This window comes from Telluria sp. RB2R28 (genome assembly GCF_059685835.1).
Genome location: NZ_JCASIK010000001.1, coordinates 909,456 through 967,126, shown reverse-complemented (window position 1 = coordinate 967,126; position 57,671 = coordinate 909,456). Strand labels below are relative to the sequence as shown.

At 64.6% G+C, this 57,671-nt stretch carries 47 protein-coding genes (2 of these 47 cut by a window edge); 18 read left to right on the top strand and 29 right to left on the bottom strand.

The window, feature by feature from the left end; translation table 11 throughout:
• From AC56LV_RS04345 to AC56LV_RS04295, 11 genes are all read right to left on the bottom strand, one after another.
• Nucleotides 1–975, bottom strand: the 5' portion of a protein-coding gene (locus tag AC56LV_RS04345) for an MOP flippase family protein (protein WP_499556202.1). Its footprint begins 459 nt before the window's first position; only the first 975 of its 1,434 coding nucleotides appear in the window; its start codon is at nt 973–975; the stop codon falls past the left edge of the window.
• Nucleotides 975–1,790 (bottom strand): hypothetical protein, encoded by an 816-nt coding sequence (locus AC56LV_RS04340; protein WP_499556201.1) that lies wholly within the window; start codon nt 1,788–1,790, stop codon nt 975–977. Before AC56LV_RS04340 ends, AC56LV_RS04345 begins: the two co-directional genes overlap by 1 nt.
• A gap of 226 nt (nt 1,791–2,016) precedes the next feature.
• Nucleotides 2,017–3,222 (bottom strand): glycosyltransferase family 4 protein, encoded by a 1,206-nt coding sequence (locus AC56LV_RS04335; protein WP_499556200.1) that lies wholly within the window; start codon nt 3,220–3,222, stop codon nt 2,017–2,019.
• Nucleotides 3,219–4,613, bottom strand: a complete 1,395-nt coding sequence (locus AC56LV_RS04330; RefSeq protein ID WP_499556199.1) for an O-antigen ligase family protein — start codon at nt 4,611–4,613, stop codon at nt 3,219–3,221. Before AC56LV_RS04330 ends, AC56LV_RS04335 begins: the two co-directional genes overlap by 4 nt.
• An 81-nt stretch (nt 4,614–4,694) precedes the next feature.
• Nucleotides 4,695–5,768 (bottom strand): glycosyltransferase family 2 protein, encoded by a 1,074-nt coding sequence (locus AC56LV_RS04325; protein WP_499556198.1) that lies wholly within the window; start codon nt 5,766–5,768, stop codon nt 4,695–4,697.
• A gap of 26 nt (nt 5,769–5,794) precedes the next feature.
• Nucleotides 5,795–6,739: a beta-1,6-N-acetylglucosaminyltransferase gene (locus AC56LV_RS04320; protein WP_499556778.1), complete on the bottom strand. Its 945-nt coding sequence runs from the start codon at nt 6,737–6,739 to the stop codon at nt 5,795–5,797.
• A gap of 116 nt (nt 6,740–6,855) precedes the next feature.
• Nucleotides 6,856–7,761: a chain length determinant protein tyrosine kinase EpsG gene (epsG, locus tag AC56LV_RS04315; protein ID WP_499556197.1), complete on the bottom strand. Its 906-nt coding sequence runs from the start codon at nt 7,759–7,761 to the stop codon at nt 6,856–6,858.
• A gap of 38 nt (nt 7,762–7,799) precedes the next feature.
• On the bottom strand, nt 7,800–9,224 hold the full coding sequence (gene epsF, locus AC56LV_RS04310; protein WP_499556196.1) for a chain length determinant protein EpsF: 1,425 nt from the start codon (nt 9,222–9,224) through the stop codon (nt 7,800–7,802).
• Nucleotides 9,225–9,294: 70 nt separating this feature from the next.
• A complete protein-coding gene (gene epsE, locus AC56LV_RS04305) occupies nt 9,295–10,083 on the bottom strand; it encodes a polysaccharide export protein EpsE (RefSeq protein WP_499556195.1) in 789 nt (262 codons plus the stop codon).
• A 123-nt stretch (nt 10,084–10,206) separates the two neighbouring features.
• Entirely contained in the window at nt 10,207–11,637 is a 1,431-nt protein-coding gene (gene epsL / locus AC56LV_RS04300; protein ID WP_499556194.1) for an XrtB/PEP-CTERM-associated polysaccharide biosynthesis outer membrane protein EpsL, read from the bottom strand.
• A gap of 89 nt (nt 11,638–11,726) precedes the next feature.
• Nucleotides 11,727–13,232, bottom strand: a complete 1,506-nt coding sequence (locus tag AC56LV_RS04295; protein ID WP_499556193.1) for an undecaprenyl-phosphate glucose phosphotransferase — start codon at nt 13,230–13,232, stop codon at nt 11,727–11,729.
• A gap of 765 nt (nt 13,233–13,997) precedes the next feature.
• Between AC56LV_RS04295 and AC56LV_RS04290 the strand changes: the two genes are divergently transcribed.
• The 3 genes from AC56LV_RS04290 to AC56LV_RS04280 all read left to right on the top strand — a co-directional run bounded on the left by AC56LV_RS04290 (nt 13,998) and on the right by AC56LV_RS04280 (nt 17,608).
• Nucleotides 13,998–14,513 carry a dihydrofolate reductase gene (locus AC56LV_RS04290; RefSeq protein ID WP_499556192.1) on the top strand — a complete coding sequence of 172 codons (516 nt, stop codon included), beginning with the start codon at nt 13,998–14,000 and terminating at the stop codon, nt 14,511–14,513.
• Nucleotides 14,510–15,145, top strand: a complete 636-nt coding sequence (locus AC56LV_RS04285; RefSeq protein ID WP_499556191.1) for a DUF4337 domain-containing protein — start codon at nt 14,510–14,512, stop codon at nt 15,143–15,145. Before AC56LV_RS04290 ends, AC56LV_RS04285 begins: the two co-directional genes overlap by 4 nt.
• Nucleotides 15,146–15,349: 204 nt before the next feature.
• On the top strand, nt 15,350–17,608 hold the full coding sequence (locus AC56LV_RS04280) for an Orn/Lys/Arg family decarboxylase (RefSeq protein ID WP_499556190.1): 2,259 nt from the start codon (nt 15,350–15,352) through the stop codon (nt 17,606–17,608).
• 81 nt (nt 17,609–17,689) lie between these two features.
• On the opposite strand, the gene AC56LV_RS04275 is transcribed toward AC56LV_RS04280, so the two are convergent.
• The 5 genes from AC56LV_RS04275 to AC56LV_RS04255 all read right to left on the bottom strand — a co-directional run bounded on the left by AC56LV_RS04275 (nt 17,690) and on the right by AC56LV_RS04255 (nt 22,450).
• Nucleotides 17,690–19,198: an alpha/beta hydrolase gene (locus AC56LV_RS04275; protein ID WP_499556189.1), complete on the bottom strand. Its 1,509-nt coding sequence runs from the start codon at nt 19,196–19,198 to the stop codon at nt 17,690–17,692.
• Nucleotides 19,199–19,453: 255 nt separating this feature from the next.
• Complete coding sequence (gene dcd / locus AC56LV_RS04270; protein ID WP_499556188.1) at nt 19,454–20,020, bottom strand: dCTP deaminase; 567 nt, start codon at nt 20,018–20,020, stop codon at nt 19,454–19,456.
• Between the two features lie 82 nt (nt 20,021–20,102).
• Nucleotides 20,103–20,912, bottom strand: a complete 810-nt coding sequence (locus tag AC56LV_RS04265) for an alpha/beta fold hydrolase (RefSeq protein ID WP_499556187.1) — start codon at nt 20,910–20,912, stop codon at nt 20,103–20,105.
• A gap of 87 nt (nt 20,913–20,999) precedes the next feature.
• On the bottom strand, nt 21,000–21,911 hold the full coding sequence (locus AC56LV_RS04260; protein ID WP_499556186.1) for a dioxygenase family protein: 912 nt from the start codon (nt 21,909–21,911) through the stop codon (nt 21,000–21,002).
• A complete protein-coding gene (locus AC56LV_RS04255; protein ID WP_499556185.1) occupies nt 21,908–22,450 on the bottom strand; it encodes a Spy/CpxP family protein refolding chaperone in 543 nt (180 codons plus the stop codon). Before AC56LV_RS04255 ends, AC56LV_RS04260 begins: the two co-directional genes overlap by 4 nt.
• A 123-nt stretch (nt 22,451–22,573) precedes the next feature.
• Between AC56LV_RS04255 and AC56LV_RS04250 the strand changes: the two genes are divergently transcribed.
• Together AC56LV_RS04250 and AC56LV_RS04245 are read left to right on the top strand one after the other, a co-directional pair.
• Nucleotides 22,574–23,260 carry a response regulator transcription factor gene (locus AC56LV_RS04250; protein ID WP_499556184.1) on the top strand — a complete coding sequence of 229 codons (687 nt, stop codon included), beginning with the start codon at nt 22,574–22,576 and terminating at the stop codon, nt 23,258–23,260.
• A 1-nt stretch (nt 23,261) separates the two neighbouring features.
• Entirely contained in the window at nt 23,262–24,701 is a 1,440-nt protein-coding gene (locus tag AC56LV_RS04245; RefSeq protein WP_499556183.1) for a sensor histidine kinase, read from the top strand.
• A gap of 13 nt (nt 24,702–24,714) precedes the next feature.
• Here AC56LV_RS04245 and AC56LV_RS04240 read toward each other — a convergent pair whose 3' ends face one another.
• The 9 genes from AC56LV_RS04240 to AC56LV_RS04200 form a co-directional block, all read right to left on the bottom strand.
• On the bottom strand, nt 24,715–27,066 hold the full coding sequence (locus tag AC56LV_RS04240) for a DNA internalization-related competence protein ComEC/Rec2 (RefSeq protein ID WP_499556182.1): 2,352 nt from the start codon (nt 27,064–27,066) through the stop codon (nt 24,715–24,717).
• Between the two features lie 21 nt (nt 27,067–27,087).
• Entirely contained in the window at nt 27,088–27,213 is a 126-nt protein-coding gene (locus AC56LV_RS04235) for a hypothetical protein (RefSeq protein WP_499556181.1), read from the bottom strand.
• A 54-nt stretch (nt 27,214–27,267) separates the two neighbouring features.
• Nucleotides 27,268–28,974 (bottom strand): T6SS immunity protein Tli4 family protein, encoded by a 1,707-nt coding sequence (locus AC56LV_RS04230; RefSeq protein WP_499556180.1) that lies wholly within the window; start codon nt 28,972–28,974, stop codon nt 27,268–27,270.
• Nucleotides 28,971–30,680: an esterase/lipase family protein gene (locus AC56LV_RS04225; protein ID WP_499556179.1), complete on the bottom strand. Its 1,710-nt coding sequence runs from the start codon at nt 30,678–30,680 to the stop codon at nt 28,971–28,973. The genes AC56LV_RS04230 and AC56LV_RS04225 overlap by 4 nt, the downstream gene beginning before the upstream one ends.
• Entirely contained in the window at nt 30,677–33,562 is a 2,886-nt protein-coding gene (locus AC56LV_RS04220; RefSeq protein ID WP_499556178.1) for a type VI secretion system Vgr family protein, read from the bottom strand. The genes AC56LV_RS04225 and AC56LV_RS04220 overlap by 4 nt, the downstream gene beginning before the upstream one ends.
• A 124-nt stretch (nt 33,563–33,686) precedes the next feature.
• Nucleotides 33,687–34,493 carry a TatD family hydrolase gene (locus AC56LV_RS04215; protein WP_499556177.1) on the bottom strand — a complete coding sequence of 269 codons (807 nt, stop codon included), beginning with the start codon at nt 34,491–34,493 and terminating at the stop codon, nt 33,687–33,689.
• 4 nt (nt 34,494–34,497) lie between these two features.
• Entirely contained in the window at nt 34,498–35,205 is a 708-nt protein-coding gene (gene lolD, locus AC56LV_RS04210) for a lipoprotein-releasing ABC transporter ATP-binding protein LolD (protein ID WP_482900210.1), read from the bottom strand.
• A gap of 16 nt (nt 35,206–35,221) precedes the next feature.
• On the bottom strand, nt 35,222–36,487 hold the full coding sequence (locus AC56LV_RS04205) for a lipoprotein-releasing ABC transporter permease subunit (protein ID WP_332533639.1): 1,266 nt from the start codon (nt 36,485–36,487) through the stop codon (nt 35,222–35,224).
• Between the two features lie 48 nt (nt 36,488–36,535).
• Entirely contained in the window at nt 36,536–37,819 is a 1,284-nt protein-coding gene (locus AC56LV_RS04200) for a lipoprotein-releasing ABC transporter permease subunit (RefSeq protein WP_499556176.1), read from the bottom strand.
• 196 nt (nt 37,820–38,015) lie between these two features.
• On the opposite strand from AC56LV_RS04200, the gene AC56LV_RS04195 reads away from it, so the two are divergent.
• From AC56LV_RS04195 to AC56LV_RS04185, 3 genes are all read left to right on the top strand, one after another.
• Entirely contained in the window at nt 38,016–39,032 is a 1,017-nt protein-coding gene (locus AC56LV_RS04195) for a hypothetical protein (RefSeq protein ID WP_499556175.1), read from the top strand.
• A 43-nt stretch (nt 39,033–39,075) separates the two neighbouring features.
• Nucleotides 39,076–40,779 carry a single-stranded-DNA-specific exonuclease RecJ gene (gene recJ, locus AC56LV_RS04190; RefSeq protein WP_499556174.1) on the top strand — a complete coding sequence of 568 codons (1,704 nt, stop codon included), beginning with the start codon at nt 39,076–39,078 and terminating at the stop codon, nt 40,777–40,779.
• A 266-nt stretch (nt 40,780–41,045) separates the two neighbouring features.
• A complete protein-coding gene (locus AC56LV_RS04185; protein ID WP_499556173.1) occupies nt 41,046–42,155 on the top strand; it encodes a metallophosphoesterase in 1,110 nt (369 codons plus the stop codon).
• Between the two features lie 28 nt (nt 42,156–42,183).
• Here the strand turns inward: AC56LV_RS04185 and AC56LV_RS04180 are convergent, their stop codons facing one another.
• The gene (locus tag AC56LV_RS04180) at nt 42,184–43,284 is read right to left on the bottom strand and encodes an MBL fold metallo-hydrolase (protein WP_499556172.1); all 1,101 of its coding nucleotides are present in this window, start codon (nt 43,282–43,284) and stop codon (nt 42,184–42,186) included.
• A 230-nt stretch (nt 43,285–43,514) separates the two neighbouring features.
• Here AC56LV_RS04180 and AC56LV_RS04175 point away from each other — a divergent pair, with 230 nt between their 5' ends.
• The 6 genes from AC56LV_RS04175 (at nt 43,515) to AC56LV_RS04150 (ending at nt 47,824) form a co-directional block, all read left to right on the top strand.
• Complete coding sequence (locus AC56LV_RS04175; RefSeq protein WP_499556171.1) at nt 43,515–44,741, top strand: sialidase family protein; 1,227 nt, start codon at nt 43,515–43,517, stop codon at nt 44,739–44,741.
• Nucleotides 44,742–45,470 carry a hypothetical protein gene (locus AC56LV_RS04170; RefSeq protein WP_499556170.1) on the top strand — a complete coding sequence of 243 codons (729 nt, stop codon included), beginning with the start codon at nt 44,742–44,744 and terminating at the stop codon, nt 45,468–45,470.
• Complete coding sequence (locus AC56LV_RS04165) at nt 45,460–46,287, top strand: hypothetical protein (RefSeq protein WP_499556169.1); 828 nt, start codon at nt 45,460–45,462, stop codon at nt 46,285–46,287. The genes AC56LV_RS04170 and AC56LV_RS04165 overlap by 11 nt, the downstream gene beginning before the upstream one ends.
• A gap of 76 nt (nt 46,288–46,363) precedes the next feature.
• Nucleotides 46,364–46,801 carry an MbcA/ParS/Xre antitoxin family protein gene (locus AC56LV_RS04160; RefSeq protein WP_499453514.1) on the top strand — a complete coding sequence of 146 codons (438 nt, stop codon included), beginning with the start codon at nt 46,364–46,366 and terminating at the stop codon, nt 46,799–46,801.
• Nucleotides 46,798–47,487: an RES family NAD+ phosphorylase gene (locus AC56LV_RS04155; RefSeq protein WP_499556168.1), complete on the top strand. Its 690-nt coding sequence runs from the start codon at nt 46,798–46,800 to the stop codon at nt 47,485–47,487. Before AC56LV_RS04160 ends, AC56LV_RS04155 begins: the two co-directional genes overlap by 4 nt.
• 16 nt (nt 47,488–47,503) lie before the next feature.
• The gene (locus tag AC56LV_RS04150) at nt 47,504–47,824 is read left to right on the top strand and encodes a DUF2288 domain-containing protein (RefSeq protein ID WP_332533648.1); all 321 of its coding nucleotides are present in this window, start codon (nt 47,504–47,506) and stop codon (nt 47,822–47,824) included.
• A gap of 45 nt (nt 47,825–47,869) precedes the next feature.
• Here AC56LV_RS04150 and AC56LV_RS04145 read toward each other — a convergent pair whose 3' ends face one another.
• On the bottom strand, nt 47,870–49,891 hold the full coding sequence (locus AC56LV_RS04145; RefSeq protein ID WP_499556167.1) for a bifunctional 2',3'-cyclic-nucleotide 2'-phosphodiesterase/3'-nucleotidase: 2,022 nt from the start codon (nt 49,889–49,891) through the stop codon (nt 47,870–47,872).
• Between the two features lie 133 nt (nt 49,892–50,024).
• Here AC56LV_RS04145 and prfB point away from each other — a divergent pair.
• From prfB to lysS, 3 genes are all read left to right on the top strand, one after another.
• Nucleotides 50,025–51,129, top strand: a protein-coding gene (gene prfB, locus AC56LV_RS04140) for a peptide chain release factor 2 (protein ID WP_183551853.1) whose coding sequence is annotated in 2 segments (ribosomal slippage) — nt 50,025–50,105 and nt 50,107–51,129 — 1,104 coding nt in all. Because the reading frame shifts where the segments join, the coding sequence is not laid out codon by codon here.
• Between the two features lie 13 nt (nt 51,130–51,142).
• The gene (locus AC56LV_RS04135; protein ID WP_499556166.1) at nt 51,143–51,814 is read left to right on the top strand and encodes an HAD family hydrolase; all 672 of its coding nucleotides are present in this window, start codon (nt 51,143–51,145) and stop codon (nt 51,812–51,814) included.
• A gap of 52 nt (nt 51,815–51,866) precedes the next feature.
• Nucleotides 51,867–53,402, top strand: coding sequence for a lysine--tRNA ligase (lysS, locus tag AC56LV_RS04130; protein WP_499556165.1), 1,536 nt, complete (start codon nt 51,867–51,869; stop codon nt 53,400–53,402).
• Nucleotides 53,403–53,461: 59 nt separating this feature from the next.
• On the opposite strand, the gene ppnN is transcribed toward lysS, so the two are convergent.
• Nucleotides 53,462–54,883, bottom strand: a complete 1,422-nt coding sequence (gene ppnN / locus AC56LV_RS04125; protein ID WP_499556164.1) for a nucleotide 5'-monophosphate nucleosidase PpnN — start codon at nt 54,881–54,883, stop codon at nt 53,462–53,464.
• A 316-nt stretch (nt 54,884–55,199) separates the two neighbouring features.
• Here ppnN and AC56LV_RS04120 point away from each other — a divergent pair, with 316 nt between their 5' ends.
• A complete protein-coding gene (locus tag AC56LV_RS04120) occupies nt 55,200–56,648 on the top strand; it encodes a peptide MFS transporter (RefSeq protein ID WP_499556163.1) in 1,449 nt (482 codons plus the stop codon).
• 346 nt (nt 56,649–56,994) lie between these two features.
• Here the strand turns inward: AC56LV_RS04120 and AC56LV_RS04115 are convergent, their stop codons facing one another.
• A protein-coding gene (locus tag AC56LV_RS04115) for an OPT family oligopeptide transporter (protein WP_499556162.1) crosses the window boundary here: on the bottom strand, nt 56,995–57,671 show its final stretch. 1,570 nt of this gene lie beyond the right edge of the window; the window shows 677 of its 2,247 coding nt (coding positions 1,571–2,247); the start codon falls outside the window, past its right edge — the gene reads right to left on this strand; it ends in the stop codon at nt 56,995–56,997.

The window sequence follows — 57,671 nt, the reverse complement described above, 5'->3', positions numbered from 1 at the left end:
CGCCAGCCAGGCAAGAACGATCGGGACCTGCGCCCACTGCTTGCCAAGTGCGATGGCAACGAACGGCTCGCGCAGTACCCACAGACCCGCCATCATGGGGGCGGTCAGGGTGGCGATCATCGCCAGGGCGCGGAAATACAGCCCCGCCATCTTGTCGCGCTCGGCTTGCTGCCGGCTCATCACCGGGAACAAGGCCCGGCCCGCGACATAGCTCATGCTTTGCAACGGGAACATCATGACTTTATAGGCCTGGCCATAAATACCCAGCTGCACCGAACCCAGCACGCGGCCGATCACCATGCTGTCGGCATTACGCGCGAAAAAGTTGATGAAGTTAAAACCGGTCAGATTGCCGCTGAAGCCCCACAAGGACCGCAGTTCAGGCGCGCTCCAGATTTTCTTCGGCCGCCATGGGCTCGCCAGCCACAGTTGCGTGGACGAAAGCGCTGCCGAGACCAGTGAATTCCACACCAGGCTATACACACCGTAACCCAGATAGGCCAGCGTGATCGCGACCGTAAGGCCGACGACCGATGACACGATCTCGATGCGCGCCAGCGTCTTGAAGCCGGACCGGCGTTCCACCAGCGACTGGTGGACGGCACTGGCGCTGGTGATGGGGAACACGATCGACAACAGGCACAGGACCGGTGCAAGCCGGTCGATACGGAAATACGCCGCCAGGAATGGCGATGCGAGGACCAGGGCCAGCGTCAGGAACAAGCCCATCGCCATGTTCAGCCAGAACACGGTGCTCGTGGTTTGCTCGGTCAGGTTTTCCTTTTGCACGACGGCGGCGCCGGTGCCCATATCGCGCAGCAGAAAGGCGAAATTGGTGGCGACAGTGGCCATCGCCAGCAAACCATATTCGGAAGGCGGCAGCAGCCTCGAGAGAATGGTCAGCGAAATGAGCTGCAAGATGATTCTTGAAGCCTGCGACAGCGTCAGCCAGCGCGCATTGGACATTGCAGACATTACGTTGTTTTTCTTTCTGTATCAAAACCGTAGGCACCGATCATCGCCCGGATCTGGTTATCGTTCATCATCGCTCCCAGATTGTCTTTCCATAGCGCGACCTCCTGGGTACCTTCCCAGGTATGGAATTCCTGTTGGTGGGATACGCGCCTGAAGGTGGCGCCGTTGGCACGCGCCATCCACCAGAACCAGATATCGTCACCACGCGGGCAATGGGCCGTGAAGGCATCGACATTCAGTACTTCGGGCCCGAAGACATTCGGCGGATACAGGACGCCCCCGATCCCGGTCGGGAAATTCAATCGGCTCGATTCGCGATTGGCTGTCTCGAATTCCCATTCGTTGTAGGCGACAGGCAGCCCGTCAGCGCCCAGCTTCACGCGGTGCATCCGGTGGCAGATCACCTCAAGCCTGGCCGGATCGCGCGCCCCCATCAGTTGCTCCAGCCACTCCGGCCAGTAATGGACGTCGTCGTCGGCAATCACGATCGGCGCGTTGCAGCCCTGCTGCAGTAACGGGATCATTTTCTTGTACGACTTCAGGTCGTCGCAAGGGATGATTTCCAGTCCAGCGGCGCGCAGCTTCGTCACCGCGGGTGGCAGCGCGGCCATGTCGCCGCGTGCGATCCACAAAATGGTGCGGTCGGCCACATGGGACTGCGAAAGCAACGATTTCAGTGTCAGGTGCAGCGTGCCGAACCGTGGCGGATACGACGTCAGCGAGACGATCACGCCGCTGCCGGAACGCTGGCGGCGCGCATACCAGCGCCCGCGGATCAGCCAGTCCAGTTCGCGTTTGGTGTGCAGCGCCAGCATGTTCAAACGCCAGCGCAGCTTGATGTAGATATCTCTAGTCCAGCTCATCATGAATCGTGCTTTCGGAGTGCCAAAAAATTGCGGTCATGGCCAGTTACGACCTTGCCTCGTGTGATGCCCGCGGTACTGCCGTTGGCACGTCTGCAATCGGCGTCAATGGTGTCACCGCCCAGGGCAGCGATGGCGCGCCGTCACCAGCGGCGCCATCGTGCCGGGCGTGTGGGCGTCAAGCCCCGGTCTGGCGCATCAGCTGCGCCAGTTTCGCCGCTTCGGTGTCGACGGCGTGGCGCGCCAGCACGCGCTGATGACCGGCCTCGCCCATCGCCTCCAGCTGTGCCGGCGGCGCCGCCAGGCACGCTTCCAGTGCAGCAGCCAGCGCAGCCACGTCGCCCGCCGGGAACAGCCAGCCTGTCTCGCCGTGCCGCACCAGTTCGGGAATGCCGGCGATGTAGGTGGTCAGGACCGGGCGGCGCAGCGCCATCGCTTCCATCACGACAACCGGCAACCCCTCGGCAAAGCTCGGCAAAACCATGGCGCGCGCTGACAGCATTTCTTCACGCACCTGGTCGCCGTTGATCCAGCCGCTGATGCTGATATGGTTGCCCAGATTGTTGGCGGCAATCAGCGCCTCGATCTCGCCACGCATTTCGCCGTCACCGGCCAGCACCAGATGGATCGGGATCCCTTTGGCCACTACGGCCTGGACCGCGCGCACCAGCAGCATCTGGCCCTTCTGTTCGCACAGGCGGCCCACGCACACCAGCCGCGGCGCAGCCGGGCTCGGGCGCGGCGGCACTGCATGAAAGCCCGGGTCGATGCCGCAGTGAACGACCTGCACCTTGGCCCAATCGGCGTAAGCGGCCCAGCGGAACAGCTGGCTGCGCCCGAACGAGCTGACGGCGACGACAAACGCCGAACGGCGGATCTTCTCGCCCAGCCACAAGAGTTCAGGCTTGTCGAATTCTTCGGGCCCGTGCACGGTGAAGCTGTAGGCCGGCCCGCCAAGCATGCTCGCCAGCATCGCCACTTCGGTGGAATTGGTGCCGAAGTGCGCGTGCAGATGACGCGCGCCGTGCGCCGCCATCCACGGCACGATCCGGCAGGCTTCCGCCAGGTAGATCAGGTGCAGCGGCAACGGGCGATCGGCCCGCAAGCCGATCTTGCAGGCCAGCGCCAGCGCCCTGGCAAACCGCACCGGCCGCTTGACGGCCATGCGCAGCACGTCCATGGCCATTGCCAGCGCGCCATCCTGGAGCACATAGCGCGTCACGGCGCGCTCACGGATGTCCTCCTCGTCGCGTAATTCGTCTTTCCAGCCACGCATGGCCAGGCGCTGCACCTTGTAGCCCTGGCGCTCGAGCGCCAGGATTTCGCGCCGGATGAAACTGTGGCTGATTTTGGGGTACTGGTTCACCAGGTACGCGATGTTCATACTTTTCCTTCATGATTGCCCGGCAGGCCAGACAGACCGGCCCCGTGGCGTGCTGCGCCGGCCCTGACCGTGCGCGCCTTGCTGCCTGGATGCAGATTCACCAGCGCGCACGCGCCGCCGACGATGAACCAGAGATACCAGTTGAACACCAGGTAGCGGAACATATTGTCCGAGAACGACACGATCAGATACTGGATCACGATGGCGAGCATCAGGAACCCGGACACGGGATCGACGCGGGCCAGTGTGCGCAGCGTGCCCAGCACGCGCGCGTATAGCCACAGGTAGCACAGCAGGCCAACGGCGCCCATCTCGAAGAAGAACTGCACATAGACATTGTGGGCATCCCAGCGGATCGTGCGGTCCATCGGGAAGAACGTCCCCACGTGGTACCCAAAGCCGTCCAGTCCATAGCCGAGGAGCATGCGCTTCGTTTCCATCCAGCCGATGGCCGATTCCCACAGCATCACGCGCCATGCGAACGAGTTGAGCTGGGCGTTGCGCACCACTTCGTTGCCCTGCCCCAGGTCCATCAGGCGTTCGTTCACCGACGGCACGAACAGCAGCAACGGCAGCAGCAGCAGGTACAGCAGGTAGCTGCGCTTGAAGATCAGCGCATACAGCACGAACACGAGGAAGGATGCGAGCCAGGCGCTGCGGGTCTGCGTCAGCAGCAGTTGCACCATCAGCATCGGCATATACAGGCACACGGCGACGCGCCCACGCGGCGTGATGTTGTACAGCGGGCTCTTGAGCATGTACAGCCCGAGCACCAGCACCAGCGTCAGGTAGAAGGCCAGCACGTTCGGATGCGAGAACGTCGACTGCAGGCGAAAGTCCCCGCCGCGCATATGCAGCGCGATATCGACGACGGCATACAGCGTGGGCAGCAGCGACGAATACATCACCAGGCGGATGGCCTTGTTGAAGTCCTCGTTCGAGCGGACCATGTAAATCGCAATCATGAAGATCGCGAAATTCGACAGGATGCCCAAATACATTTTCAGCGCATTCGTCTTTTCGTACGACAGCACCAGGCCCACGCTCATCATCAGGACAAACGGCAACCAGAAACGCGCCAGCCGGCCAGGAAACGCCTTCGGCTTTTCCATCACCATCATGCACGCGATGATGATCACGAACAGGTTGATCAGGCCGCCAATACCCATGCGCACGCTGCCGATACCAAACTGCGTCGATTCCAGCACCATGTCGCCGACCGACCGGAACAGCAGGATCAGCATCACCAGTTTTTTATAGTCGTAGATCAGCAGCACACCCAGCAACAGCAAGGCGGGCAGCGCCGCCAGGCGGCCGAACTGATACCCCATGCTGTCACCAAACATGGGAATCACGGCGCCGACGGACAGGCTCAAAACGACCAGGGCCATGATGGTCCAGGTCGGAACGCCGAAGGGTTCCCTCAGCCAGTTAAGCAGTTGCACTGATCTCTTTACCATTCCCTGCTGCCACTAGACCAGTTCAGGCGCGACGCTGATGCGGCGCTTGCCGGGATACCGGCGCACGAGCCAGCCACGCACTGCGTGCCACTCACCCGTTTCGGTGATATCGCCGGAACGGAAGCGGTTGTAGCGCCACAGCAGAGACGCCCAGTTGCGGGTCGAAATCGCCTTACGATAGCGCAGCTCGCGTTCGATCTCGGGCGATGCGCCAAACACCTTGCGCACGCTGCGCGCCATGGTCTCGAATTCCGCGTCGAAATTGCTCTTGCCACCGACGTCCATCAGGATGCCGCCGTGGTTGCAGAACGGCGCCGGATCGAACCATGGCAAGTTGTGCATCGTGCAGAACGAGCGCGTCAGCGAGCGCGAAATCGCCAGCGAGACTTCCATCTGTTCGGTGAAACTGGTGATGCTGACGTTCTTGCCGTGCCAGCGGTACTTCAGCAGTTTCTGCGGCAGATTGGTCACCTTGCCCAGGATCGCGAGCTGGCCGAAGAGGAAATAGTCTTCCGCCAGCGACGGCACATCGATGCGCTGGTCTTCGGGCAGGACTTTCAGAATGTCGATGCCGTAGCGCACACCCATCTTCTGGACCGGGTCGAACCGCAATGCCGAGGCCGGATGCGACACCGGATTCCGGAACAGGCTGGCCGCGCCGATGCGGGCGGTGCCGACCGGCAGGAGCAAATCGTCGAGCTTGTTACCGGCAGCGTCGATGACGTCGGCCTGGCCACTGACGACGATGCATTCCGGCTGCGCCTCGAACGCGGCCAGCGTCAGCGCCATGCGGTCCGGCAGGCAAATATCATCGGCGTCATGCCGCATGATGAATTCGCAGTCGGCAATGTCGATGCCGCAATTCAACAGGCCGGACAAGCCCTTCGCCTGCGGGAACGAATGCACCTCGATACGCGGGTCGCGCGCATGATAGGCCTGGGCCATTTCAACGCTGCCATCGGTCGAACCGTGATCGAGCACCAGCAGGCGCCAGTCGGTGTAGGTCTGCGCGATGACGCTGTCGATCGCTTCCGCCAGGTAGTCCTTGCCGTTTTTCACTGGCAGTAAAATATCAATTCGGGCCATTCTTTACCTCAGTTAAAGCTGATTTTTTAGAGCTGATTTTTTAGAGCTGATTCTTGTTCGCCACGCATGGGCAGTTGACGCCCTGCCGCCAGCGCATCGATCGCGTCGAGCACGGGCGCAGACGCCGCAGAAAACTTGCGCGCAAACAGCACCTCGCGCCGTTCGCCAGGGCTGTTCTTGAATTCCGATGCCTGGATCAGCGGCCCCGCAAACTGGGGCAGATAAGCCGCATCGAGCATGTCAGGACCGGTCTTGCCGGGCGACCAGCGGGTGAACGTCAGGCTGTGGCTGATGCTGGCTCTGAACGGCGAATTCCACAGGATGTACTGGAAATAGAATTCATCGGGACAATCGACCAGCTTGCAGAACCGGTACACCTGCGGCGCGCTCGCCGTCACGTCCAGCACATACTTCACGGCGTCGCCGCTCAGGCTCCACCACTGCGATCCCGTGACCAGCTCGCCGGTCAATACCTTGCGATAGTCGCGCAGCGGCAGCACCCTGTTCAGGAAGTGCTGCAGCGGCCAGCGAAAGCGGCCAAGCGGCTTGCTCTTGCGGATCGACACGCGCGCGATGCGCTCGAGCGTCTTGCCATATCTGGTGTCAGGCAGTGCAAACGCCTCGATGAACTCGGTGCCGCGATGGCGCTCAAAATACGCCTCGATATCCGCGGGCGTGTAGAGCGGATAGCAGGCGCCGCTCAGCAAGACGTAGCGGTCGAAGCCACCGGGTTCGGCTGCTGCGCACCGCATCAATTCCAGCGTTGCCTTGACCAGGGAAATATCGCCCCAGGCGCCATTGATGCGGCGCTTGCAAAACGTGACCGCCGGGGCCAGTGCAGCAAATGCGGCCAGGTCCGACTTCGCGTCGATGTGCACGAAGAATGCGGCACCGGGCGCGGCCAGGCGCGCGACCAGCCGCTGCAGATGCGCTGGCTGGTCGTGCGCGAGGATCAGGTACGCAATTCGCACAGTCAACCCTGCACCATGCCCAGGAAGGCGCAGCGCAACAGGGGCAACGTCGGCACTCGAGGGCGCACGCGGCGGGTAGTCAGGCGGGGCATCAGGCGGGGCATCGTCATCATCGGTCAGTACTCGTTGAGCACGGTTCCCACCAGATGCACACGCGCATCGGTCAACAGATCGACGAGGTCGCGCATCTTCTTGTAGTGACTATGGTTCTTGTGCGCCACCATCACGGCGGCGCCGGCGCGGCTGGCGACCACCTGGGCATCGGCATACTCGGCCCCGGCCGGCGTGTCGATCAGGATCACGTCGTAATCGGCGCCCAGTTCGCGCAGCAGGCGGCCAAATGCCGGTGAACCCAGCAGTTCGGACGGGTTCGGCGGCAGCGCGCCGGCCGTCAACACCGACAGGTCGACCAGCGCCGGTACGCGCTGGATCGCCTCGTGTCCGCTGCGGCCGGCCAGCACGGCCGACAGGCCGGCGCGGTTTTCCAGCCCGAACAGTGCGTGCTGACGCGGCGCGCGCAGGTCGGCATCGATCAGCAGGGTGCGCTGGTGCTGCTGCGAGAACACCACGGCCAGGTTGGCGGCCAGGAAGCTGCGGCCATCGCCCGATTCGGCACTGGTGATCGCCAGTGCGCGGCGCTCGTCACCCGTTTCGAACCAGCGCCACAGCAACTGGTTGCGCAGCGCGCGCAGCGATTCGACGCGCGCGGTGAACGGTTCGTAGGCGGCAACCACCTCGTCGCTGATGGCGCTCTGGCCGGCCAGCAGGTACGGATAATCGTACTGGCGCGACAAGGCGAGCTCGATGTCGGCAACGGTCAAGAGACCCATTTCGACAGCGGCGTCGCCAAAGCGCAGATTGCGTTCGATCGAAGCACGCATCACCTTGTCGGCGTCGGCCACCGACAGCCGCCCGTTGCGGATCAGGATGGCGCCAATCGAATCGTGCGACTGGTGGCTGGCGGCGCGCTCGCCACGTGCGGAATGGCCCGTCACTGCGACGGCCGGGGTAGTGGAATTCATCGTTGACGCTCCATGCTGGTCATTGTGCTGATGCGCCATTACGTTGGCAGCGTCATGTTGCCCGTGCCCTTGGCGCCAGGCGGCTTCGAAAACGGCTTCTTGCCCTTGGAGGACACGCGCGGTTGCTGGATCACGCCCAGCATCGGCAGGCCGAACGCGTCGACCAGATGCGAAGCCGAACGGATCCGCTGGTCCAGCAATTCAAGCACCAGCACAGCGCCCAGACCCAGGATCGTCCCGGCAATGATTGCCAGCACGATATTGAGCGAGACGCGCGGACCGGATGGCTGCAGGGGTGGCGTGGCAGCGCTCAGCACCGCGATGTCGGCCTGCTTGGACTCGCCTTCCAGGCTGATCGTGTTCAGGCGCTGGCTGGCCGATTCATAGGCGCGGCGGGCGTTTTCCGCTTCGTTGGTCAGCAGGTTGAATTCGTCACGGGCACCGTTCAGGGATTGCACGCGGTCCTTTTGCGCTGCCAGGGCCGCGCGCAGTTCGCCTTCGCGGCGCTCGCTGATGTCGGCCGAGGCCACCACGCTGCTGGACGAATTGCGCTTCTGCTGTTCCAGGTTCGAGCGCAGCTTGGCCACTTCGGACGCGGCCGCCTTGTACTGCGGGTGGTTGGACGCCAGGCGCTGCGAGATGTCGGCGAACTTGGCTTCAGCCAGCGACAGGCTCGTTTGCAGGGTCTGCACCACCGGGTTGTTCATCACGTCGGGCGAGCTGCTGGAGTTGCCCTGGGCCTGGCTGCGGCGCGAGGCAGCGTCCATGCTCTGGCTTTGCACGACCACCAGCTGGCTCGACAACTCGTTCAGGCGTGCGGTCTCGACATCCAGGCGGTTGTCCGCGCTGTAGATGTTGTTGTCCTTCTGGTACTTCGACAGGCGCGATTGCGCCAGCTCGTAGCGGTTGCGCAGGGTCTTGATCTGGTCCGTGATATAGCTGCTGGCGCGCTGCACCGGGTCGGTCTTGAGCTGGACACTGACGTCCAGATAGGCATTGGCGAACGCATTGGCCGCCTTCGACACGAACTGCGGGTCGGTGCCACGGAAGTTAATCGTCAGCACGCTGCTTTCGCGTGCCGGCACCACGTCCACATTGCCGCGCAGCGAATCGGCCAGCCACTCGCGCAGCGTGCCGCCATTGCCGCCGGTGGCATTCTGGAAGCGCGTCTGCGCGTCTGGCGCATTGGCCAGCCCCAGATCGTCGACGACCTTCAGCGCCACGCTCTTGCTCTTGATGATATCGACCTGGGTCGCAATGTAGCCAGGCATCAGCTGCGCGGGTGCGCTCAGGCCGGTGACCGGATCGACGCCCTTGTAATTGACGACCATCGCCACGGTGGCTTCATACTTCTTGGGCTGCATCATGCTGAAGATGACGGCGGCGAGCACGGTCACGCCGAGCGCGAGCAGCACGATCTTGTAGCGCGCGCGCAGGGCGAGTAACAACAGGCTTGGGTTCATGGTTGGCTTTCAATAAGGTGCAATGGCGCGCGCACGTGCAGCGCTTTCCGGACAGGGCAACGGCGCATGGTCAGAACAGGCTTTCCTTGACGTACACGACGTCATCGGGCTGGAGCAGATCGTCGCCCTTCACACTGATGACCTGCATCTTGCCGCTCGCGTCGCGGCGCTTGACGCGAAGGCCGCGCTCGGTACCGCGCGCAGTCAGTCCGCCGCCTGCCGACAGCCCCTGCAGGACCGTCATCTGGCGCTCGAGGCGCAGCATGCCTGGCCGCTGCACTTCGCCGTAGATGTAGAAACGGGGCGCGCGCTCGACGAAGATGACGTCGCCACCCTGCAGATCGAAGTTGCCCGCCATGTCAGCGGTGCGCATCAGCTCGGCCGTATCCAGCGCATCCTTCATGACCTTGCCGTTACGGGTACGCACGATCGTGACGATGTCGCCGCCGTTGGTGTCGATGCCGCCGGCCAGCGCCAGCATGTCCAGCACACTGCGGCGACCGTCGATCGCGTAGCGCCCTGCCTTCTTGACCTGGCCGAGCACCGACACCTGCTGGCTCGTCAGCGCCGTGATCAACAGGTTCACCTGCGGCTTTTTCACGAAATTGCCGCGCTCGAGCATGCTGGCAATCTTCGCTTCTGCCGCAGCGCTCGACAGGCCGGCAACGGCGACCTGCCCGACCAGCGGCATGGTGATGAAGCCTGATTCGCTGACGCGCGTTTCCACGGCCAGATCGGGGTTGCCGAACACGGAGATCTTGACGACGTCTCCACCGCCGAGCACCAGCTCTTCGGCGTGCGCACTCCCCATGCTCCATGCCAGCAAGACGGCGAAGATACCAAGCAAGATTTGTTTCATGTTAAGTTCATTCCATTCACAAAGTGTCAATAGTGCACATCAGGTCGTTCGTTGGTGCCGGCGATCGCTGAACGTCGATACAGCCCGTTCTTCGCCAGTTCGTTGCCAGTTCTTCGCCATCAGTCAGTTAAATTGCAATGTGGCGTTGATGGATCCGCCATTTGCCTTGTAGCTATTCGTTCCTGCGGCGAGGCTTCCCGAGCGCTGCTCCTGAAATGCCCGCGCCTTGATGGTGATATTGCGCAGCGGCTTGTACACGAGTCCCACCGACCGCGTATCGCGGCTATCGCTGGCCAGATCGGCAGCGGCAACTGGCTCGGCTGCCCCGCCGAACGGCTTGAATTCACGCTCTTCGTGCCGCACATCCACCTCGGCCTGGATTTTCGCCGAGACGTCCCAGGTCATCTGTGCGCTGGCGCCATTGGCCAATGCACTGCCGATCAGCGCGCCGTCGATGGCGGCAAATTCGCGCCAGGCCTGGCCGGTGAACTTCACCTTCCCTGCCGGCGTGTAGTTGACGATCAGCCGTGCATTAGTGCCGCTGTCGTCGCGCGTTGACTGGCCCATCTGCTTGCGCTGCACCCAGCCGCCAAGAAACAGCACTTGCGTGCTCCCCGTTGCCAGCCATAAAACATTGAGTTTCGCTTCGTCCTGGTCATAGCCGTTGAGCACGGTGCCCGTGTTGCCGACCGTGAGCCAGTTCGGGTATTTGCCTTCCAGCCGGCGCAGCTGGAAACCGGCGGTGCTGCCGCTGCGCGCCAGGTAGTCGAAGCCCGCAACCCAGGAATCCTCGGTGCGATCGCTGGCACGCTGCGACGCCAGTTCGTAGGCGTATTCTTCTTTCGACACCTCGCCGCGCAATTGCCAGCTTGGATGGAACCGCCACCGGCCATCCGCGTAGCGCTTCTTGCTCACCCGCAGATTGCGCTGGACCACGTCGAAGTCGGCGAATGAGGCGAGCTCCTGGCGGTAGTAGCCGCCGATATGCCCGTCGAAACGCGACGCGACAAACCAGTGCCAGTCACCGCGGAGGTCCTTGCGGAGATAGTCCAGCTGGCTGTTGCGGTCAAATTTCACCGACGAAAAGTCGGCAAACGCGGTAATGATCTGACGACTGACTGGTCGTTCAAAGCGCGCACCGCCACCGGCACTGCGGTAGGTATCGCCACGTGCTGCCGAACGGGTTGCCTCGTCGCTTGATGCACGAAACAGATTGTCGTCATGCTCGACACCGGCACTGACAAACGGCTGCAGCGTGCCGGCCAGCGCGGGTGTGCCGGACAGGGAACCGGCCAGCACCACACATGCTGCCGCAGTCAGCTTCAGGCATAGACGACTGGCTGGCAGCCGGCCTGCCGACCGCGCAGCACTGGAGCCAACATGACGTTCGCAGGTTCGCAGTAAATACAAGAAGAATCCCATCCCAAATAATATTTTTTCACGCTTCTTCCCGCTTGCTTGCAACACATGCACGCCATACACCTTTTTATCAGCGCAACAAAGACAGCATGAACCTAGCGGGCAAACATGTTTTTTAATCAGGATAAGTTGCAATTCTACTACATGACATCATGAACACGCGTTCGATACGCGTGCCTGAAACGGCGTGTCCTGCAACGGCCAGGCAGCGCACTGCCCGGGTGTCAATATGCTGTCTTGTGAAACCACACCGAAAACGCTGTCATGACAAGAATCTTCATGTCCAGCATCAGCGACCAGTGCTCGATGTAATGCAGATCGTGCTCGACGCGGCGCTGCATCTTGTCCAGCGTATCGGTCTCGCCGCGGAATCCGTTCACCTGCGCCCAGCCCGTGATGCCTGGCTTGACGTTGTGACGGGCGTAGTACTCCGAAATAATCGCGCCGAATTCCAGGTTGTGCTTGATCGCATGGGGCCGCGGACCGACGATCGACATATGGCCGAACAATACATTGAAGATCTGCGGCAACTCGTCCAGGCTGCTGCGGCGCAGGAAACCGCCAACACGCGTGACCCGGCTGTCAAAGCGCGTCGCCTGCTTGACCTCGCCGCTGGCACAGTCGTTCACCTTCATCGAGCGGAACTTCCAGACCTCGAATTCCTGGTTGTTGAAACCATGACGCCGCTGCTTGAAAATCACCGGGCCAGGACTATCGAGCTTGACGGCGAGCGCAATGATCGCCAGCACCGGGCTGACCAGGACAAGCAGGATGCTGGAGATCACGAGATCTTCGATCCGCTTCAGGCGCCCCATCTGCTCGCCAATGCGGCTGTTGGCGATCGTCAGGACCGGCACGCCCGCAAGGCGCTCCATATTAATGGATGGGAATTGCCAGACGACGTTGTTCGGCACGAGGTCAATCCGGACGGGCACGGTGCGAAGCTTCTTGAGCAGCGCCTCGACACGCTCGGTCGCGAGCCAGGGTAGCGCTACCACGACACGGTCGACGGGATTGGTGCGGATGTAATCGAGCATCGTGCACGTCGAACCCAGCATGTGCTGGCGCAGTGTTTCCGGGATGCCCCGCTCGACGCGGTCGTCGAACACGCCCAGCACGCGGATGTTCGCGTGGCTGTTACGCTTGATCGCATTGACGATCAGCTCGGCGCGCTCGTTGGCGCCGACGATGATGATCGACTCGTCGAGCATGTTTGCCATGCGCGCACGATAAATCATTCGGGTAAGGATGAGACGGTTTGCCAGCAGCAGCACGAACCAGGCGCAGGCACTGGTGGCCACCCAGACGCGCGAATACTCCGACAAGGTACCGGACAGGTAGCCAACGATCATGATCAGCGAAAGACCACCGAAGAAGCCCAGACCCAGTTTGCTCAGCAAGGCGTTCAGCGACAGTATCTCACGCTCGCGATAAGCCTGCGCGCAGTGCAGCGAGACGATGATGACGAGCGTGCTCAGGTAGATAAAGAGGTGGCCGGCCGTCGTCAGCCGGGCGTCGAGGCCAAAGCGCACGAAAAAGCCGCCGAAGCCCGCGAGCAGCAGGACGGCAATATCGGAGATCTTGAGCAGGTTGATGAAGAACGGTAGCCAGTATCTGGCGGACGATTGCGCACTGCCCTTTTTCAGCAGTGAACCAAGGTCGCCGGTGGCATCGGGCGATCGATGTTTATCGTGTTCGCCGACAACGGCGGCAGGGTCGAAGTTTTTCATCGTGACAGATCCAATCATCATGAATTGAATAAGGTGCGCAACTACCGCCAGCAAGCACGCTTTCATGCGACCCACCGAGAACGCTTGCGACCACGATAAAGGCGCGATGGCCTCCTGGCGCCGGTAGCTCTATGACTACCGGACACCGCCCCCCAGGCGTGCCGCAGAAGCTGGATTTGCTTCCCTATCCAATTGTTTACTGCAGCGCCGCGAAACGCGTACTACTCAAAAAGAAAAAATGAAACCGACTTCATCAAGGAATAACGCAAAATTATGTTTGCATCATTTGATGCACATCAATAACATAAATAGACTATATGCTAATTAAGCTCGAAAGTCAGTAGTTTTGACGCGTCGCAGCAAAATATATAAATTACAACTAGCAATGCAAATTTCCCCTTCGCAAGCAGCTTGCATCGGCGACATGCGCTATAGATCAGCGCAGCCGTTCCAGATGGTCGATACGCGCCTGTTACTCGGGGTTTCGGGTCGGGGACCGCGCATGACGCCCTGTCCACGACTGTTGCCAACCTGGCGCTGACATTAACCCGGCCGATAGGGACGGTACATACTGCTTACTTTTTATTACTGTTTCGTCTCGCGCGCAAAAGCTGTTGTCAGTACAGCATATACGTTGCAGATTGCTGCACCTGCTGTCCATTAACTGTATAAATATTGGTATCATGCAAGGTCCAGATTCCTCCAGACTCCACAGGACCCTCCGATGCCAGCTCCCAACGCCGCGACCGTCACGCGCCCCCTGCCATGACCGCGCACCTGACCCTGGTAGTTGCCATTGACCGTGACAATGGCATTGGTGTCGATAACCGCATGCCGTGGCACCTGCCCCACGACCTGGCGCACTTCAAGCGCGTCACGCTCGGCAAACCGGTGATCATGGGCCGCAAGACCTTCGATTCGATCGGCCGCCCGTTGCCGGGCCGGCGCAATATCGTGATCACCCGTAACCCCGACTGGTCGCATGACGGCGCCGAGCGCGCCGCATCGCTGGACGCGGCCATCGCGCTGCTGGCCGGTGCGCCGGCCAGCATCATCGGTGGCGCGCAAATCTTCAATGCGGCGATCGATCTGGCCGATGCCATGATCGTCACGCATATCGATCACCGCTTCACCTGCGACACGTTCTTTCCACGGATCGACCCTGCTGTGTGGGTCGAAACCGCGCGCGACACGCACCATCAGCCACAGCGTGACGACGAACCCGGGTTCGACTACGCCTACGTCACTTACCAGCGCAGCGCCGGCAAGGGCGCGCCATGAGCAGGCCGCTCCGGCCTCCTGGCTCGCGCGGCGGCGACGGCTTTGCAGGCCGCGTCGCCGTCCTGATCGCCGTGCTCGCCACGATCGGCACGCTGTTTGCCTTCCTCGGCACCTCGTCACACAACGACGCAAGCCTGTTCAAGACAACGGCAGCGATGGAAAAGACCAGCGCGGCCAACGCCTGGGCCCATTACCAGGCCAAGTCCAGCCGCCAGAACCTGGCCGAATTGGCCGCCACACTGCCCGGCGTGGATGCGGGCCGCTACACCCAGGAGGTGGAGCGCTATCGCGTCGAGAAAGACATCATCCGCAAGGAAGCGGAGCGCTGGGAAGCCTCATCGCGCGACTGGAACCGGCGCTCCGAAGAAGCCCTGCACCGCCAGCGCCAGTGGGCAGCGGCGTCGGTCGCGCAGCAGATCGCGATTTCACTGGCCGCGGTCACGCTGCTGGCGCGCCGCACCTGGCTGCTGACGCTGACCGGCGCCGTTGCCACCTTCGGCATCACGCTGGGCCTGTTCGCGTTTCTGGAAGGCACGACGACGGCCTTGTCGCCCGTGCCGCTGGGCGCGGCGCTGGCTGCCGCGCTGCTGACCGAGGGGGTCCGGCGTGCCGGGCGCCACCTGGACAGCTAGGGTGCGACACCGAACTGCGTGAGTGGTTAATGTAGCAAACAAGCCGGCACACAGGCTGGCAAAAAAACCTGCACCGGAGCCCGCAATTTCTGCGAAAATCCGCTACTCATTTTCTACGGTGCCGTGCGCGGCGGCCCTGCTCCACCTCGGAATGATCCGGGATGGCGCGGCCGCTCCCCACGGCGCTTCGCTTTGGAGCTGTCCATGAAATTTCGTTTCCCCATCGTCATCATCGACGAGGACTTCCGCTCGGAGAACACCTCCGGCCTTGGCATTCGCGCCCTCGCGGCGGCGATGGAACAAGAAGGCATGGAGGTCGTTGGCGTGACCAGCTATGGCGACCTGTCCCAGTTCGCCCAGCAGCAGTCGCGCGCATCGGCATTCGTGCTGTCGATCGATGACGAGGAATTCGGCAGCGGCTCGCTCGAAGACACCGACTCGGCGCTGGTCGGCCTGCGCGCCTTCGTCAAGGAAATCCGCCACAAGAACGCGGACATCCCGATCTACATCTATGGCGAAACCCGCACCAGCCGCCACATCCCGAACGATGTGCTCAAGGAGCTGCACGGCTTCATCCACATGTTCGAAGACACGCCCGAATTCGTCGCGCGTCACATCATCCGCGAAGCCAAAGCGTATCTGGACAGCCTGGCGCCGCCATTCTTCCGCGCGCTGGTGAACTACGCCTACGACGGTTCGTACTCGTGGCACTGCCCCGGCCACTCGGGCGGCGTCGCCTTTTTGAAGTCGCCGATCGGCCAGATGTTCCACCAGTTCTTCGGCGAGAACATGCTGCGCGCCGACGTCTGCAACGCGGTCGAGGAGCTCGGGCAGCTGCTGGACCACACGGGCCCGATCGCAAAATCCGAACGCAACGCCGCGCGCATCTATGGCGCCGACCATTGCTACTTCGTGACCAACGGCACGTCGACCTCGAACAAGATGGTCTGGCACTCGACCGTCGCGCCGGGCGACATCGTCGTCGTCGACCGCAACTGCCACAAGTCGATCCTGCACTCGATCATCATGTGCGGCGCGATTCCCGTGTTCCTGATGCCGACCCGGAACAACCTGGGCATCATCGGTCCGATCCCGCTGTCCGAGTTCACGCCCGAATCGATCGCCCGCAAGATCGAAGCCAATCCGTTCGCGCGCGAAGCCGTCAACAAGAAGCCGCGCATCCTGACGATCACCCAGTCGACCTACGACGGCGTGGTGTACAACGTCGAGACGCTGCGCGAAATGCTGGACGGTAAAATCGACACGCTGCACTTCGACGAAGCGTGGCTGCCGCACGCGACGTTCCACGACTTCTACAAGAACATGCACGCGATCGGCCAGAACCGCCCGCGCGCGAAAGAGTCGATGATCTTCTCGACCCAGTCGACGCACAAGCTGCTGGCCGGCCTGTCGCAGGCCTCGCAAGTGCTGGTGCGCGAATCGCAGTCGGTAAAGCTCGACCAGGATGCGTTCAATGAAGCGTACCTGATGCACACGTCGACCTCGCCGCAGTATTCGATCATCGCCTCGTGCGACGTCGCTGCCGCGATGATGGAAGCGCCAGGCGGCACCGCGCTGGTCGAAGAGTCGATCCTGGAAGCGCTGGACTTCCGCCGCGCGATGAAGAAGGTCGATGCGGACTTCGGCACCGACTGGTGGTTCCAGGTCTGGGGCCCGGACAAGTTCTCGGAAGAAGGCATCGGCACGCAGGACGACTGGATGATCCGCGCCGAAGAATCGTGGCACGGTTTTGGCGACCTGGCCCCGGGCTTCAATATGCTCGACCCGATCAAGGCGACCATCGTCACGCCGGGCCTGAACCTGTCGGGCCAGTTCGGCGAGACTGGCATTCCTGCCTCGATCGTCACCAAGTATCTGGCCGAGCACGGCGTCATCATCGAGAAGTGCGGGCTGTACTCGTTCTTCATCATGTTTACGATCGGGATCACCAAGGGCCGCTGGAACACGCTGGTCACGGCGCTGCAGCAGTTCAAGGATGATTACGACCGCAATGCGCAGATGTGGCGTGCGATGCCGCAGTTCGCCGCGGCCAACCCGCGCTACGAAATGCACGGCCTGCGCGACCTGTGCACCGAGATCCACACGTTCTACAAGTCGCACGACGTGGCGCGCCTGACGACCGAGATGTACCTGTCCGACATGATCCCGGCAATGAAGCCGTCGGACGCATTCGCGCACATGGCACACCGCAAGATCGAGCGCGTGGCGATCGACGAACTCGAAGGCCGCATCACCGCGATCCTGCTCACGCCCTACCCACCGGGCATCCCGCTCCTGATCCCGGGCGAGCGCTTCAACCGCACGATCGTCGATTACCTGCGCTTTGCACGTGACTTCAACGAGCGCTTCCCGGGCTTCGAGACCGATGTGCACGGCCTGGTCAAGCGTGAAGTCGATGGCAAGCGCGGCTACTTCGTCGACTGCGTGCAGCAGGACGACTGATCCCGCAGGCTGCGCCATCAGGCCAGCCAGTAAGGACAACGCCAGCCAACCGGCTGGCGTTGTTGCATCAAGCGTGCATGCTCAGCGCGGCGCGCACTGCGGCAAGGCGGCCCGCGTGGCCAGCAACGCGCGGCTGTCGTCCACTGACGGCGTGTTGTCGGTGAACTTGCAGCCGTACTGCGGATCGGCCACGATCGACGGCGTCAGCACATCGTCGCCTTCGGGTTTGACACCCTGTTGCTCCCACTTGACCATCGCGTCGAATGCTGAAGCCTGTTCGGCGATCGTGAAGTCGCAGTGGGCGATCCCGCGGATGGCACGCTGGACCAGCAGGTTCGACGTGCCGAGTGCATCGGCGCGGCGCTTGTAGATCTGCTCCATCTTGAACGGCACGTACAGGTCGCCCAGCGTGTGGATGGTCACCACCGGGACCTTGATCCGCGCGTTCGTCTTCGGCACCCAGCGCAGGCCGTCGCGGCGCAGCCGGTTCGCGCCCGGTGTGGCAGGCACGCGGAAGATGCTCGCATTGTAGGCGACCTCGTCGGCGCTGATGGCCGGGTCGGCATCGAGCTGGAAGAAGATGTCGCTCGTGGTCACAACATCGTCGAGAAGGATGCCCTGCATCTTGCCGTCGCGCCCGAACGTGCCCCAGACCGTGGCCTGGTACGCGCTGGCATAGGCATAGTCGAACAGCGGACGGGTGCCGCCGCTGAGGCTGGCAACGATCTGCTTCAACCGCAGGCCTTGTTCGGTCGGCACTGCCTGCGCGGTGGGGGTGCTGCCGCCGGGGAAGCTGGAGAACATCTTCGCCCTCACCTGCGGGCCGATGGTGGCCCAGTCGGCCGGCGGCCAGCGCGTGGCCGGCATGCCTGCCTCCACCATGGCGGCAGTCTGGTAAGCGGCGAAATAATCGTAGAGTTCCGTGTCGCCCAGCACGCCGCACATCGGCACCGCACCGTTGTAGCGGATCTTGTTGATGGCCGTCTCGATGTTTTCCTCGTCCACAGCAGCCGCCGTGACATGGCCACCCATCGAGGTGCCAATGATGTAGGTCTTGCTCGGCGCTGTCAGCGTGCGGCCGTTCTTGCCGGCGATGTCACGGAAGGCCAGCGCCAGCGCGTTCGTGTCTTCGACGCCAGCGCGCACGTCATAGTAATTGGTGCTGTAGCTCGATGCAGCCCACGCATAGCCCTGGCTGATCAAATGGCGACGGATCGCTGGCGGCGCCACTTCCAGCGCCGGGCCCGTGCCACCATAGCCATGGGCATACATGACCAGCATGCCGTTCCAGTTCTTCGGCACTTCGATCTGGTAACCCGCCTTGTTCAGCACGCCCCACCAGCGGTCGGTCTCCGGCGCATTCGCCATGCTATTAAATGGCAGGTTGCTTTCGATGACCGCGTAGGTGCGCCCGTCTTGCGGGCGGAGTGGTTCGGGCTGGATGGCAACCGGCGGCGTGGTCGCCAGCGGCGGTGCGCCGACATCGTCGTCATCTCCACCGCAAGCGGACAGCGCCAGGACGGCGATGAGTGACGGTACTACCCGCGCCGCGATGCGGCGGGACGTGCAGGGTGCAAGCTGCGTTTTCATCAACACGGTCTCCATGATTTTAGTTTTGCACAGCGAAACCAAAAATCACTGTGTGATTTATTGTAGATCGAAACCGTGTGCGCAGGCGTGCCGGATCGCGCAGGGTGTTGCAGGCAGATGGAGGATGCGGCTTGGCGGTAAGGAAGCGGAGGTGCAGGCCTGACCGGGTGTCAGGCCCGTGGTGTACGGGGCAGGTCAGGCCGCCCTGCGGCGGTCAGATTGCCCCGACTGAATGCAGAACGGTGGTGCAGTTGCTCAGGCTTTCGGCAGCGTCACGCCGATCTGGCCCTGGTACTTGCCGTCACGGTCCTTGTACGACGTTTCGCAGACTTCATCGCTTTCGAAGAACAGCACCTGCGCGCAGCCTTCGCCGGCGTAGATCTTCGCTGGCAGCGGCGTCGTGTTCGAGAACTCGAGCGTCACGTAGCCTTCCCATTCCGGTTCGAACGGGGTGACATTGACGATGATGCCGCAGCGCGCATAGGTCGATTTGCCCAGGCAGATCGTCAGCACATTGCGCGGGATGCGGAAGTATTCGATCGTGCGCGCCAGCGCGAACGAGTTCGGCGGGATGATGCAGACGTCGCTCTTGATGTCGACGAACGAGTTCGAGTCGAAGTTCTTCGGGTCGACGATCGTGCTGTTGATGTTGGTGAAGACCTTGAATTCATCGGCGCAGCGGATGTCGTAGCCGTATGACGAGGTGCCGAACGAGATGATCCGGCGGCCATCCTGCTCGCGCACCTGCTGCGGCTCGAATGGTTCGATCATGCCAGTGCTGTGCGCCATGCGGCGGATCCAGTTGTCGCTCTTGATAGTCATTTGTGGGTTTCCAGCAGGGAGAAAATCACGCGATTTTACGCGAAAAGGCGCTGGCCGTGAGGCTTTGACAATGATTGATTTGCTACCCGCCCGCCTCGGCGCCGTCCAGCAAACGCTTGATCATCGCGTGGACCAGCCGCGCCGTCTCGGCCGGCTTTTCGAGCGGATACAGATGGCCGCCTTCGATCATCGCCAGATGCTCGCCCACCAGCTTGCGCGTGAACGCGAGCCCTGCCTGCCGCATCTCTTCCGACTCGGTGCCGGCGATGAAGCCAACGGGCACCGGGAACGGCGCGCGGATCACGCCTCCCATGTGGTGCGGCAGCGTCTGGTAAATGGCGGATTCGACGTCACGCCGGAAGCGCAGCGTGACGCCGTCGGGATGCGGCGCCAGGCCGTGCTCCATGTAGTCGTCAAGCGCGCCCGGCGCCCAGGCCTGGAACATCGACTTGGCGTGGAAGTGGCGGTACGCGGCGTCGCGGTCCGGCCAGTGCTCGCGCCGCTTGTACGAAAAGCGCGCCGGGGACAGCCGTGCGCCCCACCCTGCCAGCTTGGCCAGGCGCCAGACCAGCGCGCGCCACCCGGCCACCACGGGGGAATCGAGCATCACGACGCAGCGCACCAGGTCCGGCCGGCGCCGCGCCGCCATCGTCGACAGCGCGCCGCCCAGCGAGTGGCCCACGAGGATCGCCGGCTGGCCATAGCCCTCGAGGTGCGCGATCAGCTCGTCGGTCAGCGTGTTCCAGCCATCGCCCACCGGATAGCGCGGATCGTGGCCGTGCATGTCCAGCGTACGCACGTCGTAGTGTTCGGCGAGCTGCGCCAGCAGGCGATTGTAGGTGCCAGCCGGGTAGCTGTTCCCGTGGGCGAAGTGCAGCAGCGGTTTGGGCATGGTCAGCGATGGTGGTCAAATTGTGCGGCCCATTGTAATGGCGTCTCCTGCCCCGGCGCCGATCTTCGGGGCGCGTTTAGAGCGTATTCACCAATTTACGCCGACTGTCAGCGTGGCGCTGTAGCCCTGGCTGGCCGTGCCCGTGACGCTCGCCATCTGCAGCGCCGTCCCGTCGCTGAACACGTTATCAAGCGCAAAGCTCATCCGCGCCAGATTGCCGATGCTGCTCGCATAGCCGCTGCTGGCGTAGGCCTCGTTGGCAATCACTAGCGGGAACGTGAACTGCGATGTCTTGACGCGGTTCGCGGCGCTGGTCGCCTTGGCCAGCGACGGATAGACCTCGAAATGCACGTGCGGCATGCGACCGTCATAGCAGCCCGGGAAGATGGTGGTGAACGTGACGTAGCCGTCGCTGTCGGCTTCCTGCACGCCGCGCAGATAGTTCTCGCCCACGATGCCGCTGCTGTACATCGAATAGCCGCCTTCGCGCGTACAGTGCCACAGGTAGACCGTGGCGCCGGCGGCGGCCGCGCAGCCCTGCGCCACGTTCTCGATCTTCAAACGGATCGTCAGCGGCACACCGGCCGCCACGCCGCTGGCGCCGGCGACGCTGGACCGGATATCGCTGCGCACGATGCCGGACAAGACCAGCGCATTGGCCACGCCATTGGCATTGCCGTTGGTGCCATCGCCCGGGTAGGGGCCTCCCGTTTCTTCGGGAATCACCGAGCAGACCGCGCGGCCGCTGCCGGTGCTGGCGGCGCCGGTCGTGGTGGTGGAGCTGGACAGGCCAAAACCATCGTCGGCGCTGCTGCTGCCGCCGCAACCGGCCAGCGGCAAGACCGCACTGCCCGCGCCGGCAAACAGCCAGCGCAACGACTGGCGCCGGGTAGCGGCCCGGGTCAGCATACGGGCAAGGTCGGCGCCCAGGCTCTGGTGATGATCAGCGTCGTGGTCGGCGTGCTGCTCGCTGTCTTGATGATGGCGTGCTGCGTTCATTTTCTGCTGTCTCCCTCATGGGTATTGTGTCGTTCACGATCAGCCTTGCGGCCCCTGCCACGCGGCGCGTCGAGCTGCGCACGCTGTTGTGGCGTGAGCACTGCCTTGAGCATGGCGCGTGTCTGCAGTCGCAGCAGCTCCTGGTCGGCGATCGCCTGGCCCAGCGCCTGCGCGGCGGCGGATGCTGCGGCCCCGTCGAACCCCGGTGCACCTGCCACCGAGCGCAGCGCCGCGTCGGCCTTGCGCCCGGCAAGATCCAGCGCGCGCCGCCGGGGCGCCTGGCCGTGCAGGATCGTGAAGACGCGCTCGTTCTGCGCATCGCTCAGGTTCAGGCCGCGCAGGAATGGCGGCGTGCCGAACAGACCGGCTTCGCCGTCGCGCTCGTGCAGTTGACCGAACGGCGGGCCGTCGTGCCCAGGACCGTCCGGTGGCGGCATTGGCTGGGCCAGGACGGCGGGCGTGGCCAGCAGGCAGACGGAGAACGCCGTTGCGGCGCGCAATCCGGAAAGTGTGGGGAGCGGGGAAGCTGGCCGTGTCATCGTGGACCTCTCGTGTTGTGGAAGCGGCCATTGTGTGGCGGCGGCGTGTAAAGCGCGTCTAAGCCAGGTAAATCCGCGTAAAGCACCGCAGACGCGACCGACCTGCTGCGCTATCCTGTCAACATGAACAACGTTTTACTCATCGACGACGATGTCGAACTGGTCGGCATGTTTGCCGAATACCTCGAACAGGAAGGCTTTCCCGTCACCTGCGTGCACAATGGCGAGGACGGGGCGCGCGCCGCGCTGACCGGCGGCTATGCCATCGCGGTCCTCGATGTCATGATGCCGGGAGCGGGCGGCATCGAAGCGCTGCGCCAGATCCGCGCCGGCAGCCGCATGCCGGTCCTGATGCTCACGGCGCGCGGTGACGATGCCGACCGCATCCTGGGCCTCGAACTGGGCGCCGACGATTACGTGGCCAAGCCCTGCACGCCGCGCGAACTGACAGCGCGCGTGCGCGCCATCCTGCGCCGCACCCAGGCCGTGCCCGAGAGCGGGCCCGCGGTGGTGCTCAGCATCGGCAAGCTGACCATGCTGCCCGAACAGCGCCGCGCCACCTGGGACGGCCAGCATCTCGACCTGACCAGCACCGAATTCAATCTGCTCGAAGTCCTGGCACGCAATGCCGGCCGCCCGGTCAGCAAGAACGACCTGTCCGAACAGGGCCTGGGCCGGCCGCTGGCGCGGTTCGATCGCAATATCGACGTCCACCTGAGCAGCCTGCGGCACAAGCTGGGGCCATTGGCGGACGGCCGCTCGTGCCTGCAGACGATCTACCGCCAGGGCTACCAGTTGATCAAGGAGTAGCATGGGCCGGTTGTTCTGGAAGTTCTTCCTGTGCATCCTGCTGGCGCAGGTGGCCGCGACCATCGGCGTGGGCGGCGTGTTCTGGCTGCGCGACCAGGCACGCCAGCGCGCGACGCCCGTGCTCGACAGCGGTCCGCCGGCAGCGATCGCGCTGGACGCCGCCGCCGCCACGCTGCGCCACGGTGGCTTGCCCGCCCTGCGCAGCCTGCTGCCCGACATGCGGCGCCCCCAATTGTTCGTGCTCGACGCATCGCGCCACGAACTGCTGGGCCGCGCGGTAACGGCCGAACTGATGCATGCAGTCGAACGCGAGCTGCGCGACGGCGCCCAGGGTGGCGACAGCGCCGTGTGGCGTGGCGCGCGGCGCCTGGTCGGCCCGGGCGGCGAGCAGTACATCGCGTTCGTGTCGCGTGACTTCGGGCGCCAGATCGGCCGTGACGGCCGTGAAGCCGGCCGCCAGGACGGGCTGCGCGAAGGCGCCGGGCCCGATACGCTGACGCCCGGCCTCGGGCCCGGTCCCGGCCCGCGGCGCCGTATCGGCCAGAGCGTCGTGATCGGCGCCACCGTGCTGGCCAGCCTGCTGTTCGCGGCGCTGCTGGCCTGGTATTTCTCGCGCCCCATCCGCGCCCTGCGCAGCGCCTTCGAGGCCGCCGCCGCCGGGGACCTGGCGCCGCGCTTCGGTCCCGGCGCCAAGGGCGGCGACGAACTGGTCGACCTGGGCCGCGACTTCGACCGCATGAGCGCACGCCTGCGCGCGCTGATGGATGGCCAGCGCCGGCTGCTGCACGACGTGTCGCACGAACTGCGCTCGCCGCTTGCGCGCATGCAGGCGGCGCTGGGCCTGGCGCACCAGCAGCCGGAAAAGATCGGCATCACGCTCGAACGCATCGAGCGCGAAAGCAACCGCATGGATAAGCTGATCGGCGAACTCTTGACGTTGTCGCGCCTGGAAGCATCGCCCGACGCGCTGCGGCGCGAGCCGGTGGATCTGGTGGAATTGGTCGACGGGCTGGTCGCCGATGCGCGTTTTGAAGCTGGCCAGGCGGCCGGCGGCGCGGCGCTGCGCGTTGACTTCGACGCCGACGACAGCGTCAACGTCAGCGGCGACCCGGATCTGCTCTGGAGCGCGCTCGAGAACGTCGTGCGCAATGCGGCCAGACATGGCGCGCCGGGCGGCGTCGTGGCGGTGTCCGTGCGCGCCGTGGATGGCGTGGCACGGGTCGAGGTATGCGACCGGGGGCCAGGCATCGCGCCCGAGGATCTTCCGGCGATTTTCCAGCCGTTCTTCCGCTCCGGGGCATCGCGCACCGGTGTCGACGGGCACGGGCTTGGACTGGCCATCGCGCAGCGCGTGGTGCAGGCGCATGACGGCGAGATCGTGGTGGCCAATCGCGATGGCGGGGGCTTGCGGGTGACGATCACACTGCCTGCGGCCGGATGATGACGTCTGCAGCTCAACGCCCGTACCAATAGCGGGCGTGGGTTGCGCGGTAGGTCGTCACGTCCAGGCCGGTCCCGAACGCCAGCGTGACGGCGCCCCGCTCATCGGTGCGAATACGCTCGATGCCCATGGCGCCATAGCGCGCGTAGACCAGCTTTTGCGGGTGGCGATAGCGATTGCGATGGCCTACCTGGAAAATACCGACTGTCGGCGCGACCGCGTGCAGGAATGCCGCGCTCGACGAGGTGCCGCTGCCATGGTGCGGCGCCAGCAGCACATCGGCGCGCAGACGATCGGCATCAAGGTCCAGCAGTGCGGCTTCCTGCGCCGCTTCGATATCGCCGGCCAGCAGGATCGCTTTGCCGCCCGCGCTGATGCGCAGTACGCAACTGCGCGCGTTGGCCTTCAGGCGCGGGTTGACGTAGCTGGCGACACTGGGTGCGAGCATCTCGAAGCGCACGCCGTCCCAGTGCCAGGCCTGGCCGGCGCTGCAGCGGGCCGGGCGCGTGGCCTTGCCCAGCACCCGGTGGCCATCGGGAAGTGACGAGATCAACTGCCCTACTCGTACCGTTTTCAACACTGCCTCGGCGCCGCCGACGTGATCGAGGTCGCTGTGCGAAATCACCAGTGCATCGAGCCGGCCGATGCCGCGGCCACGCAGGTACGGGAGGATCACGCGCGTGGCGCCGCTTGCGCCGGGCGCGTACAGCGGGCCGGTGTCGTACAGCAGCCGGTGATGCTGCGTTTCGACGAGCAGCGCCATGCCCTGGCCGACATCGAACGCCGTGATGTCGAACCGGTCGGCCACAGGCCCCGTCGGCATGTGGGTCAGCAGCGGCGTCCACGCAGCCAGGCCCGCCCAGCGCTGCGGCCAGCCGCGCGGCGCCAGCATCCACACGGTGCCGGCCAGGGCCAGCACGAGGATCCAGGGTGTTGGCGCGGGCGCGGTCCACACGGCCAGCGCGGGCGCGGACAACCACGTCAGGGGCCACACCAGGACGACGATCGCCAGGTGCGCGCTGCCCAGCACCAGATCGGCCAGCGGCGACGGCAGCACGCTGCCGGCCAGCGCGAGCGGCGTGACGAACAGGCTGATCACGGGAATGGCCACCGCATTGGCAAGAGGGCTGACCAGCGACACCTGCCCGAACAGCAGCAGTGTGAGCGGCGCCAGGCCCAGCGTGACGGCCCACTGGGTGCGCCCCGCCACCACGAGACCGGCGCGCCAGCCGCGCGTGGGCACGCCCAGCCGGCCACTGCACGCATACAGGATCGCCGCCACCGCCCCGAACGACAGCCAGAAGCCCGGCCACAGCATCGCCCACGGATCGCGCAGTACGGCCACGCCAAGCGCGAGGCACAGCACGTGCGACATCGAGGCGATGCGACCGCACCATAGCGCCAGCGCGACCACCGCCAGCATGTAGAAGGTGCGCTGGGCCGGCACGCCGAAGCCGGCCAGCAGCACGTACAGCAGCGCCACCACGGCGCCCGCCAGGGCGGCCGCCTTCTGCGCCGGCAAGTGCAATGGCAGGTTCGCACCGGTGAAGAATGAGCGGCGCCACAGCCACGACGTGGCCCACGCGGCCAGGCCCGCCAGCATCGTGATATGCAGGCCGGAGATCGAGACGAGGTGGCTGATGCCGGTGCGGTTGAACACGTCCCACGACCCCTGATCAATGCCGCGCTGGTCGCCGATCACCAGCGCGACGATCACGCCCGCATACGGCTTGCCGCCCAGGGCCGCCAGGATGCGGCTGCGCAGCCAGCCGCGCGCCCGCTCCACGGCGTAACCGGCGTCCGGCGTCCATGCCGCCAGGCGGGCATTGCGCGTGCCGGCCGGGCGGACGTAGCCCGTCGCGCGCACGCCCTGTGCCAGCAACCACGCCTCGTAATCAAAGCCGTGCGGATTGGCGTTGCCGTGCGGGCGCTGCAGGCGCACGACAAGACGCCAGCGTTCACCGGGCTGCACGAAGGCCGGATCGGCGGCGCTGGCGCTGTACCAGGACAGGATGATGTTGGCCGGTACGGTGGCGCCGGGCGTGTCGACGTGCGCAACGTCGAACTGGAAGCGCACGCCGCCGTCGAAGCGGTGCGGCAGGCTCGCGACGACGCCGGTCACGGCAATCTCGCGGCCTTCGTCCGCAAGCGGCAATGCGTCGCCGAGCGCACTGTGGGCAAGGAGCGCTGCCCAGCACGCGCCGAGCAGGACCCCGGCAACCAGCATGCGGGGCAAGCCGCGCAGGATCACGCAAACGGCGATGGCCGTGAACACGCACGCAGCAAGGCTGGCTGGTTCCGGCAATGCGGGCCGGGTCTGGAGCCAGGCAGCGCCCGCGGTAAAGGCAAGGATGGCGCTGCGCATGGGTTGGCGAACGAACGTCGGTCAGGCGGCCGGGCGGCTGTCGCCCGACTTGTGCCCGATCGGCATTGCAGCGACGAAGCACCTACCCGTTGCCACTGCGGTCGGGCGGACCATCCAGTCTTTCTGGCGCGTCACCGGTCCGTCCATGACATCTCCTTCGTGTTGTCGCGTCAAGCGGCTGTTCGGATCGGATCGATGCACTCAAGGCTCGCTTGCAAGCCGCACCAGTGTCCAGCTGCTGTGCCGGCGAACGCGTTGTGCGAACGATGCACGTGGCAGCAGGCTGCCTGCGGCAAACCAGCGCGTGCCATCGAGCGCATCGCTGTCGTCACAGCGCCACCATCCGCTGGCCGGACAAGGTGCACTGCTTTGCGCGGCGCTGCCGATCAGGGCGTCGCGATGTGGCATGAGGTCCGTTTCGGGCCTCACGCCGGACGTAACATCATGCTCCAGACCGGTCGCGAGACCGGGCCCAAGGTCAGACGCATCAAGGGGCGCGAGATCGCGCACGCCACCGGGCTCGGCTAACCCGGTCACGGCAGGCGCTGGTGCGGACTGAACCGGTACGCGCGGACGGTGGCGCTTGTCCGCCAGGCGCCACCGGGTCGGGCTCCGGCTTTCATAGCTGGGCTGCAAACCCCTGACCCGCTGCCAGACGGTTGGTTGCGGCAGCAGCAGCGCTTGCGGCATGCGCTTGCCTTCGGCGATGAACTGGCGTTGCCCGTTGTAGACGCGCACGCGGGCGTTGACCTCGGTGCATTGCCACCAGCCCGTGTGCGGACAACTGTCACCGGCGAGCGCGATGGCGCCGAGCGCAGTGGCCGGCGCTTCAACAGCCGCTGGCGCCTGGATCGCAGTTGGCCTCAGCCGCAGGCTGCCGGCGATCCGGTCCCACAGATCGATTAGCGCCTGCTCGGACAACGTTGACTGCACCGGCTTGCCGCCACCCGCCGGATCGGTGCCGGCGGCCAGTTCCAGTGTCATGAACGGCGTGGTTACATCCGCCTGGCGCCCGGGCATTTCCCACTGAAACGAATAGCCGGTCGTGAAATTGGGCTCGCGCACCCGCATGACCAGTTCATCGCCGTCGAGGCCATTGATGGCGCGCGCTGCTTCACGCAGATGCGAGAACGCAAGCTGCATGAACAGCGGACGGCGGTCGACCGTGATCGCATGCCGTTCGAGCAGGCGCGGAGCGGGCGTCACCCCTGCCATCGACGAGAGCACGATACTCACGTCAGGATGGCCTGGCAGGCCGGCGAACAGCACGACGCTTTCCGTGTCCGCGTCGTCATACGGGTCGAGCACGATGGCGTGGCCAAGGCAGAATCCTGGCTCGCGCGGTATCTCGCCGGGCTGCATCGCGCGAAACCGCCGCAGCACGCGTGCCAGCCCGTCCCCGCTGCCCGGCGCCATGCCCTGCGCTTGCGCGTCAATGCTGATGTGGGGCAGTCTCAGCAGGCCGTGCACGTCCACGTCCTCAATTGCCACAATGTGGCCGTTTTCGATGGTCTGGGCCGGTCGCCGGTTGTGCACGAATACCTTGCCCTGCCCCGTCGCAGACAGCAAGTCTTTCGCCGACTCGAGCTTGCCATACTCGCTTTTCCCGTCAAGCAGGGTGTTCTCCAATGCACCGAGACGTTCCGTGAAATCGTCATCCGTTTCACGGTCGGTGCTGGCGACATCGTAACCGCCGACGAAGCCACGTCGCAGACGCACCGTCGCCTCGGCGGGAAGGTCGATCAGGAAACGGCCTACGCAGACGGTCTTCATCGTGCCGGTCATCTTTGCCACCTTTTGCCTATCCTCGTCGGTCTGGAACGAGTTCGCGAGAAAGGACACCAGCGTCAGGGCTGACGCCATCGCTATACCGACCCAACGCACACGGCGGCTCTTCAGCCGCTTCATCGGACTTCCTGAACGATCTTGACGATGAGATGGCGCGTCAGCAGCAGCATGTCTTCGTGCTGGAAACTGTCCTGGTGCCGGAAACCCGTTGGCGCAAACGCGCCACGCACGTGCGCTGCCGCCCCTGCGCCGGACTGCAGCGGCACGGTCTCATCGCCTTCTTCGTCCTGCGGCCACAAGACAAAGCGCAGCCGGACACCGTTCGCGGTTTCCACCTCGCGCATGCCGGCACTTCCTTTTCCACCATCGGCGACCAGCTTTGCCGCCCGTACGTTTGCGGTCGTAAGCACCGCTGGCGACGTCGAGGGCATGCGCGCCACCCAGCGAATCTTGCCGTACGCTTTCAGCGTTTTGTCCGCGCCATAGAAGGCGTAAGAATGGCGGTGATAGTACGGCGTGCTCTTGCCGCCCTTCCCTTCGACGCCCAGAACCTGGCGATGAAAGCGTTCCGCCTCGTTGATTGCGTCAAGAATTTTCTTGACCGGGCCGCCATGCAGCTTGGCGTAGCGCCGCGCCGGGTCCACCAACCCCGGGTCGATCATCCGGTGCCACGAGGTCATGTCCCGATACATATCGTAGGGATTACCATCCGGCAGTGACACCATGTCGCGCATATCCTCGTGCGCGCTGACGCCGCGCACCGTTTTGATCACCAGCCACGGCGCCGGGTACAGATGATTCGGCAGCAGTTGCAGCAGGCCGGGCGCCACTGCCATCACGGGCATCGTTTTGGCGCTCGTGTCGCCAGCGATGTCGGCGAACCCGGACGCCGCAAAATTGGCCAGTGGCCCGTTGGTGAAGTTGCCTGCCTCGGTGCCGCAGGCCATGCGCCGGTATGCCACCGGGGCGCCCAGCGCGGGCATCACGGCGTGCACGATGCCGGCAATATCCGAGGCACCACCTGCGCCCTCGCTCAGGCGCGCACAGGCGCGCGCGACCAGCCCGCCCATCGAGTGGGTCACCAGGATCACGTGGCGGCATGCATGCTTGCGGTCGGTCCAGAAGGCGCGTATCCCGTCGATCCGCGTGCGCAGGTTTTTTGCCGCCACGTCGCACGACGCCAGCCAGTTGTAGCCGAAGGCATAGACGGGATACTGATAGCCGGCGTAGTGTTCGAGTTCAGCTTCGGTGACATGCTCGATCTGCCGCACGCCCCAGCGTTCGGGGTCGCATTGCATCACCCGCTTCCAGTGCAGGCGCACCAGGCGCGCGCCCTGGGGCGAGAGCTGGAACGTCTTGTCCAGGTGGCGTTGCAGGTCGACCAGCAGCGCGCCGTACGAGTCGGCGTGGATTTCTCCCCAGCCCCGCTCGCGCATGACGTCAGCATCCAGGCCGCAGAGTGGGAAGTCGAGTTCGCCGTCAGGGTCCACCTCGAGGATGGCGGGATCGAGGATGCGCTGGCGCAGTGCAGGCGCGCGTGTCTCCCATACGTCGGCCTCGCGGTATTTGCCAGCGAGATGATTCGGTGGCCGCCATGCGGGCTCGCCCGGGCGCAGCGCGTCGTCGTCACGCTTGTTCAAATTGGCGCGCGCCCGCAGGTTCGAGCCCATGCTGCCAGGAACGAAAATGACGGGGATGACCTTGCGCGATCCGATCGTGACGCGGGCGCGCACCTTGAATGCGACCGGCGTGGCGACCGTATGGGCCACCAAACTGCCATCGCGCTCGACGGTGGGCTGGTGGATCGGCCGGGTTGGCTCGCTCATGCTCTGTCCGTGCTGGCGGGCGTTGGATCGCTGGACTGGTCATCGGCCAGCAGGCGGATTTCGATGTCGCCCATGGCGTAGCTATGCAGGATGCCCGTGCGGCCTTCATCGTCGGTGATGCCTTCGATGCTGGTACCGTCCTCGTGCTGTGCGATATAGCGCTGCCCCCTGGCCGGCAAATTCGTCTGGCGGTCGATCACCACCACACGCTCATCGGTTTCGAGGGCGGTGGCCGGCAGCCGCAGGCCGGCCGGCATGCCGCTACCGCCTGTGAGATAGTCGACGCTGGCGGCCTTGATGACGTGGTTGCCGCTGCTCTGGTGCGTGATTGCGCCGCCGTGCCAGTCGGTTTGCGTCCCCTGCGACACCACCTTGACCGACGGCGCTTCGAGTTCGATGCCGGTGGCGGCGATCAGGCGAATCCGGTTGGACGACTTGATTTCGATATCGCCCTTGTGGGTTTCGACGACGATGTCGCCGCGCGCCGCAATCAGCTTCATGCCGAGGTCATACGCGAACAGGCTGAGCGCGCGCGACGCCCGCAGGAACAAGCTGCGCCCGGCCGCCACTTCGGTGTCGCCGGTCGAGACGATGTCGATCTTGGTGCGCGCGCCCAGCGCGATGGCGTCGTCGCTGGCCAGCACCACCCCGGCCGGCGCGCTGACCGCCACCATCGGCGCGCCGCCCTGCGCCAGGCCTGGGGCCAGGTTGGAACCGTCATGCCAGCGGCGCAAGCGTTCGGTGAGCTCGGCCAGGCGCGGGCTGGCCGCATGATCTTCGCCATGCGCGCCCGCCAGCCGGCCCAGTTCATCGAGCACACCGTGCATCATCTCGGCGATGCCGACAAGCGCGCCGCGCTCGAGCTGGGCGCCACGGTCGGCATCGCTGCCGCCTGCACTGAGCAGGATGCCTTCGCCGCCGCGCACGGCAACGGCCTTGCTGCTGCGCAGTTCGGCGCCCTCGCCGCGTGCACCGGCCGTGCCATTCGTGCGTGGTTCGGACAACCAGCCCAGATTGAGTTTGGCAGCAGCATGGTCGCTGGCCAGCTGCACGCCGATCTGGCCCGGGGTATCGTCGAACAGCAACTGCCCGCCGCGCGCGCCGCCAATCTCGCGGCTGCGCATGCCGGCCAGGTAGCGATTGCCCGGCAAGCCACCCGCGCGGCTGAGCGCCGGGGGCTGCGAACGCTCGTTGTACAACTGCGACAGGATCACGGGCCGGTCAGGGTCGCCACCCATGAATGCCACCAGGACCTCGGTGCCCACGCGTGGCATGCCAAGCGTGCCCGATTGCTGCTGGCTGCCGGCGCCCGCTCCGGCCCAGTTGGATGCGACGCGCACCCAGGCCGAATCCGCAGGCGTATTTGATGCCCCTGCGCCATGCGCATGCCGGTGGTCGTCGGTACGCATGCCAGGGAAGCGGATCTTGACCCGGCCCAGCGCATCGCAGTGGACCTCTTCGCCGGGTGGCCCCGTCACGATGGCGCTTTGCAGTTGCGGATGCGGCAGGTCGGTGCGCGGATCGAAACCCGGGGCCAGCGGGATGCCGCGCCGCACCGCGTCGAAGGTGACGCGCACGCGAACGGGACCGGATGCGAGCGACGATGCGGGCGCATGTGCCGGCGCAGCCCCAGGCGCAGACGCCAGCACCGATGCCGCAAATGCGTTGTCGGCTCCCGAGAGCGCGGTGCCCATCAGCCGCCGCACGCGTTGCGCGACGTCAGCCGGCAGGTTGTTCTCGGCCTCGACCTGCAATGCGGTGATGACGAAGTCGCGTTCGGCGGCCGGGTGCGTGTCGATCTCGGGATGACCGCTGAGCGTGAACCATTCGCCGGCGCGCAGGTCGCGCACGGTGCCCGCGCCATGAAAGCACTTGGTGTCAAGCTCGTGCCGGTTCATGCGCAGCTGGCCCAGGCGCCAGTGGTCTTCGACGTCGTTACCGGCATGGGGCATCTCGACCTGGTAGTCGTCCAGGCTGGCGGCAAGCCCATTGCCACTGGGGCCCTGGTCGGCCATGCTACGCGCGGTGGCCGTCATGAAACTGGTGCCCAGCGGATTGCGATAATCCCAGCTATGCCGCGTCGTGCTGCCGGCCTGCAGGCGGCGCGCGGCGCACCACGAGACGATCGTGTCGCGCTCTTCGCTGGCGCCGCCCTGGTGGTAGCGCACGGCGCCGGCGCTGTTGCGGGGCAGCGTGTTGGGATCGTTGAACAGCACCAGCGTGTGGGCAGGCGATGCGTCGCGTTCGCTGCCTGGCGCCCTGGTGCGCGCGTGGCCGGGCCGGAAAGTCCAGGCTACGCCACGCCGGCGCAGCAGGCGGCGCACGAAGGCGGCGTCGGACTCGTTGTATTGCATGGTCTGCTCGCGCGGCGGAAACTGGCGCGGGTCGAACAACGGATCGAGTTCGTAATCGAAGGCACTGGCCAGCACGCTGTTCGACAGGCGCCATTCGTCGAACAGCACCTGCACGATCTCGAGTTCGTTCTGGTAGCGAAATACACGGCTGTTGATGCGCTTTTCCATGATCGCAAGCGCGTCGCGGATCACGAGCTGGTACACGCCCAGGCCGCCGTCGAAATCGCCGGCGCGTGCTTCGGCCACGATGCCGCACACGCCGCGCAACCCGCCCCGATCGGTGACGAGCCCGACCTCGGCCGGCAGCGCGATCAGTTCCTTGAGCGGCAGGCGCGGGGTGGACGCGACGCAGGTAACGGTGTACTCGAGGCTGCCGCAAATGGCTTCGCTGCCCGTGACACGCTGCGGCAACAGCACAGTGGCAAGCGGATGATCAGCATGGCCAAGACGCAGCCGGATGGGCCGGTGCGTCCCCGATAGCGAACGGTCGTTCTGCAGCATGCGCAGGAATTCGCTGGCGTTGTCCACGTGAATCTCCTGTCCATGCAATGCGCTTCGGGGGGAAGCACATCTTGGCACGCCGTACTGATGGCGTTTTGTCAGGTGTCACAGATGCCGGACGCCGTTTCGGGAACTTCGCCGGGCCGCCTGGCTAGACGGCGGCGCACAAGCCGGCCAGGCGCGGGATCGCAGCCAGCGAGGCGCGATGGGCCGCGATGCGCACGACATCCGTGTCAACGCCGCGCAATTCGGCCAACGCCGCGCCGATGCCCGGCAGGTTCTCGGGGCTGTTGCGGCCCGGATGAATCCAGCTGGGGGCGATGTCGGGTGCGTCAGTTTCCAGCACGATCCAGTCGAGCGGCAACTCGGTGGCCAGGCGCCGGATCTGCAGCGCGCGCGTAAAAGTCAGGTTACCGCCGAAGCCCAGGTGCAGGCCGAGGTCGATGAAATTCTGCGCCTGCTGGAAGCTGCCATTGAAGGCATGCGCGATGCCGCTCGGCGGGCGAATCTGGCGCAGGTGCTTGAGCACCTGGTCCTGCGAGCGGCGCACATGCGTCATCACGGGCAGTCCGAAGTCGCGCGCGATGCGCAACTGTTCGCGGAAGAACCGCGCCTGCTTCTCGCGCATTTCGGGCGTGGTGAGTTCGGGGATGAAGAAATCCAGGCCGATTTCACCGATGCCGACAAAACGCGGATCGTCCATCGCCGCTTCGACGCGCGTGCGCAGGTACGCCAGGTCGTCGTCGTGCGCCTGCGGCACGCACATCGGGTGGATGCCCAGTGCGTAGCAGGCGTTCGGGCTGCCTGCAGCAAGGGCCGCGACCGTGTCGAAATTGCCCCGCTCGACTGCCATGATGACGATCATCGAGACGCCGGCCGCTTCGGCCCTGCGCGCGACGCCGGCGCCATCGCCGCCGTATTCGCGGGCGTCGAGGTGAACGTGCGTATCGATCCACATGGCGTCAGCCCTCTGCTGCCTGCAGCCCGTGCTCGGTCATGCGCAGCACGCGGTCGCAGCGGCGCGCCAGTTCCATGTCGTGCGTGACGATCACGAAGGCGGTGCCGAGGGTGCGCGACAGTTCGAGCATCAGGTCGAAGATGATCTGCGCAGTCGTGTGATCGAGGTTGCCGGTCGGTTCATCGGCCAGCACGCAGGCCGGTTGCGTGACCAGTGCGCGCGCCAGCGCGACCCGCTGGCGCTCGCCGCCGGACAATTCGCCCGGGCGGTGCATGACGCGTTTGCCCAGGCCCACGCGTTCGAGGATTGCCTGCGCCAGCGTCAGCGCCTCGGCGCGCGGCATGCGGCGGATCAGGAGCGGCATCATGACGTTGTCGAGCGCCGTGAATTCGGGCAGCAGGTGGTGGAACTGGTAGACGAAACCCAGCGCCGTGTTGCGCAGTTCGCCGCGCCGGGATTCGGACAGGCTGGCAAAATCCTCGCCGCGCAGGCTTACCGTGCCGCTGCTCGGCGTATCCAGGCCGCCAAGCAGGTGCAGCAGCGTCGACTTGCCCGAGCCGGACGCGCCGACAATCGCCACGCGCTCGCCGCGGTACACGGCAAAGTCGATGCCGTCGATGACGCGCACGATGGCGTCGCCCTGATTGAAGGTCTTGCCCAGGCCACGGCAGGCCAGCACGGGTACGTCATTGGTGTTGTTCACGTCGTTCATCGCATTGTTCTTCACATTATTCATAGCGCAGCGCCTCCGCCGGTTTCACGCGCGAGGCGGCCCAGCTTGGGTAGATCGTGGCCGCAAAGGCCAGCACCACCGACACGATGCCGATGGTGACGACGTCCGGCGTGTACAGCTCGGACGGCACGGTACTGATCAAATAGATATCCTTGGACAAGAACTCCACGCCCAGCAAGCGTTCGATGAACGGCACGATGACACCGATGTTCTTGCTCACGCCCACGCCCATGGCCACGCCCGCAAGCGTGCCGAGCACACCGACGACCGCACCCTGCACCATGAAGATTTTCATGATCGAGCCGGGCGAGGCGCCCAGCGTGCGCAGGATCGCGATGTCGGCCTGCTTTTCGGTCACGGTCATCACGAGGCTCGAGACCAGGTTGAAGGCGGCTACCGCGATAATCAAAGTCAGAATAATGAACATCATCTTTTTTTCGGTCTGCACTGCAGCGTACCAGTTGGCGTTGAGCTTGGGCCAGTCGCGCACGACCAGGTCGCCCTTCATCGAGGCCTTCAATTCGGCCGCAACTTGCGGCGCTTCGCGCATGTTCGCGATGCGCAGGCGCAGGCCCGATGGCGCCTGCTGCCGTTCGAGCCGCTGCGCATCCTCGATGTGCACGAACGACAGCGCCGCATCGAAGTCGAAGTGCCCGGCCTCAAAGATACCGGCCACCGTGAAGCTGCGCGTGCGCGGCACCATGCCGGCTGGCGTCACCTGGCCCTGGGCCAGCACCATGGTGACCTTGTCGCCCATGCCCACGCCCAGCGCGCGCGCCAGCGCATAACCGAGCACGATATTGAAGCTGCCGGGTTTGAGCGCATCGAAGCTGCCGGCGCGGATCTGCTTCGCCACCGTCGACACATTGTCTTCCACGCCCGGCAGCACGCCGCGCACGATCGACGGACGCATGATCCCGTCGCGCACCAGCAGGCCCTGGGTCTCGACGAACGGCGCCGAGCCCAGTACGGCTGGATTCTGCGCCGCTTCCTTGGCCCTGGCCTGCCAGTCCGGCATGCTGCCCGATGCATCGAATACCTCGATGTGGGCCAGCACCGACAGCATGCGGTCGGTGACCTGCTTCTGGAAACCGTTCATCACCGACAGCACGATGATCAGGGCCGCCACGCCGAGCGCGATGCCGGCCACGGAAATGAGCGAGATGAACGAAATGAAGCTGCTACGACCGCTGCTCTTGCCGGCGCGCGTGTAGCGCAGGCCGACCTGCCACTCGTACGGCAGTTTGTGGATGATGCTCATGAATTCTCGTGCTTCGGATTGGAATCGGGGCAAACGACGCAGGCGCGGTTACTCATAGCGCAGCGCCTCTGCCGGTTTCACGCGCGAGGCGGCCCAGCTTGGGTAGATCGTCGCCAGGAACGACAGCAGCACCGCCACGCCGCCGATCCAGCCGACGTCGGCCCACAGCAGTTCGGACGGCATTTCGCTGATCAGATACACCTCTTGCGACAGGAAATGCACGCCCGAGATGCGCTCGATGGCCGGCACGATGACGTCGACATTGAGCGCCACCAGCACGCCCAGGCCCACGCCGAGCAGGCCGCCCAGCAGGCCGACCAGCGTACCCTGCACCATGAAGATTTTCATGATCGCGCGCGGCGAGGCGCCCAGCGTACGCAGGATGGCGATGTCGGACTGCTTGTCCTTGACGGTCATGACGAGCGTCGAGACGAGGTTGAACGCGGCCACCGCCACGATCATCGTCAGGATAATGAACATCATGTTCTTCTGCGATTGCACGGCCGCGAACCAGACGGTGTTGACCTTGGTCCAGTCGCGCATGATCAATTCGCCCGGCATCGACGTTTGCAGTTCGTAGGCCACGCGTGGCGCCTGGTGCAGGTCTTGCAGGCGCAGGCGGATGCCGGCCGGCGCCGTCGCGCCTGTGGCCACCTGGGCGTCGTCGATATTGATCAGGGCGAGCGTGGAATCGAACTCGAAATGGCCGGCTTCGAAAATGCCGGACACGGTCAGCGCGCGCGTGCGCGGCAGCGGGTTCTCGCCCGGCGTGCTGGCGCCGCCCAGGATGCCGCTGCTGGCCACGAGCAGCGTCACGCGGTCGCCCACATCGACGCCCAGTGACTTGGCCAGCGCGCGGCCCAGCACCACGTTGAACGAACCGGCGCGCAGCGATGCAAAGCTGCCGGCCTTCATCTGGCGCGTGATGTCGGATACCTGCGCTTCTTCGACCGGCGCCACGCCGCGCAGCAGCGCCGGCTTCATGACGCCGTCGACCAGCAGCATCGATTGCGCATCGATGAACGGCGCGGCGGCCTTGACCTCGGGGTTACGCAGCGCCTGCAGGCTGGTGGCGCGCCAGTCGGGCAGCGCGCCGCGGCTGTCAAAAATCTCGACGTGCGCCAGCATCGACAGCATGCGGTTGGTGACTTCCTTCTGGAAGCCATTCATCACGGACAGCACGACGATCAGCGCGGCCACGCCGAGGGCGATACCAGCCACCGAGGCCATCGAAATGAAGGAGATGAAGCTGTTGCGGCCGCTGCGCTTGCCGGCGCGCGTGTAGCGCAGGCCGATCTGCCATTCGTAGGGGAGTTTGTGGGTGATGCTCATGCTGTCCGTGTCGACCGATCCGCTGTGTTTTTTTATTAATAGCGCAGCGCCGGGCTGCATCAGCCCGGCAGTTTGCCAGACAAACCGGGATTGTGGCGCAATTATCAAAAACCCACTAGGGCATTCCAGCGGGCATGCGGGTGAAGAATCGGGGTGGCACCCCGCTGGTGGTGGCGATTTGCCCTAGAATAGCGGGATGGCTCATATTACGCTCGTCCTGCCGTTCGCTCTGCCGCTTCCCGAATTTGCTCCCGACCTGATCCGTGCGATGAACACGCCGGCGCTGGCGCTGCTGCTCTCACGCACGTCGGGCGCCACGCGCACGCGCACGGCCGAACATACCCACGCCCTGCCCCACGAAACCTGGCTGGCGCGCGCGCTTGGCCTGGGCGCCGCGGGCGGGGTCGACGTGGCCGTTGCCGCCATGCGCGGCTTCGGGCTGGAACCCGAGGGCGGCAACTGGTACATCGTGTCCCCCGGTCACATCCAGATCGCGCGCACCCACCTGACGATGGCCGATACGCGCCAGGTTCCACTGGACGATGACGACAGCCGCGCGCTGTTCGCCACGGCTGCCGACCTCTGCGAAAGCATTGGCCATGCGCTGCGCTACGGCGATGCGCAAACCTGGTTCCTGCGCGCTGACGACTGGACCGGTTTCGAGACCGCCACGCCCGACACAGTCGTCAACATGGACCTGACGGACTTCATGCCGAAGGGCCAGCCGGCGCTGGCCTACCGGCGCCTGCAGAACGAAGTACAGATGGCGTGGCATGCACATCCGGTGAACGCCGCGCGCGAAACGCGCCGCCTGCCGATCGTGAACGCGTTCTGGATGTGGGGTGCGGGCCGGACGGCGCGCGCGCACACGCAGCCGCTGGCAAGTTTCGCGGTGCCGGGCTGGCTAGGTGCACTCGGCGATCAGCGGCTCGATTCGCTTGAGGGGTTGCCCGATCTGCTGTCGACCGACCGCATGCTGGTCGTCGGCCCCCTGGCCGAAGCGGCGCAGGCCGCCGACTGGGGCGTCTGGCTGCAGGTGATGGAGCAACTGGAAGAAACGCTGTTCGCGCCGCTGTTGGCTGCCGTGAAAGCTGGCCGCGTGAGCAAGCTGACGCTGGTGCTGAGCAGCCGCGAAGGCCTGCTCGAGACGACGACGAGCGCGCTGGCGCAGCGCAAATTCTGGCGCAGCCCGACGCTCGACGCACTGAAGTGAGAACACTGGTGAGCGCACTGAAATAACCCGACCGAGACAGACATTGACACTGAAGACCCGACTTTCCACCCGTCCCTGCCCGTTCCGCACCTCCGAACTTCTGCGCCAGGATGGCGTGCACCCTGTGCTGGCCCGCATCTACGCATCGCGCGGCCTGCTCGATGCACGTGAGCTGTCGAGCGAACTGGCGGCCCTGTCGCCGCCGTCCGGCCTGAAGCACATCGATGCCGCCGCCGCGTTTCTTGCCGACGCCATCGGCGCCGGCAAGCGCATGACGATCGTCGCCGACTACGATTGCGATGGCGCCACCGCCTGCGCCGTCGCCCTGCGCGGCCTCCGTGCAATGGGCGCGCAGGTCGACTACATCGTCCCGAACCGTTTTGAATACGGCTACGGCCTCACGCCCGAAATCGTGGCGCTCACCGCGCGCGAAAAGGCGCCCGACATCATCGTCACGGTCGACAACGGCATCGCCAGCGTCGACGGCGTGCTGGCGGCGAACGGGTTGGGCATCGACGTCGTCGTCACCGACCACCACTTGCCGGGGGACGTGCTGCCGGCGGCGCGCGTGATCGTCAATCCGAACCAGCCCGAGTGCGGCTTCCCGAGCAAGAACCTGGCCGGCGTGGGCGTGGTGTTCTACGTACTGCTGGCCCTGCGCGCCGAATTGCGCCGGCGTGGCGTGTTCGATGCGCAAACGCAGCCCAAGCTCGACAGCCTGCTCGACCTGGTCGCGCTGGGCACGGTGGCCGACGTCGTCAAGCTCGACGCCAACAATCGCATCCTCGTCGCGCAGGGCTTGAAGCGCATGCGCGCGGGCCGCATGCATGCCGGCGTGGCGGCGCTGTTCCGGGTGGCCGGGCGTGAAGCGCGCTGCGCCACGCCGTTCGACCTGGGCTTTGCCGTCGGCCCGCGCCTGAACGCCGCCGGCCGCCTGCAGGACATGGCGCTCGGCATCGAATGCCTGACCACCGACGACGAAGGCCGCGCCTGGGCCATCGCGCAGCAGCTGAACGAAATCAACCTCAAGCGCCGCGAAATCGAAGCCGAGATGCAGGACACCGCGCTGCTGCACCTGGACACGTTCGAGCCGACCGGCGCCAGCACGATCACCGTGTTCGACGAAGGCTGGCACCAGGGCGTGATCGGCATCGTCGCCTCGCGCCTGAAAGAGAAATTCTACCGCCCGACATTCACCTTCGCACCAGCCGGCGACGGCATGATCAAGGGCTCGGGCCGCTCGATTCCGGGCTTCCACTTGCGCGACGCGCTGGACCTGGTGTCCAAGCGCGTACCGGGCCTGATCGACAAGTTCGGCGGCCACGCGATGGCCGCCGGCCTCTCGCTGCGCCACGACAATTTCGACACCTTCTGCCAGGCCTTCGAAGCCGTCGGCCAGGCCTGGCTGACCGAAGCACAGCTCGAACGCATCATCGAAACCGACGGCCCGCTCGAGGACGAGTTCTACTCGACCCAGTTCATCGAACTGATGGACGGCCAGGTCTGGGGCCAGGGCTTCGCACCGCCGGTCTTCTGCGACGAATTCCGCGTCGTCAGCCAGCGCATCCTGAAAGAACGCCACCTGAAGCTGCAGCTGGAAAAGAACGGCCGCCGCTACGACGCCATCTGGTTCGGCCACACCGACAGCCTGAGCGACCGCGCCCGCGTCGCCTTCCGCCTCGACGCCAACGAATACAACGGCGTCACCAAGGTCCAGCTCCTGGTCGAACACGCCGAATCCGCCTGACAAGACAGGCCAAGCGCCTGAGCAATTGCGAAACAATTCGACTCTGAGGCAATTACCCAATAATTCGACTCTGACCCTAATTGTTATGTTTGCTGCAGAGCCTGCCTAACAATTAGGGTCAGAGTCGAATTGTTTGATAACTATTTGCGGGCGGGATACTTACAGGCGACATGATCCTGGCGTGTTCGCTATGATGAGCCGGTTTGCCGGTTTGGCCATTCCCCCCTCATTCCCTATGCGCTGGCTGGCTGCCGGCGGGAGCATGCATGTTTTCGATCATTATCAATTTCGTTGGCTCGCTGATGCATTTCTATGTGGCGCATCGCCTGTATGCGCTTGGCGCCGTGCGCGGGCGGGTGCCGGCGCGTGTCTGGTGGGTGGGCGCCGTGGCGCTGTGGGCGTTCTATCTGTGGGGCGTGCAGCTCGGGGATGCGGCGCTTGACTGGCGCTGGTGGCCGGGGCAGTTCTCGATGACGTGGCTGGGCGTGCTGTTCTGCATGACCCAGTATCTGCTGCTGGCCGATGTCATCACGGGCTTCGGCCTCTGGCTGCGCACCTGGGCCCCGCGCATTCTGGCCCTCGGTGCAATTGCGGGTGTGTCGGTCAGCAGTTTCGCGATCTTCCAGGCGATGCGCGCACCGGCCATCGTGGAACAGGAAGTCACGCTGCCCGGCCTGCCCAAGGCGCTCGACGGCACGGTGCTGGTGGCGATCAGCGATACGCACCTCGGCGCCCAGCGCCGCGCAGAGTGGCTCGGCAAGCGGGTCGACCAGATCAATGCCCTCGATCCCGATGCCGTCGTGATGCTGGGCGACCAGGTTGAAGATGAACCGATCAACGACGCCCTGCTCGCACCTGTCCTCAAACGCCTGCGGCCCGCCATGGGCGTCTGGGCCATCACCGGCAACCATGAATACTATGGCGACGCCGGCGGCACGATTCACGAGTTCGCAGCCGGCGGCGTCAAGTGGCTGCGCGGCCAGCACGTCGAGATCGCACCGGGCCTGCACCTGGCGGGCCTGGACGATATCGGGCGCGCCCGGCGCGGTGGACGCGATGTCAATGCCGGTCTCGAACGCATGCTGCCGAAGCGGCTGGACGGCGCGACGATCCTGCTCTCGCACATTCCCGACCCTCTACTAATCGAGCGCGCCGCGCAAAAAGACATCGACCTGATGCTGTCCGGGCACACGCACGGCGGCCAGGTCTGGCCATTCACCTATCTGGCCCAGCGCGAGTTTCCCTATTTGGTGGGTTGGTACCGCATCGGCCACATGCAGCTGGTGGTCAGCCGCGGCGCCGGCGGCTGGGGGCCGCGCATGCGGCTCTGGCAGCCGGGCGAGATTCTCAAACTGACCCTGCGCGCCCAGCCTTGAAGTTCACGCACGCCCCATCCGCCGCCACTCACGGCGAGATGGGTGGCTTGTACGTTTGCCCGTGCCGCATCACGAAGAACGCGTCGTCCGCCACACCCTGCGCCGCGCGCGCCAGCGCCAGGTCGCGCGGCGCCTGGTCAAGGCGCTCCTGCCCCATCGGGTAGGTCCCCCAGTGCATGCCCACACTGCGCTTGACGCGCAGCTCGCGGTGGATGCGCACCGCCTCGTCGGGACTCACGTGCGAATTGCGGTACCACAGCGGCTGGTAGGCCCCGATACCGATGGCCGCCAGGTCGAAGCCATCGAAGCGCGCGGCGATGTCGCCGATATCCTTTGAGTAGCCCAGGTCACCCGAGAAGAAGAATGCAAACCCCGGACGTGTAACGGCAAAGCCGCCCCACAACGTTGCATTGCGGTCCCACAGCGAGCGGGCTGACCAGTGATGCACCGGCAGCAGGTGCAGTTCCAGCCCCCGGTACACCGTCTTTTCCCACCAATCGAGCTTGACGATGCGCGAGCGGTCGCCGCCCGTCACGTTCTTCGCGAGCCAGACGTCCACGCCCAGCGGCGCCACCAGCAGCGGCGGCCCGCCCGGCTGGCGGTACAGTGCGCGCAGCGATGCCTTCGACAGGTGGTCGTAATGCGAATGACTGAGCAGGACGACGTCGATGCGCGGCAAGTCGGCAAGCAGCACACCGGGCGCCTGATGGCGTTTGGGTCCCGCGAACGGCAGCGGCGACGCGCGCTCGTCGAACACGGGGTCAGTCAGGATGTTCACGCCGGTCCCGCTCTGGAACAAAAACGTCGCGTGGCCGATCCAGGTCAGCGCCGGTTCGCTGCGACTGGCATGAATGAAGGCCAGGTCGGGCGCCACCGGCGCGATCGGCGCAAGCGGCGCCCGCACGGCGGCGTCCTCGGTCCAGTTGGCGATCCGCGCAGCCCAGCCCTCGAAGAAGCCGCGCGGCGGCCGTTGATACGCAGGGTTGGATGGATAATTGTTCGCAAAGCCTTCGACCCGATGATGGGATCTGGCGGCGTCGTAATACGGATTGCGGTGCGCGCAGCCGGTCGCCAACAGCGCGCACGCAAGGACGGAAACAGACAGCAAGGGAGTCAGTATGGTGCGCATGCGGCAATGCCCGGAGGGTCAAAAAAGCCAGTATAGGCGGTGTTACCAACGACGCGGGGGATGCGAATCGTCGCGTCGTTTCGGCGCGTAACGACGCGTCTTTTATCAGCGGCCAATGTTCTTTCTCGCTGCTTTACGGTAGGATAGCGCCTTTTCCCGGTCACGATCGTACGCTGGCGCCCGCGACATTGGCATGACATCACCGGTGAAAAATTCATTGCCCGAACCCCGTGCGCAACGCACTTGCCGGGTTCTTCGACTGGAAGCGAATGGAGAAGTCCGCGATCCCCCGGCCGCCTAGACATCATGCGATTCTTCTCGGCGGCTTGCTGCTTGCCGTGCTGGTGCTCGTGATCGCGGCGGAGGCGCTGCGCTGGCGCGGCGCGTCTGGCGCCGCCGCCATGGCAGCTGCCGTGCCGACTGTTCCGAACCTGACCACGACCAGCCCTGGCCGCGTGACACTCACCGAACTTTCGCACGCCCACATCCCCGCGCCGCGCGGCATGCCATCAGCCCACGCCAGCACGCTCGCCGCCCTGCCTGGCAATCGCATGCTCGCGTTCTGGTGGGCTGGCAGCCGTGAGAGCGGCCCGGACGTCAAAGTCTTTGCCTCGACCTGGGCCCATGGTGCGTGGAGCGCGCCAAGGATGGTCGCCAGCCGCGATACGCTGGGCGCCGAACTGGGTTTCGGTGTGCGCCGCATCGGCAATCCCGTCGCCTGGACCGACCGCACCGGCAAGATCCACCTGTATGTGGTGGCCACGGGCCTGGGCGGCTGGGCCGCGGCCCGCATTGCGCACCTGGTGTCGAACGACCAGGGCGCCACCTTCCATGTGCGCCGCATCCTGCCGACTTCGCCGCTGTTCAATACCAGCGCGCTGGTGCGCACCGCGCCGCTGATGCTGAGCGATGGCGGCTGGTGGCTCCCCGTGTATTTCGAGATCGGCAACAAGTATCCGATGCTGATGGCGTTCGACGCCGACGGCAATCCGACCACGCTGGCGCGCATCGGCAACAGCACCACGACGCTGCAGCCGGCCCTTGTCGCCATCTCGAAGAACGAGGTGCGCGCCGTGATGCGCGACGACAGCGAGCAGCAACTGGTCCAGCATGCAGCGAGTCTCGATGGCGGCGCCACCTGGCGCGATCTGCCGGCGCTCGATCTGCCCAACTACAGCACGTCGGTCGCCGCGATACGCCTTTCCAGCGGCCAGTTCCTGATGCTGCATAATCACGTCGAAGGCGGCGCATCGGCGCGCAGCATCCTGCGCCTGTCGATCTCGGACGACATGCGCACCTGGCGCACGATCGCCGACATCGCCAAGGGGCCGGCCGGTGACGAATTTTCGTACCCATCGATGCAGCAGGTCGGCAACGAGCTGCATATTACCTACACCTGGCAGCGCCAGGCGATTGCGCACCATCGCTACCGTATTCAACCGGAAGGTTCCACCTAGATGACACTGCCGGATCTCGCAAGCCAGATCGTGTACGGCCGCATTGGCTGGGCGATTGTCGCTGCCACCGTGGCCTGTGCGCTGTGGCGCGGCGCGGCGCCGCTCGCGCGTACCGGCGTGGCTGCCATCCTGGCCGGCGCACTGGCCCTGATGGCGCTGCCCGGCAACCTGTCGCCCGCATGGTACCTGGGTCTGGCGTTCCAGTATCCCAGCGGCCTGCTGGTGGGCTGCTGCCTGGTACGCCTGACGGAGGGCTGGAACGGCGCCCGCCGCAGCGCGGCCATGCCGGCATCGCTGGCGGGCGTGCTGGCCGTCGCCGGGACCCTGCTGTACCTCGACGCAGTCGGCTTTCTCACGAGCGGTTACTATTACGCCGGTTTCGGCGGCGCCCTGGCGCCGGTCGTCGCGGTCATCCTGGCCGGCGCCTGTGCGCTGGCGATCGCGCGGCATCACGCGCCGGGGATTGCGGCAGCGGTGCTGGGTGCGGTCGTCCTGTTCTCGGTGCTGCGCCTGCCAAGCGGCAACCTGTGGGACGCCCTGCTCGACCCACTGCTGTTTGGCTGGGCCATTGCGGTGCTGCTGGCCGGCGCGCTGCGCCGCACGGGGCGCCGCGTCGCTGACCGCAGCACATCAAGCGATGGCGATCCCGATCCCGCACCGGGCCCTGCGCTGCAGCCAATCGCGGCTGAACATTTTACGTCTCTGAAGGAGCAAGTTGGTGGTCAATAAGTTAGCAGTCAATCATCCCTGGTACAAACATCCGGTCATCATGTCGGCCACCATCATCAATGCATTCATCCTGCTGCTGGCATTGGCATGGTCAGGCAATCCGCACGAGCTCTCACGCCTGCTGGTGGAAGACGGCATCGTCGAATGGATGCAGTTCCTGGCGTTCTCGCTCACGTCAGGCCTGCTCGGCTACGTGGCGGTGGACCGCTGGAAGAACGGCGGCATGCGGCTCGAAGTGCTGGTACTGCTTGGCCTGACCGGCCTGGTGGCCGTGGCTGCGCTGGAAGAAATCAGCTGGTTCCAGCGCATCCTGCAAATCCAGTCGCCCGAGTTCTTCGTGCAGAATAACCGGCAGGCCGAAACCAATCTGCACAACCTGGGCTTTGGCGAGGAAAGCCTGCACAAGGCCGTGCTGCTCAAGGTCATCCTGATTTCGGGCCTGATCCACAATCTGTTCCTGCCGCTGCTGGCGCGCAAGCGCCCTGCCGTTCGCACCTTCGTCGAACGCTTCGGCCTGTACCTGCCGCCGCTGGCCGCGTCGATTCCGTACCTGGTGCTGGTGATCCTGTCGCACCTGCTGATCGACCATCCGCGCAAGGGCGAACTGGGCGAGACGTTCGGCGCCGTGCACTACCTGGCCACCGTGTTTGGCGCCTACTTCGTCGGCGTTGCCTACGACAAGAAGCCGCTGTTTGCCGGCCTGGATGCGCGCCGCGTCTCGGTGCTGTTTACGCTGCTGATGTTCTATCTCTTGATGACGGGCTGGATGCTCAGCGCCGGCGCTGGCGCGATCGTCACCGCGGTTGGCGCGGACTGAGTCGATCGGCGCCAGCCATACGGGGCTTGCGATTGATCCCAAATTGGAGTATAAATACTCCAAAACCGGAGGAATCATGAGCCTTGCCTATGCCTACCCCAAGAGCCGTTTCGAGCCGGCGACGTTGGTCGACCTGACATCCAAGGCCGAGCGCGAGCGTTTGTCCCGCTCGGCCCTGACCGGCTTTTTCCGGCTTGCTGCCGCCTGGGGCCTGCGCGACGACGATGCGCGCGAGCTGCTCGGCGGCCTGTCATCGTCGTCGTTCTACGACTGGAAGAAAAACCCCGACCGGGTGCTCGAAGTCGACCGCATCACACGTATCTCGTACCTGCTCGGCATCTACAAAAGCCTGCACATCCTGTATGGCGACAAGCTCGCGGACGAATGGGTACGCCTGCCCAACACCAACCCGATTTTTGCCGGCCGCACGCCGCTCGCCTTCATGCAGGCCGGCGGCCTGCTGGCGATGCAGACCGTGCGCAAGCTGCTCGACGCCAGGCGCGGCGGCCTGTGAGCTCGCCCGTCACGCCAAGGCTGACGCTGCTGCGCCAGCTCGATACCTGCCGCCTGATCCCGTCACGTTTCGCCGATGTCGAAGACTCGGTACTCGCGCCCCTGGCCGACAGCGACGACGCGCTGCGCGACCTGTTCGACCTCGATAACGCCACCAATGAACGCCTGCGCGCCGAATCCGGCCAGGCCCCTGGCATCGGCATGGACGAACTGGTGTTCGGCGTGCCGAACTTCCGGATCATCAACGCGGCGTTCACGTATGCGCGCCCGGAAGGCAGCCGTTTCAACGACGGCGAGCGTGGCGCCTGGTACTGCGGGTTCGACGCGGCCACGTCGCTGGCCGAAGTCATCTTTCACAAGACCGTCGAATACGCCGAGATCAACCGTTTCGACGACAGCGTCAGCTACCAGTGCCTGCTGGCGGACTTCAGCGCGACCTTCCACGACCTGCGCGGCATCGCCGCCTTCGAGGCCTGCCTCGACCCGGCCAGCTATATCGCGTCGCAGGCGCTGGCCAACGAGTTGCTGGGCGCCGGTTCGCTCGGCGTGATCTTCCCGAGCGTGCGCCAGCCTGGCGGTACATGCCTGGCGTGCTTCCGCCCGGCGCTGGTGGGCAACGTGCGCAAGGCGCACACCTATCGGTTAACATGGGCGGGTTCGCCGCAACCTGCGGTCGAGATTCTTTGACCAGATGACCATGCACATGAAGACCAAACCCGAGAACGACACCGAACTGCACGACAAGATCAACCGCGAAACCGGCCGCGTCGCATGGAGCGAGCTGCAACGCCACTTTGCCAGCGGCAGCGTGGTGTGGGTGTCGAGCACGCTCGACCTGATCGATGTCGCGCTGCGCATCGCGCACGACGACCGTGACAGCATCACACGCTGGATGGGCGATGGCCAGGTGGCCAAGGTCAGCGACGAGCAGGCGCAAGCCTGGCTGGCAACGGATGCGACGCTGTGGGCGTCGGTGGTGAGCCCGTTCGTGCTGGTGCAGGACGAGAAAAAGCCGGTGCACTAAATAAAAATGCCGGCCCAAGGCCGGCATTTATCAGGGTACGAATGCTTACTTCGACAGATCGACCGCGTACAGCGCCGTCCCCTTGCCGCTGCCATCATCGGCCCTCACCTGGCTGACATTGCCCAGCCCCGCTTCGCGTGCCAGCCCTTCCAGGCCTGGCGCCGAATGAAACACCACCTGCCCCTTCGTCTCGACGCGCGCAAAACGCCAGCTGCGCGCCGCGCCATGCGATGCGCGCGTCAGCTCCTTGGCTGCGCGGATATGCGCAATGAGGATATCGCGGTTGTTGTCGGGCGACGCGATGACGACATTGCTGCCGTCGAGCCCCGGGAAGCCGCCACCGCCACTGGCCCGGTAGTTGTTCGTCGCGACCAGGAACGCCTGCGTCGGCGCCACCGGCTTGCCCAGATACGTCAGGTTCACGATGCGCTCACCGGGCTTCTTGGTCACGTCGATCTCGTAGCTGACATCCTTCGACGTGATCGTGTCGAAGTTAAAGCTCGGGAAGCGCGTGTTGACCAGCTCCTGCGGCGCGCTCACTGCCGGGTCGATCGTGTTGAAGCGCTGCGCCGCCGTCTCCAGCCACGCCTTCAGCCCTGCGCCATCGACCTTGACGGCATACAGCGAATTCGGAAACAGATACAAATCCGCCGCGTTGTTCAGCGCCAGGTCGCCAGCTGGGACGTCGGTGTAATCCGTCACGCTCGGAAAGCCCGCCTTGAACGGCGCCGACACCGACAGCACCGGCAAACTGGCGTACTGCGGCAGGTTGGTCTTGACGTAGTTGCTCACGTACTCGGCCTGCGCGCGGTTGACGACTTCGAGCGCCGACGGGTCGCCCACATCCGCGAAATAGCTCGTCATGCGAAACGCCGAACGCCCCACCGGCGTCTTCACGTAGGCGATCGTCGCTTCGTGCTCGGCGCGCACCAGGGCGGCTACCTCGGCGTCCGGTTCGACGAAGGTCTTGGGCCCCGTCTGCGTGGCGCGCGCCTGCACGACAGTCTTGTCCTTGTCGACCGACCAGGTCTTGCCGTCGTAGGCCAGGTGCAGCTGGACCACGCCCAGATGCTTGCCCCACTGGCCCGGCATCACGGTTGGCACGCCGTGCACCAGCCCGCGCGCCTTGTCCACGCCCGGCAGGTTGAATTGCGGGATGGTGCTGTCTGCGTTCGGGAACAGCTGGTGCGCGTGCCCCATCAGCATGACGTCAATGCCCGGTACCTTGGCCAGGTGCCAGTTGGCGTTTTCCATGGCCGGCGAATACGGGGCATCATCCAGGCCACCGTGCGACAGCGCCACGATCAGCTGCGCGCCCTTCCGGCGCATCTCGGGGATGTATCTTTCGGCCGTTTCGCGCACGCCGGCAGTGACCACGCGGCCTTCCAGCCAGCGCTTGTCCCACGCCATGATGTCGGGCGGCGTGAAGCCGATGATGCCGACTTTTACCAGCGTCGCGACCGGCTTGCCATCCGGGCCGCGCGCCGTGATCTTCTTGTCGATGATCCGGTATGGCGCGAACAGCGGCGCTTTTGTCTGCAGGCTGTTCACGTTGGCCAGCACGATCGGGAACGCCGGACCGGCGCAACGTGCGCCCTTGTCGACGCCCTTGACCTGGAACTGGCTGCCCGTGATCCGGTTCAGGAACGGCAGGCCGTAGTTGAATTCGTGGTTGCCGACCGTGCCGCCTTCGTAGCCCAGCGCGTTCATGATCTTGTAGATGCCCAGCACCTCGTTGCAGGCGGGCGGTTTGACCAGCGCCTGGTAGTCGGCGAATGCGGTGCCCTGGATCGTGTCGCCGTTGTCGAGCAACAACGTATTGGCGAATTCCTTGCGCGCCTGCCGGATCAGCGTAGCGGTGCGGTCGACGCCGATCGACGGTTCGGCGGCCAGCTTGTAGTAGTCGTAGCCGACGACGTTGGCGTGCAGGTCGGAGGTTTCCAGCACGGCCAGGACAGCGGTGGCGCCGGCGGGCGCTTTGGCCGCATAGGCGGGAGCATTGACCAGCAATGGGGCGAAGGTGGCGACGAGCGCGGTGCTGATCTGATAACGCAGGGAGCGGTTCATGGGTAATCCGGGTAACGAGACCGCGCGATGGTACCCCTTGCCCTGCCGCCGGGCAAGCCATACCGCCGCAGCGGCGCTACTCCTCGGGTATAATCCCCGGTTCGATTCAACCCACATTGAGACTGCCGATATCATGGAAGCCGAACGCATCAACGCCATTTCCGCCCTGCTGAACGACCTGACGGGTCGTGAGGCCGAACTTCGGAGGTATCTTTGACTTCGATAAGAAGTCAGAGAAACTAGAACAGGTCAACCAGGAGCTGGAAGACCCGGCCATCTGGAACGACCAGAAGCGCGCCCAGGAAATGGGCAAAGAGAAGAAGGCGCTCGAGGGCGTCGTGCTGACGCTCGAGAAAGCCAAGGCCGATCTCGCCGACGCCCTGGACCTGTTCCAGATGGCGCGCGAAGAAGGCGACGAAGACACGATGGAAGCCGTCGCGGGCGACGTCGATGCGATCCAGAAGATCATCGAGGCCATGGAATTCCGCCGGATGTTCTCCAATCCGATGGACCACGCGAGCTGCTTCATCGACATCCAGGCCGGCGCCGGCGGCACCGAGGCGCAGGACTGGGCGTCGATGCTGCTGCGTCAATATTTGCGCTACTGCGAACGCAAGGGCTTCAAGGCCGAGATCCTCGAGCAGTCCGACGGTGAAGTCGCGGGCATCAAGACCGCCACCATCAAGGTCGACGGCGAGTACGCATATGGCCACCTGCGCACCGAAACCGGCGTGCACCGCCTCGTGCGCAAGTCGCCGTTCGACTCGGCCAATGGCCGCCACACGTCGTTCACGTCGCTGTTCGTGTATCCGGAAGTCGACGATTCGATCGAGATCGAGATCAATCCGGCCGACGTGCGCATCGATACCTACCGCGCGTCCGGCGCCGGTGGTCAGCACATCAACAAAACCGACTCCGCAGTGCGCCTGACGCACGGCCCGTCGGGCATCGTGGTCCAGTGCCAGAACGACCGCTCGCAGCACCGCAACAAGGCCGAAGCCTGGGACATGCTGCGCGCCAAGCTGTACGAACTCGAACTGCGTAACCGCATGAGCGAGCAGCAGAAGCTCGAAGACTCCAAGACCGACGTCGGCTGGGGCCATCAGATCCGCTCGTACGTGCTGGACCAGTCGCGCATCAAGGATTTGCGCACCGGCTTCGAGACCGGCAACACCAAGAACGTCCTGGATGGCGACCTCGATGATTTCATCTCGGCGTCCCTGAAGCAAAACGTATAAAGGCTTACCCCGCATGACGACACCCGCCCGCGCACTGATCTTCGACATGGATGGCACCATCGTCGACAATATGGACTTCCACACCCGTGCGTGGATCACGTTCTTCGCGCGGCGGGGGCAAACCATCGAGCCCGATGCGTTCTTTCGCGACACGGCCGGCCGTCAGGGCAAGGAAATCCTGCGCCACTATCTGGGCGCAGACCTGGACGACGATGCGCTCGGAACGCTGAACCACGAAAAGGAAGTGCTGTACCGCGAGCTGTATGGCCCGCACCGGCGCACGATCGACGGCTTCGACGCCTTCTTCGACCGCGCGCGCGAACAGGGCTGGGCCCTGGCGGTGGCCACGTCGGCCTCGCCGGGCAGCGCAAGTTTCATCCTCGACGAGATGGACCTGCACCGCAAGTTCGACGCCGTTGTCGTGGGCACCGTGGACGTCCCGCGCGGCAAACCGCACCCTGACGTGTTCCTCAAGGCCGCCGACCGCTGCAGCGTACTGCCGGCGCACTGCATCGTGTTCGAAGATGCGCCGCTGGGCGTGGAAGCGGCGCGCCGTGCCGGCATGCGCGCCGTGGTGCTGACCACCACGCTGCCAGCCGAGGCATTTGCCGAATTCGATAACGTCATTGCGATCGTCAACGACTTCACGCAGCTGGACGTTGAAGCGCTGCTCTCGCTGTCCTAACTACTGCTGAATGCATCGCAGGCACGTTCAACCAATATTAACAACAACCACTATGACCACCGAGAACCAAGAACAGGCACCGTTGCAAGGCGCCGACGAAAACAAGATCATGGCCGAGCGCCGCGTCAAACTGGCGGCGATCCGCGAAAAAGGCGTCGCGTTCCCGAACGACTTCGTCCCGCAGCACAAGGCGGCCGACCTGGTCCAGGCGTACGGCGAAAAAACGCGCGAAGAACTCGAAGCAGAGCCAATTCCGGTGGTGCTGGCAGGTCGCATGATGCTGCGCCGCGAGGCGGGCAAGAAGGCGGCGTTCGCAACGCTGCAGGACAGCTCGGGCCCGTCGGCCAGCGGCCGCATCCAGATCTACATCACGCTCGACAGCGCCGGCGAAGCCGCGATGGACGAATTGCGCAGCTATGACCTGGGCGACATCCTGGGCGTCGAAGGCACGCTGTTCAAGACCAAGGTCGATGAACTGACCGTCAAGGTCAGCCAGCTGCGCCTGATCACCAAGGCGATCCGCCCGCTGCCGGACAAGTTCCACGGCCTGGCCGACCAGGAAACCAAGTACCGCCAGCGTTACGTCGACCTGATCATGAACGAGGACACGCGCCGCACGTTCAAGGCGCGCACCGCCGCGATGTCGTCGATGCGCCGCTTCATGGAAGACAACGGCTTCATGGAAGTCGAAACGCCGATGCTGCACCCGATCCCGGGCGGCGCCGCGGCCAAGCCGTTCGTCACGCACCACAATGCGCTGGACATGGAAATGTACCTGCGCATCGCACCGGAGCTGTACCTCAAGCGCCTGGTGGTCGGCGGCTTCGATCGCGTGTTCGAAGTGAACCGCAACTTCCGCAACGAAGGCGTCTCGGTCCGTCACAACCCTGAATTCACGATGATGGAATTCTATGCGGCGTACACCGACTACAAGTGGATCATGAACTTCACTGAACAGGTGATCCGCCAGGCGGCAGTCGACGCGCATGGCAGCGCCGTGCTGTCGTACGGTGGCCGTGAGCTGGACCTGTCCAAGCCATTCCAGCGCCTGACCATCATCGAGGCGATCGACAAGTACGCACCGGGCTACACACCGGAGCAGCTGAACGACGCCGAGTTCATCAAGGCCGAACTGAAGAAGTTTGGCGTGAAGCCATTCGCCACCGCCGGCCTGGGCGCGCTGCAACTGGCGCTGTTCGAGGAAACCGCCGAAGCGCAGCTGTGGGAGCCGACCTTCATCGTCGACTACCCGGCCGAAGTCTCGCCACTGGCGCGCGCATCGGACACCCGCGCCGGCGTGACCGAGCGTTTTGAATTGTTCATGGTCGGCCGCGAGATCGCCAACGGCTTCTCGGAGCTGAACGATCCGGAAGACCAGGCAGCGCGCTTCCTGGCGCAGGTCGAAGCCAAGGATGCGGGCGATGAAGAGGCGATGTTCTACGACGCCGACTACATCCGCGCGCTCGAATACGGCATGCCGCCGGCAGGTGGTTGCGGCATCGGCATCGACCGTCTGATGATGCTGATTACCGATTCGCCGAACATCCGCGACGTGCTGCTGTTCCCGCATTTGCGCAAGGAAGACTGAGTGTCGGGGCGTTGACGCCCGCATGAAAAAGGCCACCTTCGGGTGGCCTTTTTTTATGCTTACTGCACGATCGTGTAGCAAGGCGTATACGCCTTGCCCGGCAACTTCATGCGGCTTTGTTCGACGAATGACGCCAGCAGCGCATCCATCGGCCCCATGATCGCGGCTTCACCGCGGATCTCGTACTTGCCGAATTGATCGATCGCACGGATCCCCTCTTCCTTCACGTTCCCGGCCACCACGCCCGAAAACGCCCGGCGCAGATTGGCCGCCAGCAGGTGGGTCGGGATACCCCGGTGCAGGTCGAGGTTGCGCATGTTCTCGTGCGTCGGGCGGAACGGCTTCTGGAATTCGTGGTCGATCTTCAGGCGCCAGTTGTAATAGTAGGCGTCGCTGTGCGCCTTGCGGAAGGCCCGCACTTCGCTGATGCCCTTGACCATTGCCACGGCTACCGCATCCGGATCGTCGATGATGATCTGGTAGCGCTTCTGCGCCGCCTCACCCAGCGTCAACGACAGGAAGGCATCGATCTGCGTGAAGTAGTCGCGCGACGATGCCGGGCCGGTGAAGATCAGCGGGAACGGGATCTCGGCGTTATCGGGATGCAGCAGGATACCGAGGATGTACAGGATTTCTTCTGCGGTCCCCGCGCCACCCGGGAACACGACGATGCCGTGCCCGGTGCGCACGAAGGCTTCGAGGCGCTTTTCGATGTCCGGCATGATCACCAGGTCGTTGACGATCGGGTTCGGCGACTCGGCCGCGATGATGCCCGGCTCTGAAATGCCCAGATAGCGCCCGCCCGCCAGGCGCTGCTTCGAGTGGCCAATCGTGGCGCCCTTCATCGGCCCCTTCATCGCACCCGGGCCACAGCCCGTGCAGATATCGAGTTCGCGCAGGCCCAGCGCATAGCCGACCTTCTTCGTGTAGTTGTACTCGATGCGCGAGATCGAGTGCCCGCCCCAGCACACGACCAGATTCGGGTTGCGCTGCGCCTGCAGCACGTTGGCGTTGCGCAGGATATGGAATACCGCGTCGGTGATGCCGTCAGTGCGCGTCAGGTCGAACTTCGGGTTGTCGGTGACGTCGAAATTGACGAACACGATGTCGCGCAGTACGGCGAACAGGTGCTCGTGAATCCCGCGGATCATTTTGCCATCGACAAACGCGCTGGCCGGCGCGCCGCGAATATCGAGCTTGATGCCGCGCTCGCGCTGCAGGATGCTGATGTCGAAGCTCGCGTACCGCTCGAGCAGTTCCTTGCCGTCGTCGATGTCGCTGCCGCTATTGAGTACTGCGAGCGCACATTTGCGAAACACGTCGTACAGGCCGGTGCGGCCGGTGTCGAGAAGCTTGCTGACTTCAGATTTGGACAGCACTTCGAGCTGGCCTTCGGGCGAGATCAGCGTGTCGACCACTTGCCGGCTTTCGGGGGACAGCTCGGTATCTACTACGGGTAATTCACTTGCTGCTTGCGTCATGATGGGATGTCCTCGTTCGATTCTGTGATGCGGATGCCAATAATCCGACCGTCCTGTACAGCAATATACGCCAATCCGATGGCGCATGCGCGCCCCAAAACAGGGTGCAGTGCACCATGTTCGAGCCCCGTCTGCGCACCGGGAAAAAAGCTTCGTACGATGCAGGATATGCACTAGAATGCGTGCCTATTGGAATGTTCGCCCGTCGAATAGCGCCATATAACAATTACCTTGTCATTACATTTTCGGGAGGAACCGCATGAGCGGTGCAGCTACTACCCCAGCTCGGGGACCTCTTCCAGAGTTCAAGCAGATCATGGGCCATCCAGCACCGCTGTGGATGCTGTTCATGACGGAATTCTGGGAGCGCTTCGCTTTCTATGGCATTCGTTGGGCACTTGTCCTCTACATCGTCGGCCAGTTCTATGCCGGCGACGCGGCTGGCCAGGCCAGTGCCAACCTTACCTACGGTTCCTACCTCGCGCTGGTGTATGCCGGCGCCGTCTTCGGCGGCTATGTGGCCGACCGCGTCATCGGTTATCAACGCTCGATCCTGGTCGGCGCCACCTTCATGGCGGCCGGCCTGTTCATGATTTCGATTCCGAACCAGGACGTGTTCAAGCTCGGTCTGGCCACGATCATCGTCGGTAACGGCATGTTCAAGCCGAACATCTCGGCCATGGTCGGCCAGCTGTACGCGCTCAACGACACCCGTCGCGATTCCGGCTTCACCATCTTCTACATGGGCATCAACGTCGGCGCATTCTTCGCACCGATCCTGACCCAGCTGCTGGCTGAAAAAGTGTTCGGCACCGCCGCCATGCCGGCGTACAAGATCGTGTTCCTGGCCTCGGGCATCGGCATGCTGATCTCGCTGGTCTGGTTCTTCATCGGCCGCAAGACGCTCCAGGGCATCGGCGCACCGGTCGGCGAACTGGCCAGCCCGAAGCGCCTGGGCGTCGTCATCGTCGGTTCGCTGATCGTGATCCCGATCGTCTACCTGCTGCTGCAAGCGGGCGCCGCCAACCTGCAGATCCTGCTGACGGTCCTGTTCATCGGCCTGGCCGCGATGCTGATCATCGAAGGCATCCGCGAAGGCAAAGTGGCTCGCGACAAGACATGGGCGATGATGATCATCTTCTTCTTCAACGTCCTGTTCTGGTGCTTCTTCGAGCAGGCCGGCAGCTCGTTCACGTTCCTGGCCGATAACATCGTCGACCGCGACCTGAACGGCTGGACCTTCCCTGTGGCCTGGTTCCAGTCGGTGAACTCGGTGGCCATCATCGTCTTCGCACCGATCATCGCCGCCGTCTGGGTCTGGCTCGGCAAGCGCAATGCCAACCCATCGATCCCGCGCAAATTCGGCCTGGGCCTGATCTTCAACGGCATCGCGTTCGGCCTGCTGGTCTACGCCCTGTCGCAGCTGATCGACGGTAACGGCAAGATCCCGTTCTGGACGCTGTTCGCGGTCTACGTGATCCAGTCGGTCGGTGAGCTGTGCCTGTCGCCAATCGGCCTGTCGATGGTCACCAAGCTGGCCCCTACCCGCCTCGTCGGCCTGGGCATGGGCGGCTGGTTCCTGTCGACCGGTATCGGCAACAACCTGTCGGGCATCTTCGCCTCGCACGTCTCGGGTGAAACCGGCATGACGGTGGCATCGGCACTCGACGGCTACAACTTCGGCCTGCTGTCGCTGCTGGGCGGCGGTATCCTGCTGGTGCTGCTGGCGCCGGTGATCCAGAAGCTGATGCACGGCGTGAAGTAAGCGTCATTCGCACCAATAAAAACGGCGGCCTGCGGGCCGCCGTTTTTTGTTTCTGCCAAAGCCGGGGTCAGGTCTGACTTTCGGACACGATCTCAACCAAAAGCCGGGGTCAGGTCTGACTTTCGGACGCGATCTCGACAGTCGGGGAATTAAAACCAGCTGTCACAGAGCCATGCCAATGCTGGCAACACGGCGTTGGAAGTGGCTAAGGCCAAGGTCGTGTCTAAATGTCAGACCTGACCCTAGCTTTATTAGCTGTATTGGACGTGAGCAAGGCTGAGGTCGTGTCCGAATGTCAGACCTGACCCCAGCTGTTGCCTTAGCCGACTGCGCGTCCCGGTCCGCCCTACCTCACCGGCTTTTCACGCGCCACCCAGAACAGCAGGCCTACGATCACCGCATATGGCAGCATGCTCAGCACGTTCGCGCTGTCGCCGGCGAAGAACGGGTTGTAGGTTTCGGCCCAGCGCGCTGCCGCGGCGTCGAAGTCCGTCAGCACGCCCGCTGTGATCGCGATGATGATCCCGGCCAGCGCGCCGCCGGCGATATAGCCCGATGCCAGCAGCACGCCCGAGCTGCGGTCGTTCGCGGCCTGGCGTTCTTCTTCGTTCAGGCCCAGGTTCTGCGGCAGCTTGTTGTTGCGGCGGTCTGCCAGCCAGCGCACCGTGCCGCCAATGGCGATCGGCAGCGTCGCCACCAGCGGCAGGTAGACGCCCACCGAGAATGCGAGCGACGCGATTCCCGCCATTTCCAGCACGATCGCGATCATCACGCCGAACAGCACCAGCGTCCACGGCAGCTCGCGGTCCAGGATACCCTTGATGATGTACGACATCAGCACGGCTTTCGGCGCATCGTATTTCTTCACTTCGGTGCCGTCGGGCCGCGTCTTGTGGTGGCCGTTGATGCCCGGGTCGACCAGGTACACGGCCTTGCCCGCGTTGTCGACGAAGTACTTGCCGGCCGGGCCGCCGACCGTGTCGGTCTTGTGCCAGACTTTATAGGTGTTCTTGTCGGTCTCGG

What these genes read in the sequence shown, in the direction of transcription:
- AC56LV_RS04215 (WP_499556177.1), bottom strand. Translation starts at nt 34,493, where the DNA reads ATGTGGATCGATACGCACGTTCACCTCGACGCCCGCGAATACGGCGGC.
- dcd (WP_499556188.1), bottom strand. Translation starts at nt 20,020, where the DNA reads ATGACTATCAAGAGCGACAACTGGATCCGCCGCATGGCGCACAGCACT.
- AC56LV_RS04135 (WP_499556166.1), top strand. Translation starts at nt 51,143, where the DNA reads ATGACGACACCCGCCCGCGCACTGATCTTCGACATGGATGGCACCATC.
- AC56LV_RS04195 (WP_499556175.1), top strand. Translation starts at nt 38,016, where the DNA reads ATGGCTCATATTACGCTCGTCCTGCCGTTCGCTCTGCCGCTTCCCGAA.
- AC56LV_RS04180 (WP_499556172.1), bottom strand. Translation starts at nt 43,284, where the DNA reads ATGCGCACCATACTGACTCCCTTGCTGTCTGTTTCCGTCCTTGCGTGC.
- lolD (WP_482900210.1), bottom strand. Translation starts at nt 35,205, where the DNA reads ATGAACGACGTGAACAACACCAATGACGTACCCGTGCTGGCCTGCCGT.
- AC56LV_RS04245 (WP_499556183.1), top strand. Translation starts at nt 23,262, where the DNA reads ATGGGCCGGTTGTTCTGGAAGTTCTTCCTGTGCATCCTGCTGGCGCAG.
- ppnN (WP_499556164.1), bottom strand. Translation starts at nt 54,883, where the DNA reads ATGACGCAAGCAGCAAGTGAATTACCCGTAGTAGATACCGAGCTGTCC.
- AC56LV_RS04290 (WP_499556192.1), top strand. Translation starts at nt 13,998, where the DNA reads ATGACCGCGCACCTGACCCTGGTAGTTGCCATTGACCGTGACAATGGC.
- AC56LV_RS04340 (WP_499556201.1), bottom strand. Translation starts at nt 1,790, where the DNA reads ATGCTGGCGCTGCACACCAAACGCGAACTGGACTGGCTGATCCGCGGG.
- AC56LV_RS04280 (WP_499556190.1), top strand. Translation starts at nt 15,350, where the DNA reads ATGAAATTTCGTTTCCCCATCGTCATCATCGACGAGGACTTCCGCTCG.
- AC56LV_RS04235 (WP_499556181.1), bottom strand. Translation starts at nt 27,213, where the DNA reads ATGGACGGACCGGTGACGCGCCAGAAAGACTGGATGGTCCGCCCGACC.
- AC56LV_RS04255 (WP_499556185.1), bottom strand. Translation starts at nt 22,450, where the DNA reads ATGACACGGCCAGCTTCCCCGCTCCCCACACTTTCCGGATTGCGCGCC.
- AC56LV_RS04285 (WP_499556191.1), top strand. Translation starts at nt 14,510, where the DNA reads ATGAGCAGGCCGCTCCGGCCTCCTGGCTCGCGCGGCGGCGACGGCTTT.
- AC56LV_RS04145 (WP_499556167.1), bottom strand. Translation starts at nt 49,891, where the DNA reads ATGAACCGCTCCCTGCGTTATCAGATCAGCACCGCGCTCGTCGCCACC.
- AC56LV_RS04150 (WP_332533648.1), top strand. Translation starts at nt 47,504, where the DNA reads ATGAAGACCAAACCCGAGAACGACACCGAACTGCACGACAAGATCAAC.
- AC56LV_RS04200 (WP_499556176.1), bottom strand. Translation starts at nt 37,819, where the DNA reads ATGAGCATCACCCACAAACTCCCCTACGAATGGCAGATCGGCCTGCGC.
- AC56LV_RS04330 (WP_499556199.1), bottom strand. Translation starts at nt 4,613, where the DNA reads ATGGCCCTGGTCGTTTTGAGCCTGTCCGTCGGCGCCGTGATTCCCATG.
- AC56LV_RS04230 (WP_499556180.1), bottom strand. Translation starts at nt 28,974, where the DNA reads ATGAAGCGGCTGAAGAGCCGCCGTGTGCGTTGGGTCGGTATAGCGATG.
- AC56LV_RS04170 (WP_499556170.1), top strand. Translation starts at nt 44,742, where the DNA reads ATGACACTGCCGGATCTCGCAAGCCAGATCGTGTACGGCCGCATTGGC.
- AC56LV_RS04250 (WP_499556184.1), top strand. Translation starts at nt 22,574, where the DNA reads ATGAACAACGTTTTACTCATCGACGACGATGTCGAACTGGTCGGCATG.
- AC56LV_RS04295 (WP_499556193.1), bottom strand. Translation starts at nt 13,232, where the DNA reads ATGAAAAACTTCGACCCTGCCGCCGTTGTCGGCGAACACGATAAACAT.
- AC56LV_RS04335 (WP_499556200.1), bottom strand. Translation starts at nt 3,222, where the DNA reads ATGAACATCGCGTACCTGGTGAACCAGTACCCCAAAATCAGCCACAGT.
- AC56LV_RS04205 (WP_332533639.1), bottom strand. Translation starts at nt 36,487, where the DNA reads ATGAGCATCATCCACAAACTGCCGTACGAGTGGCAGGTCGGCCTGCGC.
- AC56LV_RS04185 (WP_499556173.1), top strand. Translation starts at nt 41,046, where the DNA reads ATGTTTTCGATCATTATCAATTTCGTTGGCTCGCTGATGCATTTCTAT.
- lysS (WP_499556165.1), top strand. Translation starts at nt 51,867, where the DNA reads ATGACCACCGAGAACCAAGAACAGGCACCGTTGCAAGGCGCCGACGAA.
- epsF (WP_499556196.1), bottom strand. Translation starts at nt 9,224, where the DNA reads ATGAACCCAAGCCTGTTGTTACTCGCCCTGCGCGCGCGCTACAAGATC.
- AC56LV_RS04325 (WP_499556198.1), bottom strand. Translation starts at nt 5,768, where the DNA reads ATGGCCCGAATTGATATTTTACTGCCAGTGAAAAACGGCAAGGACTAC.
- epsG (WP_499556197.1), bottom strand. Translation starts at nt 7,761, where the DNA reads ATGAATTCCACTACCCCGGCCGTCGCAGTGACGGGCCATTCCGCACGT.
- AC56LV_RS04275 (WP_499556189.1), bottom strand. Translation starts at nt 19,198, where the DNA reads ATGAAAACGCAGCTTGCACCCTGCACGTCCCGCCGCATCGCGGCGCGG.
- AC56LV_RS04225 (WP_499556179.1), bottom strand. Translation starts at nt 30,680, where the DNA reads ATGAGCGAGCCAACCCGGCCGATCCACCAGCCCACCGTCGAGCGCGAT.
- AC56LV_RS04120 (WP_499556163.1), top strand. Translation starts at nt 55,200, where the DNA reads ATGGGCCATCCAGCACCGCTGTGGATGCTGTTCATGACGGAATTCTGG.
- AC56LV_RS04265 (WP_499556187.1), bottom strand. Translation starts at nt 20,912, where the DNA reads ATGCCCAAACCGCTGCTGCACTTCGCCCACGGGAACAGCTACCCGGCT.
- AC56LV_RS04240 (WP_499556182.1), bottom strand. Translation starts at nt 27,066, where the DNA reads ATGCGCAGCGCCATCCTTGCCTTTACCGCGGGCGCTGCCTGGCTCCAG.
- AC56LV_RS04260 (WP_499556186.1), bottom strand. Translation starts at nt 21,911, where the DNA reads ATGAACGCAGCACGCCATCATCAAGACAGCGAGCAGCACGCCGACCAC.
- AC56LV_RS04160 (WP_499453514.1), top strand. Translation starts at nt 46,364, where the DNA reads ATGAGCCTTGCCTATGCCTACCCCAAGAGCCGTTTCGAGCCGGCGACG.
- epsE (WP_499556195.1), bottom strand. Translation starts at nt 10,083, where the DNA reads ATGAAACAAATCTTGCTTGGTATCTTCGCCGTCTTGCTGGCATGGAGC.